We start from the raw sequence: 57,671 nt of genomic DNA, 5'->3' as shown, positions 1-57,671 counted from the left end.
GCATCCGTGGGAATGACGGAGGCAGAGGCCATACAGCAGGGATTTCAGGTGAAGACCGGGGTATTTCCGCTTCAGGCCAATGCCAAATCCATGATCATGGGTGAGAGCAACGGGCTGGTGAAGTATGTTGTTGACGCCGGCAATGATGAAATTCTGGGGCTGCATATTGCGGGACCGCGGGCAACGGACATCATTGTGGAAGGGGCGCTGGCTATTCGCCTTGAAGCAACGCTGGATGAGGTCGTTACCACCATTCATGCCCATCCGACAGTTGCGGAATCGTTGCACGAAGCTGCGCACGCCGTTCATAACCGTGCCATTCATCTTCACGTTTAACGTATAGCCTTCAATTCACCAGAGAGATGTCAAATACGATGAACAGACTATGCCGATCCCTTATATCCCTGCGGATTGTCATACTAAGTTCATCGTATTTGTCTTTTTTGGACGTTATGGCGATTTATAATAGAGAGAGATAATGTAAGCGTATACACGACGAGGGGTGAGCAAATGAGGCTTGCTTTGGATACTAAGCAACGAATGGGTTTGTCGCCGGGGCTGCGGCAATCCCTTGAGGTACTACAAATGGACTTGCAAGAGCTGGGCCAATATGTGGACCGGTTGTCAGAGGGAAATCCGCTGATTGAGGTTCAATATTCATTAGGCGGCAGCAGGGTCAGAAGCGGAAAGAGTACCCAGCATTTGCTGCAATATGTGGCCGGTCCCCGGCAGAATCTGCAGGATCATCTGTTGTCGCAATTAAATCTGCTCTCGCTGCCTGAGACGGAACGGTCTCTTGCGGCCTATCTGATCGGCTGCCTGGATGATAAGGGATATTTTGTTGAACGGGTAGAGGAGACGGCCGCCGGACTGGGAGTCGGCTGTCAGGATATCGAAACCGGACTGAGATTCGTTCAGTCCTTGGAGCCTTACGGAGTCGGCGCCAGGAATTTGCAGGAATGTCTGGTGCTGCAACTGGAACACACCGGCAGAATAACACCCTTATTACGGAAGCTGATTGAACGCCATCTTGAGCAGTTGGGCAGTAATCAGTTAGTCCGTGTGGCCAAAGAATTGAAGACTTCACTAAAGAGTATTAAGGAATCATGCAATGTGATTAAATCCTTGAATCCCCGCCCCGGCAATACCTTTGATCATGGGGAATCAACGGTGTACATTGTGCCGGATGTATCCGTTGTGTTGAAGAACGGCTTGTACGAAGCCGCCCCGCATCCTTTGTCGTGCCCGCAGATTACCTTTGCCGAAAGCTATCAACGTTTGTTCAGCCTGAGCGGAGACGAAGAAACACGCAACTATCTGCGGGAGAAGAACGAACAGGCCAACTGGATCATGAAATGCATCGAAGAACGAAAGGTGACTTTATGCAGCGTGGTTGGCGCCATTTTGAAGCTGCAGCGGCCTTTTTTCGAAAGAGGGCAGGATTATCTGATGCCCTTAACCCTTGGCAGAATAGCTGAAGAACTGGATCTTCATGAGTCTACGGTGAGCCGGGCGATCCGGGGCAAATATGTGCAGTGTACATGGGGAACCTTTGAGTTAAAGTATTTTTTTCCTTCCGGAATTACGGGAGAAGATACCGATTGGACACCGGATGCCTTGAAGAGAATCATCCGTGACATTATAGAGGGCGAAGATAAGCGGGCAGCCTATAGCGACCGCAAAATCACCGAGCTTCTGCTTGAGCAAGGTGCGGTCCTCTCCCGCCGGACGGTCGCCAAGTATAGGGAATCCATGCGGATTGCCTCCGCCCCGGGCAGACGTGATTATCCGATTTAAATGCTGCACGCAACGGAAAGGAGCAGTAGACATGCGAATCAGCTACGCACAATCGCTTGGGAACTGGGAACATTTCATATCCAGCGGGGAGATTGCCGCCGGGACCAAGCCGGAAATAGCCGCTTCATGGAGAAGATGCCGCCAATCCGGAGTCGATCCGATGCGCGGCAAGGGAATGCAGGTGTCAGAAGAGGAACTGGCTTCCCGCTTACTGGAGAAGAAGCAGCTTCTTTCCATTGCAGGGCCGGTCATGAACAGTATCTTTCAGATCATTAAGGATACTGTATACGCAATTGTCTTGACCGATCAGGATGGGGTGCTTCTGCACACGATGCTCAATAAGGAGCTTGAACCAGAATGTGTCAAGGTGAATTTCGTGGAAGGGGCTAAGTGGGATGAGCTCAGTGTGGGCACCAATGCGGTCGGCACTGCACTGGCTATCAATGATGAAGTTCAGGTGCTCGGCGGCGAGCATTATTGCACAACGCACCATGCTTGGACCTGCTCGGCCGCACCAATTCATGATAGCCGGGGCAACGTGATTGGCTGTCTGGATATGTCGGGCAAGGCCGAAGATGTGCATGCCCATACGTTCGGCGTTGTGGTGTCGGCGGTCAGCAGTATCGAGAAGCAGCTGCATATGCTGGAGACGAGCCAGATGATGCATGCCGTATTTCAGTCGATGCAGGACGGGCTGCTTGTCATTGACACCGAATACCACGTACGGCATTTTAATGAAAGACTGGCCTCAATCTTTATGCTCAGCCTGCAACAGATGGAAGCTTTATGCATCAAAGAACTGCTGGAAGAGGTCGATTTGGACAGTGTATTTGCCGGTGAGAGGCATTTAAGCTACGCGGACTGTACACTTACCGTCGGCAGCAACAAGATCGATTGCATGGTGAACATTTATCCCTTCACCTTCGATGACAAGATTCTTGGCGCTTCGCTCACGATCAGGGAAGCCGGGCAGGTGCGCAAAGAGGTCAATCAATTGGCCGGCTTTAAGGCGAACTACCGGTTCGAGGAAATCATCACGGACAATTCCTATATGCAGGGACAAATTGCTTTTGCCAAGAGAATTGCGAAGACAAATTGTACTGTGCTGATCGAAGGGGAGAGCGGAACAGGAAAGGAGCTGTTTGCCCAATCCATTCATAATGCCAGCCTGCGGGCCGGAGGCCCCTTTATTGCGATTAACTGCGCGGCGCTGCCTAAAGATCTTGTGGAGAGCGAACTGTTCGGCTACGAGAAGGGCTCCTTCACGGGAGCGCTGCGGGAAGGCAATCCGGGGAAGTTCGAGCTGGCGCACGGGGGAACTATTTTTCTGGATGAAATCGGGGAACTGCCGCTGGAAATTCAGGCGAAGCTGCTCCGTGTTCTGGATAACCATAAGGTCCGCAGAATCGGCGGCAAGCATGAGCGGACGCTGGATGTAAGAGTCATAGCGGCCACCAACCGCGATTTGGTGGAGGAAGTAAGCCTGAAATCTTATCGCAGCGACCTTTATTACCGTTTGAATGTGATCAATATCAAGCTGTCACCGCTAAGGGAACGCACGGAGGATATTGCACCGCTGGCGAGACTCTTCCTGACGAAGTGCAACCGTGATCATCCCGGCCCGGCCAAGCAGTTCAGCCCCTCCTTTCTGGAAGCCTTGCAGAGCTATGAGTGGCAGGGAAATGCACGTGAGCTTCAGAATGCCGTGCAGCGGGCTTATTATGTGTGTAGCTTCGCTTGCATTACCCATCTGGATTTGCCCCCCGTAAGGATTACACCTGTGCAGCACAGCAACAGCGGTAGTGTGGCAGTGTCACAGCAGCCTGTAAGGGAGGCGTCCGGCAAAAAAATGGAGCAGATAGAGATCGAGAGTATTTGTAGTGCGCTTCAAACCTGCAGCGGCAATGTTGTGACCGCAGCCAAAATGCTGGGCATAGGGAAATCGACCATGTACCGGAAGATTACGGAGTATGGGATAAGCAAATAGGATAAATTTAAAGGATATTTTTGATACGTTCTCCTATGATGAGAATCAATTAGTCTAAGCATTTTTGTTCAGCCGACTTCATTGGATGAACTGGTTCTTCCAAGCCCGGATTTATAGTAAATCAGTATGTATTTATACAGCAGGTTGAAGCAAAGGGAGCGCCAAAGAAGGCGCTGCTCCCTTTGCTTTTTTTCGTGAAAGGTATCTAGAAAAGGCTTGATAGTCGTATAGGAAACACCTAACGTTCTAGTAAGCTTTTTTATTTTACATTGCCTTCTGAAGCTTCGATGTGTTAAAAAACAAAGTGAAGAAAAACAGCACCAGAGTGGAGGGCGAAATGAACATAAGGAAATTTCCATGGAAGAAAAATGTGTTTCGAAGACTGATGGAAAGCATCCTGAGATTGCAGCAGCGGCTCAATGCGATACGGAACAGCAGCACTTACATCATTGATGTGTACGTTTACATTCAGTCGGTTCAGAAAAAGATCTCGGCTTTTGACCGTGTCCTCCTTTAATCAGGAGGAAATGGACGGGCTGAAGCTTGCGATGGATTCAACGGGATCGCAGCTCCGGGATATGAACGGCAGGCTCTTCATAAGTGCAGCCTATCCCACAACTTCACCGGGGGGCAGCAGAAAACCTCAATTCATCCTGTCTGTTGAATTTTCCAAAACAAGCTGAATGAGAACTCAAGAAAATTGTGAACTCATCCGACGAGCTGCTCATGCTGATCAATCCGGAATATACGATCTCCACAAGCGCCGGGGTCAGACCCGATCCCATGATTGCGGATATTTTGTCCAAACATTCAGAACAAAATCTGGTCAGAACGATGAACTTCGCGAATGCCCGCTATTTGGCGGTATATGCCTATTCCCCGTTTTTTGACGCAGTGCTTAGCAAATATGTTCCGGTAAACGCGGTCTTTGCGCCGCTGGACAAGTTCAAGAACTGGTTCCTGCTGCTCGCGGCGTTATCCGTGATGATTATTGTAATGTATTCTCTCTACGCTTATAAGTACATCCACAAGCCGCTGCTTTATCTGGTTAAAGCGACCTGTAGCGGTGCCTACCTGCGAGAAGCCTGCCGAGTAGAACAGCTGCTGCCAATTGGCGGCAGGCAGCGGCTCGACGTTCACATGGATGGTCTGCCGCAGCTCTGCAAGCTCATCGGCCGTATTTTCCTTCGTATAGCTGATATCATGGGTCAGCAGAATGCCTCCGGGCTTCAGTACCCGGTAATATTCGGGCGCGCTGGATTGAGGTGGTGCACATGTTGCAGGCTACCTCCAGCACCTTGCTCTCACTGCCCAGCTCCGCCTGACCCAGCAGCCAGTTGGTGGCAACCACACCGCCTGGGCGCAGACGCTTTTTTTCCAGCTTGGCAAGGAAATTATGGCCTACCACCTTCTTCATCCTCCAATCCTCACCTTCTGCTCCGGCTTGACTACAATCAGCAGCATCTGGAAGGCTTCAACGGCTTGCAGGGCATTGGGAATATTGGCCGGCATGAGGATGCTCTCATTGTGCTGCAGCAGGAACTGCTCACTGCCAATCGTGATTTGGGCTTGTCCGGACAGGATTTGAACGAGTGCATCACCGGGTGAAGAGTGCCCTCCAATCGAGGATCCTTTATCGAGAGACAACAGCGTCATTGCCAGATTAGGCCGCTGCACCAGCGTCAGGCTGCAGACCTGCTGCTCCTCAATGCCGATGATTTCTCTTAAATCCAGAACTTGCGACTGCGGAAGCTCAGGGTTTTGCACTGCGGGATCGGCTAGCTCGTCCCGGAGGGGCTTGCTTTCAATGAACTGGCACAGGGTGTCTGATTTCTACATCAGACACCCTGCGGTGTTCACGTAGGATTACGCCGCGATTATCTAGTATTTACTATGTCTTCTTTCGTAAGTTCTTGGTATAAGGTAAGTTTCTCTTCGGCGAGAGAAATCATGTAATCAATTTCTTGTCGCCTGGATTCCAGTCCCATCAGATGCTTCTCAAGGATTTCAATCCGCTTTTTTAAGGTAGGATTATAATTAGAAGGATTCTCCCCTTGTTGAATTTTATCCATTACACAGCCCTCACGAGTAAATTCCGTAATCTCCTCAAGCGATAAGCCCAATTTTTTTAGTTTATTTAGACATTGAATGTAGGAAACCTCGCTTTCTTTGTAGACACGTGCCCCTCCATTACTACGCTTGGGTTCATGTAGTACCCCGATTTTTTCATAATAACGAATCGTATAAGGAGTTAATCCCGTTTTTTCTGACACTTGACTTATTGTAAGCATCTGATTTCTGCCCCTCCTTTTTAATGCTGATATTGAAAAATATTATACAGCTTTCAGTCAACTCAAAGCCAATGTTTACAATTGACCCTAACTTCACCCTGAAAATTCTCTTGACTTCCAGTTGACTCTAACTTGTAAGTTAACTTTACTAATTGTTAAAGGGGTGTAACAATGAACAACGAATATTTCACGATTCAACAAGCATCGGAAGGTATCTGGGGTGCTATTTCGGTTCCAGGCAGCGGTTCTCTGGGGAATTCAGCAATTATTGATCTTGGGGATTTAACCGTTGTAGTGGATACAACCAACCTGCCGCATTCTGGTGCTTTGTTACGCCATACTGCTGAAGAATTAACCAACAAACCGGTTAAATATGTAGTGAATACACATTTTCATGGAGATCATGTCAACGGCAATCAGGAATTTATGAAAAGCGAATTTATATCTACCGTTTGGACAAGAGATTTGCTTTCTGATATGGGTGAAGTGAATATTGATCTCATGCAGCAAAACATTCAAAAGATAATAACTAGCCTAAATCATGTACGTTCAACGCAAAGAGATGCCCACATGCTAACTGAAATCGACTATGATCTTTCCGTACAGCGAGCCCTTTATGATGCCATCCCTTCCCTTTGCAGGGTGATACCCACGATAACTTTTGACGATAAACTCGTTATTCAAGGAACAAAGCGAACAATCGAAGTTTTATCTTACGGAGGCGGTCATTCTTTAAGTGATGCTGTTGTGTACGTTCCAGAAGAGCAAACTTTGATTGCTGGTGATTTAATATCGACTAAGACCATTCCGGTTATACCATACGGTAATCCATACGCTTGGATACGCATCCTTAAACGAATTCAAAAAGACCTCAAGGTCGATACTGTCATTCCGGGACACGGAGATGTATCTAATTCAGATCGAATCACGGATGTCATACGCTTTTTGGAGAAAACGATCACTTATGTTTCTGGAGCTGTAAAAAGCGGGAAATCAGAGTCTTACTGGCTGGAACAAGGGGTATTAAAAGGCTATGAGGATTGGCATCTGCCCCAGTATTTCAGATGGAACTTTCGCTGGCTCTTTAATAGTATGCTTGTTCAAAATAACAGATGAGACAACAAGCAACACTGTTTGCAAAATAAATATGGAAACGAGGATAAGTATGAAGTATACCTTATAATTTACACGAAGAAGGCACCCACCGGGCGGTAAAGCAGAAATAGTTAAGAACTATTTTATAATTTGAAGCTTAATAAATTGGATGAGATATATGGACGAAAAACGGATATACAAACCACTCGATGACCTCGCATCTGGGGGAAGTTGTAAAAAAAAGTATGTTTTTATCGGAGAGTAGGGCAAGTCATGAAACTTAGAGGGACAATGACAGAACAAGCATTTAGAGAAGAATTAAGCACCTCAAGAACTATTCTTTTCAATGATATATCCATGCGAAGATTTCTAAATATTATTAGAGAGGCCTTCCCTGCAATGAAAACAGCATACCTCTTATATTGGACACCAGAGCAGGGGGAAGACATTATTACTTTTCTTGTGGACATACACTCAGTTATTAAGATTGAATTGGATCGCTACGATTTAAAAACAGCACCTATAGTTGATGTTTGTTCAAGGGACGTAGTAAGATAAATCAGCTTAAAATTGCCGTAGCTTTGGATTTAGCTAAGAACGATCTGGAATTTTGAAAAGAAGATTGTGATGTGATGTAAACGAAGAATATTTTATTAAAGGGGATCCGAATAAACGTCATGAGTATATTAGAAATTAATAGTATAATGATATATTTCTGAATAAATAGGGGAACAGACCGATACTAAGAATTCACAAAAGGGGGGATTAGGATGTTCAAAATTGGGGCGTTCGCGAAACTGAGCGGCGTGACGGTGAAGACATTGCGCCACTATGATGAACTCGGCTTGTTAAAGCCCGCGCATGTGGACGAAGAATCGGGATATCGTTTTTATACTGCGGAGCAACTGCTAACGATCCGCCGTATCGCAGGTTTCAAAGAGCAGGGCTTAACCCTTGAGAAGATGCGACCGATGCTCACCGGAACCACCTCTCTAACGAAAGCGGAGCGCACGTTGCTTGAGAAACGAAAGGAGCTGGAGCGCCAGATACAAGAGGCTCAGCAGCAAATTACGGTGATTGATGAGCGACTCGTGCGGATGAAACGGAATGAGGCGGTTGGGGAGGAAGGGAAGTTCTTGCTTCGAAGCGTGGATCCGGTTCTCGTCGCTTACGTCCGCGAGACTTTGCCAAAAAACCAACTGTGTCTGTTGCTCGACGAACTGAAGCAGTATGTCTGCTCACATGGGGAAGAGCCGGACCGTGAGATGACAATCGTCTGGCATCGGAGGAGCGATTGCGATGAAGAGCCTTCGGACATCGAGGTCGCTATTCCTGTCTCAAAACCGATTCCTAATAGCGGCAGGGTGAAGATTCACCAATTGCCCGGCATAAAGGAAGCTGCCTCTTTTACTCATCGATGTGACCCGTATAAGGATAATTGCAAGGCGAGCGAGACGCTACGGGCTTGGATTGCTGGCACGGGCTACCGGCCACTCGAGGCGATACCGGTTCGGGAGATTTATCTGACGTCGGATAAAGATATTTATGGTCAGCTACGTTTGGCAGAGGCGATCGTGCCGGTTGAACGAGTCTGAAAAAAGATTGGAGTACATTCCTTGACTCTCCCCTTATGAGGAGGGTTTATCATGGTATCAACCCATTATAAGGAGTGGATCTACATGAATTTGAAGCGTTTGGAAGGCCGAATCGCAGTCGTTACAGGAGCCAGCCGAGGGATAGGGAGAGCGATCGCGCTGCGTCTCGCCGCTGAAGGTGCGCTAGTCGCAGTACATTATCGCACACGGAGGGATTCGGCGGCAGAGACGGTTTCTGCGATCGAAGCAGCGGGAGGTACAGCTTTTGCCATCGGTGCCAAGTTGGATTCTCTGGAGGGAGTCGATCGACTTCTTCAGGTCTTGGATGAGGAACTTATCCGCAGAACGGGCATCAACCATTTTGATATCTTGGTTAACAATGCCGGCATCGGCACATCCCCATCATTTGAAGAGACGAGCGAAGAGGACTTTGATCGGCTGTTCGCGGTCAACGTCAAGGCGCCGTTCTTCCTCGTCCAGCAATCGATCGGACGTCTTCGAGACGGAGGTCGCATTATCAATATCTCATCTGGAGTGACACGAATTGCCTATCCGCATATCATGACCTACAGCCTAACCAAAGGCGCACTAAATACATTCACCCTACACCTGGCTCAGCTTCTGGGTCCGCGGGGTATTACAGTGAACGCTGTCATGCCCGGCATAATCGATACCGACGTAAACGCGTCGTGGCTACACACGCCCAATGGCCGTAAGTCTGCGGTAGAGATGTCGGCACTTGGACGCGTCGGCGAGCCTTCGGATATCGCAGACATCGTCGCCTTCACGGCGTCACCTGACGGCCGATGGATAACGGGACAAATGATCGATGCGACCGGCGGATCGCATTTGTAGACTATGTCAGAACAGAAGCTAAGGTGGACGAAAATACCTTCTATTTAACGTTGTTGGAGTTCGTTGTTGATTTATGAGGTCAGCCTTCGCGCATAGTTCTCTAAGATGAGACGCACAATATTAGGGTGATTTGCCATATCTGCATTGAGCTTATATGCTTGTGGCGTTGCAAGGCAGAATCATTCGAGAATAAGATGAGGAGGCGCTAAGTTCTAATGTCCAATAAAAAAAGTTACTATGCATTTGAGGATCCGCTTGGCACCAAAGTTGAATTTCAAGCCACTAGCTTACAACAAGCCATGGTGATTAAAAAGAAGAAGGCTCATGAACTGGGGATTCCTAAAGAGGCTTTTGAACTCACAAGCATACGTAAGAAACCAAGCCAGAGCGCATAAAGCTTGTAATGGAACCTTAGTGAGAAAGAGGAGCCAGCGGATAAATGACCGCTGGCTAGAAAGCTTATTCACCCGTTAGGGTGATTTTGTTCAAATATAATGGACAGGACAGAATGACTTCTAATCAGGCTTTACTGCGATAGGAAGAAGTTAACACACCGGTGCTATCCACAAGGCCTAGCTCATAAGCTTTTTGCAACGTGGAGAAACGAAACCTACTCTCAGCAGAAACACCATTGTGCTGTTCATATATACGATTGTTTGAAATTTCATCATTAGAAATCTGGCGCGCATTGTACGAATTTAATTGTTCGTCCTTCTGAATTGCTCCCATAAAATCATCAAAACTCATCGAATTGCTGGTATCACTTGTTTTAATGCCCCGTTCTTCATTTTGCACCCGATTTCCGATGACCAAATGGGCATAAGCTGACCATTCTGCTGTGGCTCTTCCATTACTTGCGGCTATATAAGACAATACCCTCTCTCCTTTCAAATAATGCAATAATACAAATATCGGAAAATATCATTTTATTGAACTACAATTGCTTTGAAACCGGCATAAGAAGTATAGGGTGTAATATAATTTTGAGCACTTGCAGTTAGTGTGCCAGTGCTAACATTATTGAGGTTAAAGGAGAGATAGCGATTCTCTCACCGTCAAGTTATCGCCCATGCCGGGCGCACACCCAAGAAACCCAAGGTCCTGTAAAGACCTTGGGTTTTTTGACAAGCTGTTGATCAAGTTTTCTCGCTTATGAAATGTTAATATGAATAGTGAGATATAAGCTTTTTGGACGTCAAAAAGGAGGAAACGTAAAATGAGCCAAAAGCATGGAATAGACATGTTCGAGGAATTGCGTTCTGAACTAATCGGATATTGTTATCGGATGACGGGGTCCATTTTTGAAGCGGAAGATGCGGTGCAGGATACGCTGCTCCGCGCCTGGCAGAACTGGGACCAGATTAGGCAGGATTCCTCCCGTAAAGCTTGGATGTATCGGATTGCCACTAATGTTTGTTTGGACAGGTTAAGGAATGCAAAGCGTCGGGCACTTCCGATGGATCTCTCAGAACCAGCGGCTATTATTATGGAACCAAGGGACAGCTTGCCCCGGAGCTCTTGGATCTGGCCGGCCCCCGATAACGTTGGTGACCCGGCCAATATCGTGGTTAGCAGAGAAACCATTCGATTATCTTTTATTGCGATGCTGCAAATATTGCCGCCACGGCAACGTGCCGTACTGATCTTGCTTGATGTCTTCCGATGGACGGCTAATGAGGCAGCGAATGCGATGGGGATGACCACGGCAGCCGTCAACAGTGCTTTGCAGCGGGCTCGCTCGACACTCGCTCGCTCGAATCTTCGGTCCGAAGAATTACAAGGGGGAGATGTCCCGGCAGATCAACAAGTGCTTGCAAATTATATGGAAGCTTTCGAACAGTACGACATCAATGCATTGTTAGCATTATTCCACGAGAACGGCAGCTTGTCGATGCCGCCATTTAAGATGTGGGTTCGTGGCAGCTCTAATCTGTCGTCATTCTACAATATTACACGCAGCCATTGTTTGGGTTCCAGATTGCTGCCAATTCGTGCTAACGGGGATAGTCCCGCTTTTGCTCAGTATGTACCCGCCGGACCGGATGGGCTGCTGGCTCCGTGGAGCATTCATATTCCAGAGATGGAACAGGGTAAGATCGCTCATATCCATTATTTTATTGACTCCGATTTATTTGTTCGATTTGGATTGCCGACAGGTTTGGACGCGAAGCAGGATTTTTCAATAGACCGATGAGTTTATGGTGCCCGGATCGTCTATACTAATGAACCACATTGAATCCAATCAAAATTTAAGGAGGAACAATCTTATGACGGTAAAACTTACCCCTTATATTACTTTGGAGGGCCGGGTAAAGGAAGCAATTCAATTTTATGAACAAGCCATCGGTGCAGAAATTCTCTCCATGGTGACTTACGGTGAAATGCCGGACATGCCTGGTACGTTCATTGACGATCTGAGTAATCTTGTAGCGCACGCCAAGTTAAAGGTCGGAGTAACGGAGCTCATGTTATCGGATGCTCCAGGGGGTTCGCCTAGTGAAAACGGAAAACGGGTCACCATCTGCATTACAACGAATGAAGTAGAAGAATCAAAACGGATGTATGAAGCCTTGCGGCAAGAGGGTCAGGTCAATATGCCGTTTAAAGAGGAACCATTCAGTCCAGGGTTTGGGGATGTAACGGATAAATTCGGCGTGACTTTTCAAATTTATACTGAAATTGAAGACTAAATTACGGATAAAGAGTTGCACCAGATGATGGTGCAACTCTCTTTTTTTGTAAATCTTGGATCTGCGTCGAAACCATCCGTGTTGTGCATAGTCGGTCTATGTTAAATCTTATTGTTGGGCATCCGCCCAAGCGTCCTTTCCGCGAATGCATATGATGATTATGCCTAATCATTGAAAGGAGCGATCATATATGGGATTTTTTCCAACGCCGGGAACCGGCGGAGGATTTCCTGGGGTCCCGGGAGGACCGGGGTTTCCAGGTGGAAGTCCCGGAGGATTTCCGGGGACTCCGGGACTTCCGGGGGGTGCACCGGGAGGCGTTCAAGCGCCGACGGCTCCTCCACCGCAATTCGTACCGCAAATGCCGGCTACCGCTTTTGCCATCGACCCCGGGGGAATCAGACGATGCCTGTTCCGCAACACATACATTTGGCTGAACAACGGCGAGCAATTCTGGTTCTTCCCGGTATTCGTCGGGCGTAATTCTATTGCAGGGTTCAGATGGACTGGTTTCTTCTGGGCGTACTTCGGCATTGATTTGAATCGGATTAGCTCGTTCACCTGCTTCTAAGGCAGATAACAAAGAGAACAGCCGCAGGCTGTTCTCTTTGTTATGGTACTTTAGTTGTCATCGTATTTTCCCGACCCATGGTATGCTGTTATATATTCTAATAGAAACTGACAAAAAAGCAGCCCAACTTTATAATTGTTTTATATATCCTATAGCAGCACTAACCGGGAGGACGGCATGCAATTTCAACCAATGTATTATGATGGGGAATTACTTCTACCGAAGATCGAATTAGATATGACAACGTACCAATCGATTGGCATTATAACCGACTTGAAGCGAAAGCAGCTTTTAATGGATCAATTAGTTGATCATTCCCGATATTATTTATTTCGGGCTGGGCAGAACGAGTATATGCGTTTAACGGTGGAAGAGCTAATCACTTTTCTAATCAGAGTAACGGAGAGGAATGAGCGTGCCGCTTCGTTGATCGATTATTTTGCTTTAAAAGAGGAAAGGAAGGTAAAAATCAAGGACCTAAGCTCATCAAGAAGGATGTATGTGACCTTGCTGCGTGTTTTTTTTGCGCATCAGCCTTCACTTGTACTGGAAGAACCCTATTTTTACTTAGAAGAGCAAGATCGCCGTCAATTTAGACGGATTCTAGATGACCTTTTGAAAGAGAAGCAAGTATTAATTTTAACTTCGAATTTAGAGGATGCACTTATTTCCTGTGATGCCATTTACCGGTTGAACGAGTCCGGATTTCATCCACTTGATATTCGGGATTCCGAAGAGGATAAGCAGGAAGTACAGAAACAAGACGAGGCCAATATAACCTTGCAGAAGATCTCTACCAAAAGAAATGACAAGGTAATTTTATTTAATCCGCCTGAAATCGATTTTATAGAAAGTGTAGAGGGTTCGATCCTTGTTCATGTGGGCGGGGAAAATTATGACTGTACTTTGACGCTAAACGAGCTGGAGCAGAGATTGTTGAATTTCGGGTTTTTTAGGTGTCATCGATCCTACATCGTTAATCTGCAAAAAGTAAGAGAGATTATTACATGGACGAAGAATAGCTACAGCTTGCGGTTAAATACAGGCCAAGATGCGGTGGTTCCGTTATCCCGTTCAAAATTGCATGAATTAAAAGCACTTCTTAACATTTAATTTCCGGGGAAATGTCGAACCAATCAAGCATTGGGTGGTACCATTCAGACGATAATAGCTACATTTCGGCGGGTTTTGATGGCTGGAAGCATGCAATCTGTATATGTTTAAGCCATCAACGCTAAGGAAGTGGTGTGAATGGATGTTATCCAAGTAGAACGTATCCGCAAGAGATTTGGAAATAAGGATGCGTTAGCAGATGTGTCTTTTTCAATTCCTAAGGGAGAAATTTTCGGGTTCCTCGGTCCGAGTGGTTCAGGAAAAACAACATTAATCAAGATTTTAACGGCGCAGTTAAATCCGACAAGTGGACAGGCAAGTGTATTTAACCAGCCGGCGGAGATGATGCAGCAGTCTTCACAGAAGATGCGCTTTGGCATTTTGACGGATAACAGTGGTCTATATGAACGATTATCGGTTGAGGAAAATCTGGAGCTGTATCGTAAGTTGTATGATCTTCCCCGATCTGCGGTCGATAAGGTGCTGCAGTTTGTGAACTTAAGCGGAGAGCGCAAAAAGAAAGCCAATCTCTTATCGAAGGGAATGCGTCAGCGTGTTTTGCTGGCCTGCGCGATTATCCATGAGCCCGAATTGTTATTCTTAGATGAGCCTACTTCGGCTTTGGACCCGGTTAACACCGCACATATTTATAAAGGCTTGCGCTACTTAAATGAGAAGGGGACAACGATTTTTCTGACTACGCATGATATGGCTGAAGCAGAATTGATATGCAATCGTGTAGCGATTCTGTATCAGGGACAAATTCAAGCCATCGGCTCACCGAAGGAACTTAAACGGCAACACCGGGAAAACGTAATTTGTGTTGAATTAATTAATGGGGAAACTTACGAGCTCCCGATCGGTGAGGGAACGGCTGATCAAATCGCAGATTGGATGAGACAGGGGCTAATTGACCGGTTAGAAACGAAAGAGCCCAGTCTGGGTGATATTTTTATTAAAATGACAGGAAGTGAGCTACTATGAGTATCTCATTGAAACGTGTGCGGGCGATATTTGTAAAGGACTACAAGGAGTTTTCACGTAACTATGCGCTGTCCATTATGCTGATTTTCCCAATTATTCTTGCACTTCTTTTTCGGAAGGCTGGCGCGTCTTTGCCTGGAGCCAGCGGTTTTCTTTTTAATACTTCGTTTGTATTACTAACATGCTTCGCACAAGCTTGCTTGATTGCGGAAGAAAAGGAGCGTAACACTTTACGGTCATTAATGATGACTCCGGCCACGAGCCTGGATGTTCTAACCGGTAAAAGCTCTTTAGTCTTTGTGATGTCTGTTGTTGTTCTCGCTATTTCTACATTATTATTTGGCTATGAGCCAGCTAATATATGGGCGTTTGTGGCAGTGATCATTCTTTCGATTATCCTGTACACAGCAGCCGGGACCATCTGCGGTTTATTCTCCAAGACGCTGCTTGAAGCCTCATTATCCATACTCCCTGTGGCGTTCATATTTATGGGTGCACCGTGGGGAGCAGTACTAGAGAAGGATTACCCGGTCTTCCAAGTGCTGGATTACATGCCAAGCAGTCAACTGGTGCATTTTCTAGGGATAAGCAATACAGGCTTTACGACGGGAGATATATTAAAACCCCTCCTCATTATTTTGGTATGGACCGTTGTATTAACGATTGTGTCTGTTGTTTTGTATCAACGACGGTTGAAGGATGAGTAGAACTTGATGAAAACTTGCCGTTACAGGGGCGAGGGCTATTTAATGCTCAGCTAAGTGGTGGAGATTCAATACACATGACCATTATGACCATTTAGATTATCAATCTCAGGTTCATTTAGATGTAAACGGGAACAATATGATGTTAATTCTACTCCTAAAATCGGCGAAACTACTCCATTAATTGGAGAGTTTTCCGTTCCTTTTTCATCAGGCTTATTGGGTTTGTTTCATCTTCTTGGGTTAAACAGTAAAATGGCAGACATCGGTTCAGGTACAGAAATCTTTGCTCGCGGTCGAGCCGAATCAGGCAAGTTTTGTACTAATAGAGAACGTTAGTTCAATGAAACAGAGACACTCTAGGACATATTTTCTCGTCCTTGGATGTCTCTGTTTCTATTTCAAAGGCCAGTCTAAATCAAAACGCGTTGAATAAAGACATCCAGTCTAATACTCTATTTTTTTGTTGACTCACGTAACCCGATCTGCGACCATCCTGACATAAGCTGGCAGGTCTCCGTGCTTGAAGCTCGGGCGAGCTACTGTCGAAGGTGAATGGGCTGGCCGCGTAACCGGGCTGGGTTCACAGTGTGTAGAGATTGCTATGATGGTTACCCCAGATGGCCACAGCCGACTTGAACTTTCGCGATTTCTCACCCCACCTACTATATCAGATCACCAAACTACTCCTGTAAATGCCCTCGGTTATCTACACGTCATGTTCACCGGTGTGAAAAGGGAAGCAAAAGAAGAGGCGTGTGTCGACATGGAGGTCGGTTCTGTTTCCTTTATTTATGAATATCAACCAACTAAAAACAATTATATTTATGGTGATATCTACATTTGAATGTGAATTAAAATCGGGGTCATATCTCAAATTTCCACAAAAGCCAGATCTAAACAATCAGATGTTAAATGGACAGCGGTATTAATTATCGCAATTATATTGAAGAGCAAGACATACAACAAAATATGTACGCTAGCGGGCAGTATGTGAGATAGCCTATCTTTGGTATACTTGGTTTATATTGTAGAAGAAAAAGAAATGGGAATATACTATATCGAAGGAGGCGGGGTATGAAGCAACTTTATATAAAGCAGAAAGTATTCAGTCTAAGTGGAAAATTTACGGTAAAGAATCAGCAGGAGGAGGATGTTTATTATGTAGAGGGCAGTTTTATGCAAATTCCAAAGACTTTCTCCATTATGAATACAACAAGAGATGAAGTCGCACTTATTACGAAAAAGGTGTTCAGTTTTTTACCGAAGTTTTTTGTTGAGGTAAATGGTCGAGAGGTGTTAACGATTAAGAAAGAGTTTTCTTTCTTAAAAGCACGCTATACGATTGATTCGGCTGACATAGAGGTACATGGTAATTGGTGGGACATGGATTTTCAGGTCTTACAGCATGGTGTAGTCATAGGTGAAGTTAACAAGGAGTGGTTCACTTGGGGCGATAGCTACAAGATTCAAATATTGAATGAGGAGATGGAGGCAACCATGATTGCGTTCGTTGTCGCAATTGATTGTGTGAAGGCTGACCAAGCTGCTGCTTCTCATCAGTGATTACAATAAAAAGTAGAGGAGGCAACAAATATTTCATGGGCAACGACTTATACAGAAAACTAGGTGCAGCCTTTCTAATTTCCGCTGGAGTAATCTATGCTATTGAACGTGTGGGCTCTTTGATAGCTCGCATCCAAGAAATTGCAGTGTTATACGAAGCGAAAATGTTCGATGCCCTACCTAAAACTCATATTACAGGCTTCTTCGATAATATCTTTGTGCCAATCCTTACGTTCCTCGGTATGATACTTTTCGTATATGGGTTCCCGAAAAAAATAAAATGAGGTAACTCACTCAACGCGATGGGAACACATTATGTATAGTGCAGCGAAGCACTAACAGGAAACGTTAATGAAAAAGTGGTTGCTTCATTCACCGCTTGGGCAAAAAACTCAATCTTTATGATACTTAATAAAGTGACAGAGGAGGTGCTTAAATGGCGGAAAGAAGATGTGGTATTGTCAAATGGTTCAAAGAAGATAAAGGTTACGGACGGATAATGCTAGACGGGCAGGACGATAACCATGTGTTTGTTCACTTTAGCGAAATACGACCAGACCCTATTAGGCTACCGAACGGCTTTCGGTTTCTTAAAGAGGGTCAAAAAGTTGCGTTCGACCTATTCGAGTTCCCGAGTATGGTTGATTCTCAGCGTTGGACAGCTAAGAATGTGCAAATCTTAGAGGACTAAAGAATCGAGACGTATTTCCTAAATATATGGACTTTCGGGACCCATAATTAAGCTAACAGCCAGGATAATGCTGGTAAATTCCGAATTTACTTATGCTAACAATGATTAATGGGGGGCAGTCCATGGAAAGAAGCGAATTGTATGTTTACCACATTGTCACGAGAATAAAAATGGACATTGGGCAGATAATTAGCTTTGACAAAAACAAAAAAAACACTTTATATCACTTCTTTTTTGAGAAGGAACAGATGAATTCCAAAGGTGAAGACTTTATTCAAATATTACACCGTCATTATACAAATGACGGCTTTAAGTTGGATAAAGAGAATGCAGATGTAGTTATTAGATATGCGGAACAAACAATCAGAGCTACTAGAGAAGTAATAGTTGAAATGGTCAGATTGCAAGAATATCTTGAATATCCTTCACGGTTGTCTTGCTTATACGCTGCTAAGAGCTATGAAGACGCTCTGAAATGGAAAGAACTTTTCGATTCTTATCATCGAAAAGTTTTGCAGATCGTTAAACTTCGGGTTACTGGGAATATCTTTGAAGGTGACGGTAATCTTTTACCAAAGGAAGATGGAATTCCTTTCTCCCGAAAAATCGAACAAGCCAGAGAATATTGGAAAGGCAATATAAATAACGAACTTCCTGAGCTGCTGATTAATGGGGAAATCGAAGTAGTAGAAATTATTGATGAATTCTCCACTTAATTTCAACAAAAGCGCTGAAAAAGCAAGCTAGAATTAATTGCTCTAAGATCCCCCGCTTATTCAACTATAGGGCAGGATTGTATAGCAAGTTGTTTCTGGAGAAAAACACAATAAACTGGTAGTGTAAGAGGAAATAAAGTAGGGTGGTTATCATATGAAGAAGATTGGTTGTTTGCATGCCCACTATTCAAATATTGAGTATATTCAAAAAGCTATTGCTTCAAATGATTTAGAATTAGTACACTTTGTAGACCCTGGATTAATGAGCAGAATTGCGTCAGATGAAAATTTCGATTTAACAAAAGCCCAAAACAAAGTGAATGAGCAGATTGAATGGATAGCAAATACGAATATCGATGCAATTTTAATTACATGTACTAATTACATTGCTATTCTCAACGAAGAACAACTTAAGACATCAGTCCCAATAATAAAAATTGATGAGCCATTTATCCACCACGTTTGCAATATAACAGAGCCACAGATTCTACTATTTACTAATCCAGCAACAGTCGAAGGAACAATGAAACGGCTTAATGAATTTGCAACCACACACGCAAAACCAATTAATATTGATGTTCAAGTCATTGAGAATACCTTCGAGCTAATAATGCAAGGAAAGAAGGAGCAATATGTGAATGAAGTATCAAACTATATAAAGGGTTTGCTTGTCTCTGACCCCAACAAGACCATTTCTGTTGCTCAATTATCCATGGTTGAAACTGCTGAAAAAGTTGAGCGTGAAATGGATGTGCAAATTGGAAATCCATTAAAAACATTGGTAACATATCTTGGATAGAGGTTAAAGTTTAATTCCGCTAACGGGCAGGATACGTTGTAATTAACAGCACTATTATAAGTGGCAGTCAGCCTGAGGTGAACTAATGAATTTTAGATGTGAGTGTGGACAAAGAATACACGACACGACTGATTATTTATCCTATAAGGGATATTTAATTTCTGACCAAGATCAGTTTGATCTCCTAGACGAGATTGACGATGCTATTGAAAAATCGGGGCCGTCGTCTACAGATAAAGAAGAAGCTGCAATGAGAATTCGATCATTAATATCCACACTTTTTAAGACGGTTTATCAGTGTTCAAATTGTGGGAATTTCTTCATTGATAATGATCATCCTGGGCTAGAAATGTTCAGGGGAGCTAATCAAGTTAATAAGAACTTATTAGAGTCAGCTTTAGGGGACAAGTGGAGAGGTTTTATATATGCGGATTGGAAAGATAAAATTCCCGATTGGCAAACTTCCAATGGAACCCTACTTAACGAAACGAATGTAAGCTCTCTAACTGGACAATTGGATGAAAACGGAAAATATAGTGATTGGGAAACCTTGGAGCTGGATTATTATCAGTTATTTAATGACCTAAAGAATAAGAATGTTATAAGGTTCAGCCAATTGAAAAAGAACAATACAGTAATACATTCATGGAGCTTACAAAAATAGCTAGAGACAAAGCAATTAATTATTGATGATTTCGGAGGATTTTACTTGAAGGATGTCCCGTGAATAGGACGATTCTTTGTTTTTAAGGGAATCTAGGCAACGATTTTGATTTGAATTACATTGAACTCTAACGGAGAACGATAACCTAATAATGACATGGAGACAGCTGGTCACGACGATCGGCTGCCTCTTTTAACCGAACGGGGAGTTTAATGCAATGAATTACGCTAGCGGGCAGTAAAGTTGAATAACCTAGCTTTGATATACTTGGTTTATATTGTGGAGGAGATGGAGGCAATCATGATTGCGTTCGTTGTCGCAATTGATTGTGTGAAGGCTGACTAAGCGGCTGCTTCTCATCAGTGACTATTTTGTCTAGGTCTTACAATATGAAAGGGGGAATGGCGTTGATTGAACATAGCAATCTTGAAGAATATCAAGATCCGGTAAATTACGATCTTGAATTTGACGGTGAAATTGACAAATATCAGTTCTATCTTGAGCTTGCTAGATCGAGTCCTGGGGAAGTGTTAGAGCTTGCTTGTGGTACAGGCTTAACAACGATACCCCTGTCGAAAGCCGGCATAACGATGACCGGTGTAGATATCTCTTCAGAGATGCTCGCATATGCGCGGTTGAAGGCGGAAGGGTTGACTGTTACTTTTATGGAAGGTGACGCCCGTACCTTCGAATCGGACAAGCGATTTTCAATGATTTATTTGACTGGTAATGCATTTCAGGCATTCATAAGTGATCAAGATCAAATTGATTTGCTCACGACCGTTCACAAACATTTACAACCCCAGGGAATCTTTGCATTCGAGACCCGTAATCCGGAGGGAACGGATTTATCCGATCAAGAGGAGACAGAATGGGGATCATTCATAGATAAGGATGGGAATAACGTCAAGGTATCAGGCACACAATGTTACGATGCTAGACAGCATATCATGCATTGGGTCACGATGCGTGATTGGGGGGACAAGCGGACGACTTCCCGAATTGCTTGTCGGTTCACGGATCAGGATACGCTGCATTCTTTATTAACCCGTCACAACTTTCGCGTCGAACATCAATATGCTGATTGGGATAAGACGCCGTTCTCTCCGTCATCTTCATCTATCATTAGCGTTTGTAGGAAATGTTAGGAGAGACGTAATGCATTGCAATAGAAAAAATCCCCTCAGGTCGAGGGGATTTTTGGTGATCCTAAGTTTAGCATACTTTTCGCATTAATAATTCAATGACAAAAAAATCGTTGAGATGAGTGTATGGATATAAACGTAAGGTAGGCAAGAATTGAAGATGCTAATGACTTGTCTGAATTAATTTTATTGGAACTGATTCCAACATTGAAAAGATGCAAAATCAGGTTTTAGTTCACAATTTTCAAATTCCGTTCCTCAAAAATTTCTTTGGCAACAAAAACGGCATTAAGAACTCTTGGAAAACCAGTATAGGGAATGCAATGCATAATCGCTTCAATTACTTCATTGGGTGTAAGTCCTACATTGAGAGCTGCGTTGATATGCACGTTTAGCTGTGGCTCACATCCGCCTTGTGTTGTAAGCGATGCGACCGTTATTAGCTGCCGCTGTTTGAGATCAAGAACTTCCCTTGAGTATATCTCTCCAAATGCAAATTCAACAACGTACTTTCCCAGGTCGGGAGCAATGTCCCTCATTGACTCAATGACACGTTTTCCTCCTTCACCATCTATTTGCATTAGTTTTTCCCAACCACGTGTATAACGTTCATTTGACATATATTATTCCTCCTCTGTGTAACTTGAATTAAATGTTACACTTTAGAGTGCACTCTAAAGCAATGGTTTTTTTTGATGTGCTATAATAATATTTATGGAACCTAACTTTTTTACAATTCAACAAATCTCTGAAATGACAGGGCTTACTGTTCACACATTGCGCTATTACGAGAAAATCGGATTGCTTTACGGGATCCATCGAGATACAAGTGGGTATCGCCAGTATTCAGAGACTGATATCTCGTGGATCCATTTTTTACTCCGATTGCGGGTAACTGGAATGAAAGTCAGTGATATGAAGCAATTTTCTGATCTGCGAAGTCAAGGAGAGGCTACAATAAGTGCAAGACGAGAGCTGTTGGAAACCCATCAAAAAAACGTTCTTGCTCAAATTAATGAACTGAAGAACAACCTGAAGATGATTGATGAAAAGATAGAATCTTATAAATGGATGGAGGGGCAAGACAGTAAAGAACAATGTCTATTCGTTCCTGATAATTGATAGACCGCCCCTAGCTCATAGCTTTCGCTTCCCCTTCAAGTAGCGGTTTATTTATTAAACCTGTCTAACTGAAGGGGAGCATATCAAAATCGATAGCCTGTTCCGTGATTATAATAGCGAGGATACGAACTTCACCTCCGGAAAGCGGCTATCCGGTCCTTTCATTAAGATTCCGCCTTGATTTTTCAGATGCATATCGAAGAAATCCAGCATATAGGCATTGATGACGGAGTTCGCTCTTTCGGGCGCAATCTTTCCTGTAATGCCCAGCCTTTTGAAAATCGGAGAAATGAACTGTAAGTCGGTAAAATTCAAATGCTCCGTATTTTCGATATAGAGGACTTGCCCCCCTTCGTCGACCGTTTCGCGCATCCGTTCAAGCTCCAACTTTTTGTCTTCCGTTACTTGATCCTCCCACTCTCTGGTTGAACCCATACGGTTAAGCTCTGCATCCGTGTAGACCCGGTTATCCATCACCATTTTTAACTTTTCGAAATAGCTTTCCGAGGTGATGAATAAAAACGGCTTTCGCAGACCCTCTCTGTCACGCAGACGATAAAGCCCTCCATCAAGGTCTATTCCAACCGCGATTCGCGGATCGTAAGAAGCGTCATAAGCCGTCGCTCCGCCGATGGAATGACCGAACACCCCGACATGACCGAGATCAATCCTCCCTTTTAGATGACTTGGAAGATGCCCCGATTGGATGAGCTCGAATTGGTCTAGCGCAAACGTTACATCATCGGTTAAAACTTTTCCCAATTTGTCGCGAATTTTTCTTCCTGTCCGGTAATCATAGTCTGGCGAGAATAAGTCGTTGGTTGTGCTGGTCGTGATTCGCCCGTCCGGAAACTCGGTTGCAAATGTATTGTAGGTGTGGTCGATCACTGCCACGATATATCCGTGACTCGCGAGATGTTCGGCTTGTGACGTGTGGAGGAACCTGGAAGAGCCGTTGCCTGGATTCGCAAGGATCAGCGGGTATGAAGTTTGTGCCGAAGAGATTTCGGTCCCCGAATAAGCATGACTGGATACGTACTTCAGGTGTTGAAACGTAAACCCGGGAAGGCCATAGTCCGCCGCCATATAACGTAAAATCTGGGTATCGGGAATAAAGGGAGTGTACTTGCCGGTGCCAGCTTGAGCCGGATACCATACCTGAACCATCAATTCTCTCTTACCCTCTCTGGCTTCGTCGAAAGTCTCTTCCCTATTTGTATCCACGAAATGAAAAGTTTGCGTTCCTACTTTAAATTCGCCTGTCGGTTCAGGTAGTTTAGATACAGGAAAAGCATACATGAGACCCGCTGTTACCACCAGCATTATCGCTATAGCGGTATAAGCTGAACCCAACATGAATCGTGGGATTTTTTTTTGGCCGTTTTTTTTAAAATAGCTATACCCTGAAATGGCTAAAAAAATAATCGTTATGCAATATAGGGGAAATAGCTGAACTCTGTATCCTTCCACCGTCCAATGAATGACCAGTAAAAGTGTGGCGATCCCGCTTGCAACGAATACTGGAATTCTACGCCGTCCTTTTTTTAATAGGACTGTTAATGCAAACAAGCCGATGTTCGACAATAAAAGCAACAGTTCAAACAGCCTCATCTCGATTCTCCTTTTCAAAAAAATCTATTTTCGTTTGTTCCAATCTTATCCTGCCAGGCTGGCCTGAGCTATCGATTTGCCTTACATCTACCTTACAAGTTTGAAATTCGATCTTGCGGTATTCCCATGCCAAAACAGATTTTATAAACTCGGGTTATGGAAAAGTTAGGGTTAAACTAACAAGACACGATAGTTCAAACACGACATGTAGACAGCCAGTCAGTGCGATCGGCTGTCTTTGTTGAATTGCCTACAGAAACCCCTTTTCTCTCAATAATTTTTCTGTGCATTCCCACAACCTGCGCTGCATGGCATCATCTCCTCCGGGAGAGACTGGCTCAATGGATTGTCCTGTTCCGACATTAAAGTATCCACCCGTCTTATTTAGATATTCCGGATCAGCAATTAATCGGGTAATAATATCGGTTCCTCTTCGCGGATCTCCAAGGTGCAGGGCTTTCAATAATCGTTCGAGGACGGGGGCGAACCAAAGTTCTCGTCCGAGTCCGGTAACATTAAATCCAGGATTCAGTGCATTTACGCTAATACCCGTTCCTGACCACCGCCGCGCAAGTTCAGCCGAGAACATAATATTTAATAATTTGGTTTTTCCATAGACAGGGGATGAGCCGCGTGCGGTAAAGGGAGTTGTATCTGTTAAATCCTCTGGCAGCTTCAATATACCGTGACGGCGTGAAGCTTCAGAGGCAACATTGACAACTCTGGCATGGCTCGAGTTTTGCAGGGAAGGTTTTAGAATCTGTGTTAAAATCCATGGAGCGAAATAATTGACGGTAATCATCTCAGGAAGACCCTCGGGGGTGATGCGAGGCTTAAAAGCATGTATCCCCACATTGTTCAACAGCACATCAATTTTAGGATATTCGGCAGCTATTTCACTCCCAACCCGTAAAATATCCTTAATTGACGAAAAGTCTCCATAAAAGAAATCAACATTCGCTGAAGGTGCCTGCTCCTTTATTTGTTCTCTCGTGATTTCGGCGCGTTCTTTACTCCGGGCAGTCAAAATAAGATCAAATCCGCGTTTTCCTAATTCGAGCGCGACAAGCTGCCCAAGTCCACTGGTAGCACCAGTAATGACAACATTTTCTTTATTAACCATCGTCTTTTCTCCCTCCTATGATACACTTAAAAAGTGGATAATCACTATAACCCGCCTATGAATTTAGTTGACATATATCCACTATATTGATTTAGTTGATATATGTCAATTACTTAAAGGTTTTATTTAAACCTAAAGAAAGGTGATTAAGAATGCAAGAGATAAACGTACCTAGGGATAGACTTGAGATTGAATTGGGCGAACAGCTTAATGCTCTCATTAGTTCTGCACATGCCTTAAATGTAAAAGCCGCTGCTAAATTCGATTCCTCCATACAGCCTGCTGCCTTCCATCTTGTTCGCTGGTTGTATTCCTATGGCGCCACTAATGCCGCCGCTTTAGCTGAATCAACAGCAATGGATCGAAGTTCGGTCAGTCGCCTCGTCAAACAACTTCAAGCTTTGGGATATGTAAAACGAGAAACGTCGGCTAATGATGGACGGGGAATTGTATTATCTCTTACCGATTACGGGCAACAAAAAGTTTTAGATGCGCTGAAGGAAAAAGAGTCTGTGTACTATGAACGGCTTTCGGACTGGAAAGATGTTGAGCTTCATGATTTCATCCAAAGGCTAAGGCACTTTAATGGATTTCGTAGTTAAAGTGGAACCCTTAACGCATTGCCAGAACAATTTGTAAAATCGAGTAGCACAAGGAGTTTCTTGTTCCGCTAACAGGAAACGTTAGCTCAATAAAACAGCGGCAGTCCAGGACTTTACTTCGTCCACGGCTGCCGCTGTTTTGTATTTGGGCTAGTCTAATGCTTTATTTACTTTATTCTTGCTGATAAATGCGGTAATTTCCGCTTAAGGCCAGCAGACTGAAGAAATACAGGCAGTTGTCGTAATACCGGCGGACCCCGCTGCGCAGAGGTGTATTCCAGAAGAGCCTTGCGAACGGTTCCGCATCTGGTCCATCGGCAGCGAGTGAGGCCATGGCCAGCGTAGCCAGGAGTCCGACCGGATGCAGTGCCATTTCCTCGAACGGATGGCCGTCAATGGTGTATCGGCGGTAATCCGCAGGTTCAATGTCCCGAAAGAATTGCTGAATGCGGTTCGACTGCTCGATCTGCCAGGGATCGCTGCGGAACCATTCATAGTCCAGCGCGATATTGGCCGCTACGCGGTAGGCATCGCTGAAGAAATGACGGAAATCGCCATGGGGCTGAAGAGCTGCGGGTGTGCCGTCGAAATTTGCGTATTCCGGGGAGAGGCCGGTTACCGGATGGCAGGCTTGATGCAGGTAGACTCTGCTTGCTTCCGCAGCCTCCTTCCAGAATGTGCGGTCCTGCTCGTCTGCCTCCCGGGCAAACAATTCGTAGAAATGAGGCAGATGGTAGGAAGGATCACTGAAAGGAGACTCGGGAACGAACTTGATCAGCTTGTTCGCCGGGTCCCACATCGGGTCTCCCTCTCCATGCTCTCCTTGATGTACGCAAGCGCGGAGAATTATCTTCGCCTGTTCAGAATAGTTGTACGGCTCCGGCCCGTCACCCCAGCGGCTGGAAGCGAAGAACAACGCCATCGCGAAGAATTCTTCACCGTCCGGTGCGGGTCCTTGGGACAGGAGGCTGCCGTCCGGCTTGCAGTGCCAGGCAAAATAATCCTTGTAGCGTCCTTCCGTATGCTGCATGAACACCTTGGAGAAAAGCCACAGCCGGTCGAATTCATCTTTCTTGTCCATTTGCACAGCCATCATCATCCCGTAGGACATGCCTTCGGAGCGTACATCGGAATTGCCGGTATCCAGCATATAGGCTTTATCGTTGTCCGCCGGATAATAGATCCGCACATCGGGAGCCCCGTAGAACAAATCGTTCCATACCTGTTCAAGCCTTGCTTGAATCTCTTCTTCCGTATAGCCAGTCTCTCTGAACAGATTTCTATATTCATGCGTGTAATAAGAACCCTCATTGTTAATATTCATAGCACCCTCCAGTGGAACTGATTTTGCCCAAAGTATAGCATGGCGGAAGGTGAACAAATTAAAGCGTTTTCCCTGAAAAATATAGTTCAAACCTATTTGGATAAAAAAATAAATTCTGATTAAATTACATTATATGGTAAAAACTCTTGACATGCATATGATAGAATTTATTTAAGAGTGTTTTTTTTGTTCGAATTAGGAGGCCTTATGCATAAATATATAAGTGTTCACGGAGCCAGGGAAAATAATCTGAAGAATGTCAGTCTTAACATCCCACGCAACCAATTCGTAGTTTTTACCGGGTAAGCGGATCGGGCAAATCGAGTCTGGCTTTTGATACTCTGTATGCCGAAGGACAAATGCGTTATGTGGAATCGCTCTCGTCCTACGCCCGGCAATTTCTGGGGCTTAGGGGCAAGCCGGATGTCGATTCAATTGACGGACTTTCACCCGCGGTAGCCATCGAGCAAAAGACGACTTCAAACAATCCGCGTTCAACAGTGGGGACAGTTACGGAAATTTATGATTATCTGCGCTTGCTTTGGTCCAAGATCGGAATTCCCCATTGCCCCTCCTGCGGGAGAAGGGTTGAACGCCAATCTGTGGATCAGATTGTGGAACAGATCAGCAGTCTACCTACCGGAACCAAATACGAAATACTGGCTCCCGTCGTCCGTGACCAAAAAGGAGAGCATCAGCATGTATTTGAACAGGCCAAACAAAATGGATATGTCCGGGTCCGGGTGAATGGGGAGGTTCATGACTTATCCGGTGAAATACGCTTGGACAAAAATAAAAAACATCAAATCGCAATTGTGATTGATCGTCTGATAGTGAAGGACATAGATGTTCAAAGGTTGTCAGACTCTCTGGAAACGGCATTGTCGCTCTCGTGCGATCTGGTCATTATTCGTCAAACCGCCAGCGGTGAAGAGACCTTATTCTCACAAACCTATGCCTGCCCTTACTGTTCGATCTCACTGCCGGAGTTATCCCCGCGTATGTTCTCGTTCAACAATCATGAGGGTGCTTGTCCGGCCTGCTCAGGTTTGGGTTCGCATTTGAAGGTCGATCCGGGTAAGGTTATTCCTGATAAAAGCCGCTCGATCAACTCAGGCGGGATTGTGGCCAACGGCTGGAACAATGTCAAAAGTAATTCTTTTTGCAAAATGTACTATGAAGCGCTAAGTGCAAGGTATGGCTTCAATTTCGACACTCCGCTAGGAGAGCTTACGGAAGAAGCACTGGATGGGCTGCTGTATGGAACCCGTGGAGAGAAGCTTGAAGTGTACCATCCCAGTGAAGTGCTAAGAAAGTATGTGAAAGAATCCTTTGAAGGCATTATGAACAATCTGGAGCGGCGTTACCGCGAGACACAGTCTGAGGCGATGCAGAAAGAAATTGAAGAGTACATGTCCGTATTGCCCTGTCCGGATTGTCACGGTGACCGCCTGTCTCCAGTTATTCTTGCAGTCACTATTAATGGATTGAATATATCGGAATTCTGCAGGTTATCCATTGACGCGGAACTGCAATTGATTAGAAATCTGAGCTTGTCGAAGGAACATTCCAAGATTGCCGGTTCTATTCTTCAGGAGATTGATTCCAGATATCAGTTCCTGAACAACGTAGGGTTGAACTATTTAACGCTTTCCAGAGCTGCCGGAACTTTATCAGGCGGTGAAAGCCAGCGCATTCGTCTGGCGACGCAGCTCGGTTCCGGGCTGATGGGTGTACTGTATATTTTGGACGAGCCTTCGATTGGGCTGCATCAACGGGATAATGACCGCCTGCTGCTGGCTTTGAAAAAAATGCGTGATCTCGGCAACACCTTAATCGTCGTGGAACACGATGAGGATACCATACGGCAGGCGGACTGGATCGTGGACATTGGACCTTATGCCGGTACGAATGGCGGTGAAGTGGTTGTGCAGGGGGGACTTGAAGACATCCTGGCGGAGTCCCGCTCCATTACGGGCCAGTATCTTTCCCGGCAAAAGCTGATCCCCGTACCTGAAACGCGCCGTGCCGGAACTGGGCAACAGCTAACTATTACAGGGGCAGCCGCCAACAATTTGCAGGGGATTCATGTTTCGATTCCACTCGGTACATTCACTTGTGTCACAGGGGTTTCAGGCTCAGGTAAGTCTAGTCTGGTCAACGAAATCCTGTACAAAAAGCTGGCAGCATCACTCAACAGGGCTCATACCGTTCCCGGAGCCCACCTGAGCATAGAAGGAATGGAGCATCTGGACAAGATCATCAATATCGACCAACAACCGATCGGACGCACCCCGCGATCCAATCCGGCCACCTATACAGGATTGTTTGATAATATCCGCACGCTGTTCTCGCTCACCAATGAAGCGAAGATTCGAGCTTATGGCCCGGGACGGTTTTCCTTCAATATAAAAGGGGGCCGCTGTGAGGCTTGTGCGGGCGAAGGACTGATTAGGGTGGAAATGCACTTTCTCCCGGATGTCTATGTGCCCTGCAGCATTTGCAAAGGGCGAAGATACAGCCGTGAAACGCTTGAGGTCCACTATAAAGGCAAGAGTATTGCAGATGTACTGGAAATGACGGCTCAGGAAGCAGTTCAGTTTTTTGAGAATATTCCAAAAATCCGCAAAAAGATCGAAGCGCTCTGCAGCGTGGGACTCGGTTATATTAAGCTCGGGCAATCGTCCACCACATTATCCGGAGGGGAAGCGCAGCGGGTAAAGCTGGCAGCAGAGCTGCTGAAGCCGGCTACCGGGTCTACTATTTATGTCATGGATGAGCCGACGACCGGGCTGCATTTTTCAGATGTGCATCAATTGATTGATGTGCTGCATTCGTTAACCGATGCGGGCAATACCGTAGTCGTTATTGAACATAATCTGGATTTGATCAAAAATGCAGATTACATTATTGATCTGGGACCTGAAGGTGGAGCGGAGGGCGGAACGATTGTATGCACAGGCACACCGGAGCAGGTAGCTTCTGTTGAAACGAGCTATACAGGCCAATATTTGAAAAAAGAGCTGGATAAAAGTTGTGTGTAGAGTGGATGAAAGGAGCATTGCCGCAATGAACTGGGTAAATGAACAAATCTATCATACCGGGTATGGCCCTGGAATTGTCGTCAGCCATATCGACGGACGGATAAGCGTGTTATTCTCGGAAGCCATTGGTGAAAAAAGCTTTCTGTATCCGGAAGCCTTTGAGCGCTATTTGAAAACAGCCAATCCTTCTTTTCAGGAACAAGCTGCGGCAGATTTACAGCTGAAAAGGGAGCAGGTGGCGGCAGAAAAGATCCGCCAAGAGCAGCTTCGTATAGAAGAAATCCATAAGCTGGCTGAGGAAAAGCTTGCAGCAAAGAGTAAAGCCCGCAAGAAAGCAGCGCCGCGGAAGAAGAAAATTTAAGGAAGAAAAGGTAGACTGAATTTCCCGAGCTCATCCTATATTGAATATACAAAGAAATCGATCCTTTTTGAGATGGTTGGTGGAACTTCCATTTTACCAAAAAGGGCGATTTCTTTTTTTGCGTTTTTTAAAGATTGCATAAAGTACCTTTGCTTCATGAGTGGACGAAGATAAATGAGCATCAATGGAAAAGGCCTCCCACAGCTGGGCGAACAGATCGAAGACTGCGGACTGCAGCCGCATTCGCTGGGACATCGTAATATCTCCGGCAATTGACTTTGAAATCTCCACCAGCTTAGAGAGAACCGGACCTAATTTATGGGCAATGGTGCTGTCGGATTCAAAGAGAACATAATTCAGGCGGCTCAGCAGGGAAATCAGGATCTTATCATCGATATCAAAATGGATGCAGTTTGTCTATATCAGTATATCTGAGTTCTGCTTGATTTGGGTAAATAAATGCTCGATTTGACAATGTTCCCGGCTGCCGGACCCATGATAGGATGAACTAGAACAAGCAGAACAAGGGAGCTTAAGCAGAGCTTCGGAAAGGAGTCTTTATGACAAAAGCCTATGTATTCTATAATGTTCAGCACTCGCGAGTCCGGGAGATGGAGAATGTTATGAGGTGTTGCCCTTTTTCGAGCATGTGGAAGATCGCTCCGATTAAAGATGACATTGTGCCAGCCGTATTTACTGAATTGACCCTCGATAATACGAAAGGCACCTTTACAAGAAAAGGATTCGTCGTCCGGGAAGCAGTACACTAAGACAAATTACTTCAGGCCAGAACAAGGAGGAATCTGCATATGAAAGCATCCAACGATAATAAACATACTCTTGCTGACAGTGGATACAATGCCTGGTTAAGTTATCCGGTGCTGCCGCAAGGGAGCGCATATAATCAATACGTGAAATGGTGCAGGGCCGTGAAGGTTGCCGAAATGAACAATACGGTTCAGGCTGCGCTTCAGGAATGGCAAAGAGGTATTGAATCAATGCTGGGCATAAAGGTATCATCCGAACCGGATGGGCTGTGTATTGCCATCGGCACCTTCCAGGGAGGAAATGAATTGATTTCCAGTGTGTTTGCTGAAGATACCCTTGCAAAGGTGGGCCCCGAAGGCTTTGCGATCCGGTCCAGTGAAGAACATGACTGCATTGCAGTAGGCGCTTCATCACCGGCTGGTGTTCTCTATGGTGTATTTCACCTGCTGCGCCTGATCGGCAGCCTGCAGAGCATTGAAGGGTTGGACGAGGTAGTCAATCCAATAAACGGGCTGCGGATGATTAACCATTGGGATAATTTTGACGGCAGTGTGGAGCGGGGATATTCGGGAAGATCGTTTTTGTATGAAAACAACCGTTCTACGGACGACCTGGAGCGTATCCGCGATTATGCGCGGTTGATGTCCTCGGCAGGTATCAACGCCATTGCGATCAATAATGTGAATGTCCATGCACTTGAAACGCTGTTTATTTCGAAGTACCTGTCCGATGTTTCAAGAATTGCGGATGTGTTCAGGCTGTATGGGATCAAGCTATTCCTGAGCGTTAATTTTGCCGGTCCGATGCATGAAGGAGAAGTAGGGACAGCCGATCCCTTGGACCCTGAAGTACGCAAGTGGTGGCAGAGTAAAACAGCCGAAATCTATACAGCCATTCCCGATTTTGGCGGATTTGTGGTCAAGGCAGATTCGGAGAACCGCCCGGGTCCGTTCACCTATGGCCGGGACCATGCCGACGGGGCCAACATGCTGGCCGAAGCGCTTGAACCGTTTGGCGGAATCGTGATCTGGCGCTGCTTTGTCTATAACTGCAAGCAGGATTGGCGGGACCGCAAGACCGACCGGGCCAGAGCAGCCTATGACCATTTCAAACCGCTCGACGGCAAATTTAACGATAACGTAATCCTGCAGATCAAGAACGGCCCGATGGATTTCCAGGTCAGAGAGCCTGTATCGCCACTGTTCGGGGCTCTGGAGCGGACCAATCAGGTGATTGAATTCCAGATTGCCCAGGAATATACCGGCCAGCAGCGCCATGTTTGTTATCTGGTCCCCCAATGGAAAGAGATCATGGAATTCAACACCTATGCCAAAGGAGAGGCTTCCCCTGTAAAGCATATCGTGGATGGATCACTATGGGGCAACCGTTACAGTGGAATTGCAGCAGTTTCCAATGTGGGCAATGACAAGAATTGGACCGGCCATCTGCTGGCACAGGCGAATCTGTACGGATACGGACGTCTGGCCTGGAATCCGGAGCTGACGGCAGAGCAAATCGCCAGTGAATGGATCTTGCTGACCTTTGGCACAGACCCGGTAGTATCAGGCGTCATTAGCCGGATTTTGCTGGAATCGTGGGAGATTTATGAATCCTACACGGCACCGCTGGGCGTAGGCTGGATGATCAATCCGGAGCATCATTATGGACCGAATGTCGACGGCTATGAGTATTCGCAGTGGGGCACCTATCATTATGCTGACCATCGGGGAATCGGCGTAGACCGGACAGTTAAGACGGGCACTGGTTACAGTGCCCAATATCTAGGCAGCAATGCTGAGCGCTATGATTCTCTGGAGGAATGTCCCGATGAATTGCTGCTGTTCTTCCACCATGTTCCGTATACCCATATACTTCATTCCGGGAAAACCGTGATCCAGCATATTTATGATGCCCACTTCGAAGGTGCGGAGCGTGCAGCAGAGCTGTTGTCGATGTGGACCAGTCTGAAGGACAAGGTTGCAGAAGGTCTTTACCTGCAGGTGGAGGACCGCCTGAAGGAGCAGGCCGGTCATGCCAAGGAATGGTGCGACCAGATCAATACGTACTTTTACCGGAAGAGCGGCATCGAAGATAACAGCAAACGGGTCATTTACTGAGGGGGAACGGACATGAGCAAGCATTCACAAGTCACAAGACAAGATAAGCTGCCCTTGACCATGAAAGCAGCATAAATTAACCCTTCTCGGTAGGCATCCACGCGGCCAAACGAAGCCGGCTGCAGGCAGGTGAGACGGTGCCGATCATGGGGATGGGGCTTGTCGGGCTGATGGCAGTTGCGGCAGCCAAATCGCATGGGGCCTCCCGGATCATTGTGACCGATCTGGAGGAGGTCAGACTGGAGGCGGCGCTGCGCCTTGGAGCGACGCATGCAATCAATATCAGGAAAGAGGACGCGGTAGAGACCATCAAGCAATTAACGGATGGAGTCGGCGTAGATGTGGCCTGGGAGACTGCCGGTAATCCGAAGGCGCTGCAGTTGGCACTATATTCCATACGGCGCGGGGGAAGGCTGGCTATCGTAGGTCTGCCTGCACAGGATGAGATACCGCTTAATGTGCCCTTTATTGCGGATAACGAAATAGACATTTACGGCATCTTCCGATTTGCCAATACGTACCCCAAAGGAATCGAATTTTTGGCTTCGGGAGACGTGGACGCAGGTGTGTTAATTACAGACTGTTACCCGCTGGCAGAAACCCGCGAAGCGCTCGAACGGGCCATTCATAACAAAAGCGGCAGCCTGAAGGTTATTGTACATCCCAATGAATAGACCTGAGTCTTGATGGAGCTTATGCTCACAAAACATTAGGAGGACATAATGATACCTACTTTCGGATGCATTATAGATAAATTAACGGCAGGAATTGCTACGCCGGACGAAACTGTAGACAAGCTGGAGCCAGGGTGCCTGGAGACGAAGGTGCAGGGAATCGTTACAGCCTTCTCCGCTTCACAGTATGTCATAGAACAGGCTATTGCCTTGGGTGCCAATTTGATCATTACGCACGAAGGCGTCTTTTTCAGCCATCAGAATCACCGGGATTGGCTCATGCATGACCCTGTATATAAGCAAAAAGCTGATCTGATCGCAGGCTCGGGACTGGGAATTTACCGGTTTCATGATTACCTGCACCGCTATACACCGGATGGGATCATGGAAGGCCTTCTCCTGGCGCTTGATTGGCAGAAATATGTTTCGTCACTTCAGCCCTCTGCATCCATTCTGACTATTCCTGCTATGAAGGTTGCGGAGGTTGCAGAATATCTGAAACGGCAGCTTCAAATTCCTTACTTGCGTGTAGCAGGCAGCCTCTCTACTTCATGCCGCAAAGTGGGAATACTGGTCGGTTACAGAGGCAACGGTGCCACGGTGATCCCTTTATTTGAACAAGAGTCCCTCGATTTAATCATAGCCGGAGAAGGTCCGGAGTGGGAGACTCCAGAGTATATAAGAGATGCAGCCCATCAAGGGCGGGGTAAAGCCTTAATTATGCTGGGCCATGCAGAGAGTGAAGCGCCCGGCATGAGTTATCTGGCAGAGCGGCTGTCATCGCAGTTTCCACAGCTTCCGGTCCACTTTGTTAAAGACCAGCCGGTGTTTCAAATCGTATAGAGATCGAATCCACAAACGGGGGGAATCTTATCCATATGAGTATCAAAAGAAAACTGAATGCTGGCTGGCATTTCAGTAAACAGCCGCTTCATTCGGAGCTGGCGAAGGTAGCCGCCGATGCGGACTGGATGCCGGTTTCGCTGCCTCATGATTGGCTGATCTACAACACTCAAGGGCTCTATGAAAACGGAGAGGGCTGGTACCGCAAAATCCTCACCCTGGACGAAGTGCCAGCCCACAGCCGCCTGTCCCTGCGTTTTGAGGGAGTGTATATGAATTCTACGCTTTATGTGAACGGACATGTGGCGGGCGAATGGAAATACGGATACTCGACCTTTGAATTCGATATTACCCCTTATCTGATTGAGGGAGACAATACGATTAATATGCGTGTCATTCATGAATCACCCAATTCCCGCTGGTACTCAGGTGCCGGGATCTACCGCTCTGTGTGGCTGAAGACTTATCCGAAGACTCATATAGCACCCGATGGCATTTATATTGCCGCCCGGCATGCGGGCGGCGAAGCCTGGACAGTCGATGTGGACTGTGAGCTGCAGGTGGAAGAAGGAGCAGAAACATCGGGCCTGAAGCTCAGCCACACCATTTTGGACGACGCCGGAACGGCAATCGCACATGGGGAATCTGCGCTTCCGGCGCAGGGCAGCCGTCTTATCGTTCATGCCCACAGCCGTCTGACCGTAGACCGGCCGGTGCTCTGGGATATCGGCAATCCCTGTCTGTATACACTCCAGACGGAGCTGCTGGATCAGGATGAAGTTGCTGAAGAAGAACGGCAAAACTTCGGATTCCGCCGGGTGGAATTGGACAGTGAGAGAGGTTTCTTCCTGAACGGAAACCACGTCAAAATTTACGGTGTGTGCCAGCACCATGACCTTGGCTGTCTGGGCGCTGCCGTCAACAAGGCTGCACTGCGGCGGCAGTTCGTCCTGCTGCAGGAAATGGGTGTGAACGCCATACGCACCGCGCATAATATGCCTGCGGTTGAATTGATGGAACTGGCGGACGAAATGGGCATGCTTATCGTCTCGGAAGCCTTCGACATGTGGGAGCGCAGCAAAACTCCCTATGATTACGCCCGTTTCTTCCCGGAGTGGTGGAAGAAGGATGTGGCCAGCTGGGTGCGGCGGGACCGCAACCATCCCAGCCTCATCATGTGGAGCATCGGCAATGAGATCTACGACACCCATGCTGATGCCCGCGGCCAGGAGGTCACAAGGCAGCTGCAGGATGAGGTGCTCGCCCACGATCCCAGGGGTAATGCCTTCGTAACGATTGGCTCCAACTACATGCCTTGGGAGAACGCGCAGAAATGCGCCGATATTGTCAAGGTGGCGGGATACAACTACGGGGAGAAATATTATGACCGCCAGCATCAGGAGCATCCCGACTGGATCATCTATGGCAGTGAGACCTGTTCAACCGTACAGAGCCGGGGTATCTATCATCTTGGAGATGGGGATGTGTACATTCGCTGCGGCACTGCCAACGGTGCTGATGGGATTCGGCTCTATTCGCATATGGAATTCAAGCTCACCGGGCTAGGCCAAGCTTATCTGGACCCCTATGAATTTATTTCCGCCGGCTATCACAGCGGGGCCAGCCTTAACCTGACCAACGGCAATGATCGCGGCGTTGCAACGGCGCGGGAAGGGGAGAGCCGGATCTGTTTCGAACGGATTGATTTCGGCGACTATGGGGCGGATGAAATCATTCTTCCTATTTTCTCCCTGGACGGCGAAGAGTTCCCGGTTGAAATTTGGGAAGGCATTCCCGGAGAGCCGGGGGCCGGGCTGCTGTCTATCGTAACCTACCAGAAGCCGTCACAATGGAATGTATATCAGGAGGAAACCTACAAGCTGCCCAAACGTTTGACGGGCATCACTTCCCTCTCCTTTGTCCTGCGGCGGAAGATACATCTGAAGGGGTTCCGGTTTGTCCACAAGCACAAAGCCTATGAACGGCTCGCCGCTCTTGATAACAGCCGGATTTACGGAGATACCTTCAACGTCACGGAGACAGCTATCGAAGGCATCGGGAACAATGTTTCTCTCGTGTTTGACGGGATGGACTTTGGAGAGCAGGTTTGTACACGGATTGCAATCTGCGGGCGATCTGCACTTGAGAACAATACGCTTCATCTGCTGTTCAGCGGTCCCGGGGTTGAATCCAAGCAGCTTGTGGAGTTTGCCGGTTCAGACGGCTACACAGAGCGGGAATTTATCCTTGAGCCTGTAAGCGGCAGCCGGACTGTAACCTTCTTGTTCCTGCCAGGCAGCCGGTTTGACTTCCAGTGGTTTCAGTTCCGGCCGTCTGCTGATTAGGAGGGTAATGCTAGCTCTAAAACGCAAGATACCCGCAAAGGCGGTGGTCTTGCGTTTTTTTATTTGCGCATGTGGAAAGGGGGGACTGCTGACCCAACAATTGTTGACAGTGTAGCTTAATAATCGACAATCAGGACGAATATATCGGAAAATTCTGTAGCTATAGCTACAGCTTAATAGGCAAAGAGATTCATTGACCTGGAAATGTATGGAGACTATAATCATAACAGGAAAATTCATTGGAGATATGAAACTCTGTGTAACAGCGTAGCGGATACTTCTTGAAGACTCTAATTGTAAGCGTATACACATGATGGATCTTTCCAAAAGTACCAGCGGAGGAGGAGATCAATGGACCAATGTTGTCAAATTAAAAGCTATTCTTTTTTTTCTCTTTGATGCAAACGTTTGCGCGCCCTATCCCATTAAAATTAATCAGGAGGTTGTTTATTTGGCACGAAAAACAGCTCGGAAATTAGTTTCATGGTTGGTTATTTTTTCGCTTTGCTTCAGCTTATTCGGCTTATCAGGAGGGGCTTCGGCCAGCGATACCGATTATACGGTCACCTATACAAGCTCTACAGCGACAGCTGTGACATTGCACTGGACTACCAATAACTGGACGAATACTGTGGACACGGCTATGGCCAGGAATGGGACCACATTTACGGCGAACATCAATGTGCCGGAGGGTGCCACACTAATTTATTGTTATCATATTACGGCCCCGACAGATTACTGGGATAGCAATGGCGGGAAAAACTGGACGGTCACCATTCCGGTTACCGGGAAATACGAAGCAGAGAACGCAGGCTTATCAGGAGGTGCAAAAGTAAATACAAACCACGCCGGATATTCCGGGACCGGGTTTGTGGATGGATACACCGCCCCCGGAGCAGTTGCAACTTTCAGCGTCCAGACTTCCAGTCAGGCCGCCTATAATACCACTCTCCGCTATGCGAATGCAACGGGCAGCGCCAAAAACCTCTCCATTTATGTCAATGGAATAAAAGTAAAACAGACAACGTTACCAAGCTTGGCCAATTGGGATACATGGGGCGACCAGACAGAAACGCTCTCCTTGCAGGCCGGAAATAATACCGTTGCTTACAAATACGACTCCACTGACACTGGAAACATTAATATCGACTATGTGACTGTCTCGCCTGGAGCTACTCCTTCGGCTACCGTAACACCGACAGCAACAGCAACACCGACAGCAACACCGACAGCTACCGTAACACCGACAGCTACCGTAACACCGACAGCAACTGCGACACCGACAGCAACAGCAACAGCAACACCTACAGCAACTGCGACACCGACAGCAACAGCAACACCTACAGCAACTGCGACACCGACAGCAACTGCGACACCGACAGCAACACCGACGGCAACCGTAACACCGACACCCACAGCTACCGCAGCCGGGGTAACGGTTCACATTAAGAAACCTTCAAGCTGGAATTCAGCGATGCGAATCCATTATTGGAATCTGAGCCCGGCAACCGTTCCAACAAGCGGGGCATGGCCGGGAATTCTGATGAAGCCGGATGGGAACGACTGGTACAGCTATACGATTGCTGATGCTGCGGGCGCGAGTCTGATTTTTAATGACGGCAGCGGCAAACAGACGGGCGATTTGTCCCGCAGTGTGAAGGAGTCCTGGTATTACACGGATAACGTGTGGTATGAAACCAACCCGGAAATCCCCAAAATTCCAGTGGTTTCAGTCTCTCCTGCGCCGAAAACATATGATTCTGCCCAGACAGTGAAACTTTCCAGTACAAATAGCGGCGATAAAATTTACTATACAACAGACGGTTCAACACCTACGACAGCATCGGCCTTGTATACCTCGCCAATTCAGGTGGCTTCCTCTTTGACCATCAAGGCCTTTGCTGTGAACTCATTGGGTCAAGCAGGAAATGTAGTCTCTTTCGCTTATGTGATTGACTTAAATGCCGACTTTCAAGCCCCGGCAATCACAGCGAATTTGCCTGTTGGGCATTCTGAGTCCCAGGTCACTGTATCCTTCATGATAAAAGATAACAAGGCAGCAACGTCGAGGGCATACTACACAGACGATGGTACGGAACCATCCGCAAGTTCTAAAGCCTATATTTCAGGAAATGCACTGACCGGCTTGACTGGCCCTTCCATACTTATCTCCAAAACCACTACTTTGAAGTTTCTTGTGATAGACGGCGCCGGTAATCAAACCACGCAAAGCTTCGTCTACAACATTGGAAAGTCGGGAGATTTCCGGGAAGACAGCATTTATTTCGTGATCACTTCGCGGTTCTATGATGGCGATCCGAGCAACAACGTGCACGCATGGGATGATGCCAAGGCGAATAATCCGGATTCGGACCCGGCTTGGAGAGGCGATTTCAAGGGGCTGATTCAAAAGCTCGATTACATCAAAGCTCTCGGATTCAGTGCCATCTGGATTACACCTGTTGTGGAGAATGCGAGCGGTTATGATTATCATGGTTATCACCCGATCAATTTTGCCAAAGTAGATCCAAGGTATGAATCGGCAGGCGCTTCCTATCAGGAGCTGATCCATGCGGCCCATGCCAAAGGGTTGAAGGTTATTCAGGATATTGTCGTCAATCATACCGGTAACTTCGGTGAAGAGAATCTGTTCCCCATGTTCAAGAAAGATGAGACCAAGCCGGACACTGTTAACAACATGCTCAAAATAACGGATAAGCTGCCGGCAAACTATGATTCCATGACACCCGATCAGCAATATCAGGCAAGACTTGCCTTGATGAAGACAGAGGGGCAGAACAATAACATTTACCATACGGAGAAAAGTCTTTCCTGGGAATCCTATACCGTACAGACAGGGCAGATTGCCGGAGACTGCGTCGACCTCAACACGGAAAATCCTGTAGTTGACCAGTATTTGATAGACTCCTATAACCAATATATTGATATGGGTGTAGATGCTTTCCGTCTCGATACAGTGAAGCATGTGAGCCGCTATATTTTTAATAAATACTTTATTCCTGCCTGGAAGACAAGAGGCGGCTCGGACTTCTTTATCTTTGGTGAAGTGGCCACCCGCTACAGAGATGTATGGAACAGCGGGATTCCGGCAATTTCGACACCATTTTATACCTGGAAATCTTCGAAATCGTATCCGGGCGATAACACAAATGACTACGCTTCCAATAAAGCGTCGGTTGAACAGGAGTGGGCAGACAACTCGACTACAGCAGGACAGCCTACCTCGAACAATGCTTTCCTGATCGGCAATACCTATCATGCGCCTGACTATTCGATGAAATCGGGTATGGATGTAATTGATTTTCCTATGCATTGGGCCTTCAAGTCAGCACAGGAAGCATTCAGCATGAAAAGCGGCGACCAATTCTATAACGATGCAACCTGGAATGTAACCTACATCGACTCTCATGACTATGCTCCTGACCAGGCTCCGGAAAATCAGCGCTTTGCCGGTACACAGGACACTTGGGCTGAGAATCTCGCTCTGATGTTCACTTTCCGGGGAATCCCCGCCATTTTCTATGGCTCTGAAATCGAATTTAAAAAGGGGTCTGTTATCGATGTAGGTCCAAACGCACCGCTCAGCACAACAGGCCGCGCTTACTACGGCGACCACATTGAAGGCAGTGTTACGGTACAAGATTACGGCAGATATACCAATGCTACCGGCACACTTGCGGACTCGCTCAACTATCCTCTGGCCAAACATATCAGACAGCTCAATCTAATCAGAAGAGCGGTTCCTGCTTTGCAGAAAGGTCAGTATTCTACAGAGAATGTAACGGGCAACCTGGCGTTTAAGCGAAGATATACCGACAACGCCAAAGGCATTGACAGCTTTGCATTGGTTACGATTTCGGGAAATGCCACTTTTACCGGAATTCCGAACGGAACTTACGTGGATGCGGTGACCGGAGATTCCAAAACCGTTACTAACGGCACAATTACACTGACATGCTCCGGTAAAGGAAATGCGAGAGTGTATGTGTTAAACGGCAGCGGTGGAATTGGAGTCACGGGTACCTACCTGAAGTAACCAGCAAACCATTCATCCCCCAAGAGTATGAAGCCTCGGCTCGATCCATGATCCCTCTGGAATAGACAACATAACCCGCCAGGTACTTACCAAAGTGCCCGGCGGTTTTTTTACATTCCAAATATCGCATCACGAACTCCAAAAACCTTCGGTTAATTGTTATTTTTAGCCGCTCTGTAACGTGAGATTCCCCAATCTATAATAAGCGCTATAAATAGCCATGAGAAAAAATGGATTCCACACAGAACAAACTTCCAAAGGAGCTCGCTTTTCATAGATTGATGCAAATCCGTCAACTGAGGTTCAAACCATAAAAGTAACGGACTGGTAAAAGCCAGTAGCAAGTTTTTATCATCATTTCCAGATAAATTAATGAAGCAACAGATCAAAGAAAGCAGCGGCAACCAGAAACTGAATTTTTTAAAGAATATAATCCATCCCCCCTCCTATACCCTAAATACTACCATAAAATGCTTTGAGCTGAGTTTTTAAGAAACAGTTAAGAATCAGATAAAGATTGTTAAGAATTGATTGCGTAAACTAAAAAGGGTATAGGATACCGATGCAGACAAAGGAGGGAGTTACCAGATGACATCATAGTTGAAACCTACGGACAAACTATTTAGACCCTTTTGCTTATGGAGTGCTAACCAATTCTATGATTAGGAGATTTATGATGAAAAAAATCCTCGGGCTGGCCCTTGCCACCTTGCTTATACTGCCCTCAACAGCACTGGCGAAAACGGATCCCGTTCAGCGCCAAGGTGTAAAATTGGACCAGGCAGATGTAAAGGAATTCACCAATCAATTTTTTAAACAAAAAGAAGTTCAAGAACTGCTTGTTGGATCTGCAGTTGTTGTGGTTAAAGATGGCAAGGTATTGCTTAACCAAGGCTACGGTTACGCTGATGTTGCCGCCAAGAAACCTTTCGATGCAGATAAGACCGTATTTCGTCTGGCTTCCGTCTCCAAGCTGCTTACCTCTGTGGGGATCATGCAGTTAGCTGAGGCGGGTAAGGTTGATTTGAATAAGGATATCCAGGGCTATTTGCCTTATCTGCAAATTCCGAATCCAACTGGGTCCCCGCTTACCCTTAAGCATTTGATGACCAATACTTCGGGTTTTGATTTAGGGGGCTCCCCTGAGCCTGGTAAAGCCTACAGCTTGGAGGACTATGTAAAAGCAACAGTGCCCACTGTTACCCATACACCTGGTGAAGCCTACAGATATAACAATTATGGATTTTCTCTGCTGGGCTACATTATCGAACAGGTAAGCGGCTCATCCTTTGAAAGTTATATGAAAAAGGGCTTGTTCGAACCCTTAGGTATGGATAATAGTAATGTGCTGTTCAACAGTGAGGTAAAGAAGGCCATTGCTACCCCCTATGATGTTACACTGAAGCCTCAAGCACAGCTCCCCAATATCCCTGACAGCGGTCCGGAAGGACTCATGTTCTCAACAGGCAGTGACATGGCGAAATTCCTTCAGGCGATGGTTAACTATGGACAACAGGGTTCTAAGCGCATCTTAACGAAAGACTCAGTCTTGGAGATGGAGAAGAACAGTGTGACTATTCATCCTGATATTCCGGGGAGCGGTTATGGCCTGGAGACTATTTATCCGTCGTCTTACAATGGATACACTGTCGTTGAGAAGGGTGGCGATTTACCCGGATTTCATAGCAATTTATGGTTGCTGCCTGAAGAGAATACGGGAATATTCGTTGTGTTTAACAGTGATAAAGGCAACCTTCGAGCCCCATTTTTTGAGCAGTTTATGAACCGCTATTTCCCTGATAAAGGGATAAGTCCTGTGATCAAAACGCCGAAGCCTACGCAAGAGCAACTGCATCCATTCGAAGGGGTGTATCAGGATTTGCGTATGCCTGGCTGGACCTACGATATTAAGGCTGGTGACGGAACTCTGCTGGTGTCTGATCCTCGGGGAGAGCATGTCTTACGCCAGTCGAAGGATCTGCTGTTCTATGATGAGGAGGGAGTGCCTGCTGGCTTCCAAGCGGATAAAGACGGGAACATGGAATACTTCTCCTACAACAAGGTGGGAAGTTGGTCTCAGAAGCTTCCTGAGCCTGCGAAATATTCTGATGTTCCAGAGGATCATCCTTACGCAAAATACATTTATAAGCTCGTTCAATTGGGTGTGATTCAGCAGGACCAGGATACATTTAAGCCTGAAGAACCCATGACAAGGGGCAAATTTATTGCCCAGTTATTCAAGTTTACAGATTTCCCGCTTTCTTCAACACCTAGCCAGTTTAGCGATACTAAGGGTCATCCGTATGAGGCCTTCATTCAGACTGCAGCTGAAGGCGGAGTTGTATCGGGATTTTCGGATGGAAGCTTCCGCCCGGATGAGCCTGTGACCCGGGAGCAGTCAGCAGCTATGATATTGAGGCTGGTGAAGTTAAGTATAATTGTTGAACCTGTAAAGGCTGAGTTAAGTGAAGATGTCAGCCCATGGGCATCTGAAGGGGTACAATTCGTAGTGGGCCTTCATCTCTATGGCCCTGATGTTACAGTAACAAATGGAACAGTACATTATCGGCCGAAGGATATGCTGTTAAATCAAGAATCGGCTGTGTTGTTGGGATTGCTTATTCAGAATCTGTTGTAATATACAAGCAGGCCGAAATACAAGTTAGACCCGCAGAGGGATGGATACCCCCTCCCTCTGCGGGTCTTTAATTTTAGGAGGATCACAACTGGAGCACCCCCTCCTACATCCTAAATACTACCACAAAATGATTTGGGCTGAGTTTTTAAGAAACAGTTAAGAATCAAATAAAGATTGTTAAGAATTGATTGCGTAAACTAGAAAGGGTATAGGATACCGATGCAGACAAAGGAGGGAGTTACCAGATGACATCATAGTTGAAACCTACGGACAAACTATACAGACCCTTTTATTTATGGCATGCTAACCAATTCTATGATTAGGAGATTTATGATGAAAAAAATCCTCGGGCTGGCCCTTGCCACCTTGCTTATACTGCCTTCAACAGCACTGGCGAAAGCTGAACCCGTTCAGCGCTCAGATGTAAAGCTGGAACAGGCAGATGTAAAGGAATTCACCAATCAGTTTTTTAAACAGAAAGAAATTCAAGAACAGCTTGTAGGAGCTGCAGTTGTTGTGGTTAAAGATGGCAAGGTATTGCTTAACCAAGGTTACGGTTACGCTGATGTTGCCGCCAAGAAACCTTTCGATGCAGATAAGACCGTATTTCGTCTGGCTTCCGTCTCCAAGCTGCTTACCTCTGTGGGGATCATGCAGTTGGCTGAGGCAGGCAAGGTTGATTTGAATAAGGATATTCAGGGCTATTTGCCTCATTTGCAAATTCCTAATAAAACAGGGTCCCCGCTTACTCTTAAGCATTTGATGACTCATACTTCGGGTTTTGATTTAGGGGGCTCCCCTGAGCCTGGTAAAGCCTACAGCTTGGAGGATTATGTAAAAGCAACAGTGCCTACTGTTACCCGTAAACCTGGTGAAGCCTACAGATATAACAATTATGGATTTTCTCTGCTGGGCTACATTATCGAACAGACGAGTGGCTCAACCTTTGAAGAATATATGAAAAAGGGCTTGTTCGAACCCTTAGGTATGGATAACAGTAATGTGCTGTTCAACAGTGAGGTAAAGAAGGCCATAGCTACCCCTTATGACATTACACTGAAACCTCAAGCACAGATCCCCAATATCCCTGACAGCGGTCCGGAAGGAGGCATGTTCTCAACAGGCAGTGACATGGCGAAATTCCTTCAGGCAATGCTTAACTATGGACAACAGGGTTCTAAACACATCTTATTGAAAGATTCAGTCTTGGAGATGGAGAAGAAGAGTGTGACTATTCATCCTGATATTCCGGGGAGCGGTTATGGCCTGGAGACTATTTATCCGTCGTCTTACAATGGATACACTGTCGTCGAGAAGGGGGGCGATTTACCCGGATTTCATAGCAATTTATGGTTGCTGCCTGAAGAGAATACGGGAATATTCATTGCTTTTAACACTGATAAAGGCAACCTTCGGGCCCCCTTCTTTGAGCAGTTTATGAACCGCTATTTCCCTGATAAAGGGATAAGTCCTGTGATTAAAACGCCGAAGCCTACGAAAGAGCAACTGCATCCATTCGAAGGGTTATATCGGGATTTGAGTATGCCTGGCTGGACCTACGATATTAAGGCTGGTGACGGAACTCTGCTGGTGTCAGATCCTTTGGGAGAGCATGTCTTACGCCAGTCTAAGGATCTGCTGTTCTATGATGAGGAGGGATTACCTGCCGGCTTCCATGCGGATAAAGACGGGAACATGGAATATTTCTCCTACAACAAAGCGGGGAGTTGGTCTGAGAAGCTTCCTGAGCCTGCGAAATATTCTGATGTTCCAGAGAACCATCCTTACGCAAAATATATTTATTCGCTCGTTCAATTGGGTGTGATTCAGCAGGACCAGGATACATTTAAGCCGGAAGAACCCATGACAAGGGGCAAATTTATTGCCCAGTTGTTCAAGTTTACAGATTTCCCGCTTTCTACAAGGCCTAGTCAATTTAGCGATACTAAGGGCCATCGGTATGAGGCAGTTATTCAGACTGCAGTTGAAAGCGGAGCCGTATCGGGATTTTCGGATGGAAGCTTCCGCCCGGATGAGCCTGTGACCCGGGAGCAGGCAGGTACTATAGTATGGAGGCTGGTGAAGCAAAATTTAATGGTTGAACCTGTAAAGGCTGAGCTAAGCGAGGATGTCAGCCCATGGGCATCTGAAGGTGTGCAATTCGTAGTGGGCCTTCATCTCTATGGTCCTGATGTTACAGTAACAAATGGAACAGTACATTATCGGCCGAAGGATTCACTGTTAAATCAAGAATCTGCTGTGCTGATGGGATTGCTTTTTAAAAATTTGTTCTAATGTAAAAGCGATGCTTAAATACAAAAAAGACCTGCAGAAGGGATGGATGACCTCCCTCTGCGGGTCTTTAATTTTAGGAGGAGCTTGACCTTGCAGTATACTTCAACCTTTATACTGGAATCAGTGATGAAGAAAAGTATTAAGTTGAGCTACAGCAAAAAGGAGCTATGTACTATGAATAGCAACATCCTTCCTGACAAAGATAAGCTATGGTATTGGCAAGAAGAGCTGAATAGAGGGGGCCCGCGATTTACTGGAAATAAGGCACATAGAAAGCTGATTGATTTTTTCGAACAGGAATTAACGGACATGGGACTGAAAGTCAACCGGGACAAGCATTTATTCACAAAATGGGAAGCGAAGCAATGGAATCTGTTTGTGCAGGTGGAACAAGGCGGCATAGAGGAATATCCCGTTGCGTCCTACTATCCCTATTCAGGAACAACCACAGAGGATGGCGTTGTGGGTGAACTGATCTATTGTGGTTCAGGACCCGGAAATTTCAAACAGGCGGCTGGAAAAATCGCGATTGTGGAAGTAACCGTTTCTAAACTTCCCTCTTCGGTAGCACTTAGAAAAAGAACCTCGTTTCCTAAAAGCGCAAAGCTTCCTTTCGGACTAAGAAATTCTGTTGTTAGTTCGTTAATGAAAGGTCCGGATTTAGTAGAGGCACAACAAGCTGGAGTGTTAGGCTTGGTATGTGTCTGGAAAAAGATATCCGCAGAAAACGTTAGGGGGCAATACCTTCCATTCACAACTGCACTTAAAGCTTGTCCGGCTCTATGGGTAGACGGGAACACGGGAGATCAATTGAAGCAGCTAGCCCTCCGGCATGCTAAAGCACGTTTAGTACTGCATGCTGAAATCAAGGAAAATGCAGATAGCGATACGCTTTATGCCATTCTTCCGGGAACGAATAGAAGCGAAAATATCCTGATCAATACCCATACAGACGGACCGAATGCCTGTGAGGAAAACGGAGGGGTTGGCCTGCTGGCGATGGCAGAGTATTTCTCAAAGCTTCCATTGGAACAGCGTCAAAGGGATTTAGTGTTTGTGTTCGTTACAGGCCACTTTCAAATTCCGCAATTCGGTATACAGGGTCAAGCCACTACACGCTGGCTGCATGATCATCCTGAACTTTGGGACGGAGAAGGAGGCCATCAGAAGGCGGTGGCAGGTCTTACACTGGAGCACTTGGGATGCAGGGAATGGAAAGATAATCAGGAGAATAGCCGATACAGCGACACCGGAAATCTTGAAACTGAACTTGTGTATACAGCAAATGAGATGATGAATACAATTTATTTGGATTCGCTTAAGGGAAGAACGAAAGTGAGAAGTATAACGTTGAAACCGATAAACAATATACATTTCGGCGAAGGGCAACCGTTATTTGACGCCGGGATACCGAATATCTCACTTGTTCCAGCGCCTGACTATTTATGTGCAACAGGACCCAACGGATATTTAGACAAGCTGGACATTGATTTTATGGATGAGCAGATAGGGTCATTTATTAAAATGACAACCGTAATTGACCGTACCCCAGTAGAAGTATTAGGTCAACCAGAACCTTATGCCAAAGGTCTTCTGGGTTTCTTGGTAAAAGACGCAAACGAAAAGCAATAAAACAGCGGCATTTTGGGCGTGTTTTTCGTGTCCAGGACTGCCGCTGTTTCAATCTGCGGGATACTTATATATCAGCATATCTGAATGTTCTTAATGCCAATAAAAAGGTGGCAACCCCCATCAATGCCAACAGGCCCACACTTATAAAGTAACCGGACCACTCCATGGCCAGAGAATTGCGCAATCCGTTGATAAACCATTGAAAAGGGTTAATCCGGTTAAGCGTCTGAACCCACCCTGGGGCACCATCTAAGGAATAGAATGCGCTGCTGCAAAGCAATAGCGGAATGGTAATCATATTCGTCAGGATACTCACATTGTTCTCCGTCCGGCTCAGGCTGGCAGCAAAAAAGCTAAGAAAAACATAGCTAATCGTGGCGATGATTATTACCGGAATCAATGCAACAATCGAACGTACTGCAATATTAAGCTCAAAAACAAAAATACCTGATATCAATACGAGGATTGCACACACAAGAGAAGTCAGTGTCCATGCCCCTGAAATACTGCATATATATTTCCAGAGAGACATAGGGGTTACACGCAGCAGGTTGTATACACCTCTTCGGCGCTGTGTCAGGACCGCGAAGGATGTGGTCATAAATGAATAGAACAAAATGCTGACGGCCATCATGCCGGTTAGTATGCGTTCAGGGTAATCCGGAGATTTTATAAACATTCCTAAGCCAATGGTTCCGCCTATCGGTAACACAATCGACCAAAATAATAAAAATGGATCACGGGTTGCAGATTTAAGCGTAAGTCTGAATATTGTATTCATTGTATTTGCCTCCTAATCTAAGCATGATCGGTCAACTGAAGATATAGATCTTCCAGTTTTTCAGCATGATATTGCTGCAACAAGTCTTCCGGTTGTCCCTCAGCAACAATTTGTCCGTTATCCATCAAAATCAAGCGGTCAGCGATACGGGATACTTCCTCCATATCATGAGAGGAGAACAGCACAGTCACTTTGTTCCCGGCAAGCCGCTCAATCATTCTTCTAATCTCTTGACGTGCCCGGGGATCAAGCCCTGCCGCTGGTTCATCAAGAACAATTAAATCGGGATTGTGTATCGCAGTGACTGCAATGGCAAGCCGCTTTTGCTGTCCGCCGGACAAACGGGCGGCTGGTGTTTTTCCTGCATCTGCTAAGTTGCATTCCTCCAGCTTGTTTCGTATTTGTGCCTTGCTTAGCTTCACATGATAAAGTGCCGCAAAAAGTGCAAGATTCTCTTCAGCTGTGTATCCTTCAAAAAATGGAGTCGATTGGAGCTGCACACCTATATGCGCACGGTAATCGTCCCTCCAGCGTGTGATTTCGCCGGAATCCGGCTGCAAAATCCCCAACAGCATCGCCAAGGTGGTTGATTTTCCGGCTCCGTTTGTGCCAATCAGAGCAAGAACTTCTCCTTGCCTGATTTCCAGGTCAATTCCCTTTACTACCTCACGGTTATGGAATTGCTTATGGATACCTTTGGCTTCAATGAGGTTCATCCTTTCCACTCTCCTTTACTTCACATTGTTTATTCATCGTTGAGTATAGGGGCATTTTTTTCTCCCTCAGTTATGAGGGAGAGTGTTTATTCCTGTGTATCCAAAAGCGCCAGCGCCTTTTCAACAAAATCCTGCTGCTGCCGGATAATAGCGAACATATTATCCATGATCAACATGACCATTGGAGGGATGTTATGCTGCATGGCTGCATCTTTGGCTTCAAAACCTTGCTTCACAGCGTCGTATTCATCCTGTAGAGTGCTGCGCTGCTGTTCTAATGCTCTTCGGCATTCCTCCGGCGGCAGTTTTTCATAAAAGGATAAACCGGAATACATCTTCGAAGGGTATAGCACAGAAGAAGCTTTTAGCGCATCGCTGATCAGCTCCTGCAGATACTGTTTTCCGGATTCAGTAATGGTGTAAATCGCCTTTTGGCGATGCCCGGTCTGTTCAATGCTTGTGACCGCAACATAACCCTCCAGCTCCATTTTTTTCAGTGCATGATAAATAGAACCGATCAGCACCCCACCCCAGCGTTCCGCATCTGTCATCTGCAGCCCCTGCTGCACATCATAACCAGACATAGGCTGAACATTCAGCATTCCAAGTACAAGTAATCGTGTCAACCGCTTTCCACCTCCATTACTCAACGTTGAATATTGTATAATGACTATTGGACTCTGTCAAGCTGATATGTAATCCGGTTATACAAGCATGGCGGGTATTATGTGAAAATGGCCGTCGCCTGGGCAGTTTCAATGTGCTATATCAAACTGCCCGAGGCAACGATAGCATACTTTGAAAAGAATTCATTGGATGATTTCATCGAAACGGATGATCTCCTCAAAATGCGTCAGCGCTTTCTAACCCTTTCATCCCTGATTACGAGTCGTAGATTCTATCGTCATCATCATTCTCTTCTTCGAGAGTCCGTATCTCAATCAGTTTCATGGCGGTGAAAGCCCTGATTCCATGCCGATCTCCCCGAACCATTGTAAATATCTCACCTGTGCGGGCCGCAGCAACCGATCCGTTCAGAACGACTTCTCCATGACCGGACACTATCATCCAGCTCTTGCTGGAATGAAGACAGGGCATTTCAGGCAGGGCATGATCCGGCAGCAGGGACAATTTAATTGTAAGCACAAGCCCCGAACCGCTGGTTGCCTCGTCCAGCACGGTAAAGCTCCCCCATTCAGTTTCCCCATACCTCGGTGCAGCGGAAACGTCTTGGAGGATTTCTTTAATGGCATTTGCTTCTGCTTTGCCGGCAATCAGAATGCCCTCGGGACTTCCTACGGCAACTATGCCGGGTACGCCGATCACATGCAGCGGAATGTTCAATTCATTGACAATGTGGGTATGACCCGACTCTCCCCAAATTCCCCCTGCACCAATCACGGGATGATTCAGCTGGGCAGTCAGTGTTTCCCAGCTTCCCAGATCACGCCACTCGCCTTCATGCGGCAGCACGACGGCTTTGCTGCTGCGCTCAGCTACTTCCTTGTCAAAGCTGCGGACTGGAAATCCGGGGTACAAGTCTGTAAATGCGGCGAGGTCAATAGGCAGCCCCATTTGTTCCAGATGCGACAGCATAAAGCGCAGAGAAAAAGCAAAAACTCCACAGTTCCATAACGCATGTTCCCGTACCAGCTCCCGGGCTCTGGAGATGACCGGCTTTTCTTCAAAAGAAAGGACGGGCGAATAGGCTGAAATCGTCCCCTTTCCCGGGACAATGTAGCCGTACTGGTCCGAGGGATGGGTGGGCCTTGTCCCAAGCAGAACAAGGTCTGCCTGTGAGGCAGCCAATGTATCCGTGAACTGATGAAATAAACGGAAGAACGCGTCATCCGCAAACATATCTGCCGGAGCCACGCAGAGGGTATCTTCGGGTTTAGCTTTTCCGGTGGAGTGCAAGTAGAGTGCCCCAAGCGCGGCGGCAGTGAAAGTACCGCGCTTATAAGGCTCCCCAATTACCGGGTATCCGTTTCCGGTATACCGCCGGGTCAGAGCCTTTTGATCCTTATGCGTCACGAACAACGCCGATTCACCCAGTCCACATTGATTGAGCTGGCGGCATACCCGTCCAAGCATGGACTCTGTGCCTCCGCCCGGTGCAGGAAGCAGCTCTAGAAACATTTTGGAACGGATCCGTCCGGACAGCGGCCACAGCCGCTGTCCGGAACCGCCGCATAAAAGAATGGTATGCACGGCTGTCTGCCTCCTTAATGCTTGGGGGGAGTGGAATATCCTTTACGCTGATGGAAGGAAAGCGAACGGTACGTACGGGCATACTTCCGAATCTGCGCTTTTCCCAGAGAAGCGGCTGAGGTCTTCAGCGACTTATTGTTGGCATTTTTCAATATCACAGCGGCGCTGTTTCCGCTGTAGACATAATTGGCATAGGTTTCAAATTCGGAAAAGCCGAACTGTTTCTTCTTGTCGATACTTCGGATAATGGCGGCATGCCATGACATCCCGTGCCGGGCTTCGATTTTTCTTTTTAGTCCGGCCAGTTTTGCTTTCTCAAACAGCATGTAATGGGTGACAAAGGATTTGGGTGAAGGGGCGGCAGTTCCCAGCAGCTTCCGGTAGGTGCGGAAATATTCCGGCTGGCTCCAGTTGCGGCAATAAAAGATACTCTTTCCTCCGGTACGGAACCGGTGGGAACGAATCAGCACCGTATCGGCATCAATGACCAGAAAATGACTTTCCCGGCAGATATGATCACCGTTCATTTTAAGCAGCTGCTGATACAGCCAGCCGGAACGGTTCCAGCGGGAGGAGGAATAACGGATGTCTTTTTTAGTAAACGGCAGAACGGTGGTTTCATTGACAAAGATACAGTTTTTGCGTGAGCACAGATTTCTGATCTTGCTGCTGTCCGGTGAGACAATATAGATATTGCTGATGGGGTGGCTGACATAACGGCGAAGACTGTCGATCACATGAGGGAGGGTCGCCAGGTCCTTTTCAATCGCCGGAATAAGGACATCTATCGCGGGACCGCTAACACTTAAGCCTGCTGAGGTTGCTGACATAGGTTCATCTCCGTGCACAAATTGACATGAGCGTCTGCACTAATGTATGCCGAGAATTCACTTCATGACCGGGCATAGATCACCGTAAAGATAATCTAACCTATACGGGATAGATGCTTAATTCAGCGGGGGCCTCTTCTGCATAGGATGCAGTGACTATGTAAATCAGGGAGGGGATTCATCCCTTCTCAGACAGGAGAGTGCATGAGTGAAGGCAAAACATGCTAACTTACCGCAGAGCAAATGGCTCAAGACCAAATTGCTGCTGCGCAACGCTTCGATCAGGCCCTTTATTCCGGACACCCGGAAGTTCAGCAAACGTAATCTGGAGCAGATGATCCACAGCTATGGAATGATCTATGTCAAGCCGGAACGGGGAACCTATGGCAACGGGGTCATTCGCGCGGAGCGGGGGGAACGGCAGGGCTTTACTTACCAGTATGAAGAAACCGTCCGTCATTTCGACAGCTTTGCGGCCTTTCACAAAAGTCTGGCGAAGAAGACTGGCGGCAGGAGTTATTTGATTCAAAAAGGGATTCACCTGCTGAAGCATAACCGGCGGCGCTTTGATATCCGGGTGATGGTACAGTTAAGCCCCAAGGGCGTATGGGAAGCTACCGGGATTATCGGACGGCTCGGGCATCCGGGCAAAATAGTGACGAATTACCACAGCGGCGGCAAACCCATGGCGATTGAGAAATTGCTCTCGACCCATCTTTCGGAGCGCAGGCTTGCGCAGCTGACAGAGGAATTAAATAGACTGGGTACCCGCATGGCGGCTCATATGCAGAAAACCTACCCCCGGATTCGGCAAATTGGCGTAGATGTCGGTTTGGACCGGTCGCTGACGCCATGGATTATTGAAGTGAACATGAATCCCGATCCCTATATCTTTAATCAGCTTAAGGATAAATCCATGTATAAAAAAGTAATGAGATACCGGCGTTTTTATATGGGGAAATAAAGCTTTCGCATGAGGAGTATCGCTGTCGTTAGCAGAGGCTCAGTGACAACTGAGCCTCTTTGGTGTCATTTCAAGCGGTATTCTAACGGAGAGACGCCGAAGTGAGCCCGGAACACGCGGTGAAAATAAGAGTAGCTGGCGAAACCGCAAGTTTCGGCAATATGCTCCAGCGTCAATTCACTGTATTTGATCTGCTCTACAGCAGCTTTGAGCCGGATCTCAATCGCATATTGAATCATGGTTTTGCCGTAATGCTCCTTAAACAGCCTTACTGCCCGCGACAGGCTAAGACCGGCATAGCTGGCAGCTTCCTCAAGCTTAAAGGTGACCGTGGCATGCTCTTCAATAAACCGCTTGAGCTTCAGGGTTGCCGTACCCTTCCGGTCCGCCTGTACATTTTCGGTAATCGCTCTGTCAATATACAGGCAGAGGCTGCGCAGCAGCACATCCTTCAGCTCGGCATCCTCTTCAAGCGAACCGCGCCGTTTCTCCAGCAGAAGGTTGCGCCATAAGCCAATCAGCTTGTCATCCAGGCCAATCCGGTTAGCCACCGGACGGTTCCTCCGTTTCCACCAGGCGTCAATCCAGGGGCCTTCGCAGAACAGATAATAATCTCCGCTGGACAGGCGTCCCTTATGTTCCGGTTCCTTCACCGTCAGCTGGTAATCGTCGCCTGGCCGGAGCAGCAGCAGATCACCGCCGCTCAGAGTGTACTCTTGGCCGTGTGAGGTCACTTCACAGGAGCCTTCGGTTTGCAGCCGGAACAGGTAATTCTGTAATCCGCCCTTCAGATTGTGGTTAAACGGCTTATAGTGATATGAGTGATCGCAGATGAGCAGAGACGTGTCCATGAATATGACCCTCCCAACGAATTCAGAGCAAATAGTTCATGTTCTGTCGATATTGTATATGTTCATTTTAGTCTGTATTCCACTAGAATGATACCAGAGAGAACAATAAAATTTTAAGTAGACAGAGGTGTTTGTTATCATGAACAAGATCAATATCGGGTTACAGCTGTACACGCTCCGTGATCTAACCGCTTTGGATTTCGAAGGAACACTCCGGAAGGTGGCGGAGCTTGGTTATCAAGGCGTTGAATTTGCCGGGTATGGAGATATTCCCGCTGAACAAATGAAGTCGCTGCTTGATGAGCTGGGTCTCCAAGGATTCAGCAGTCATGTTTCGCTGGAAGCCATGCGTAAGGATCTGCAAAAAGAGATTGATTACCTCAAAGCTATCGGTGCAGCGTATATGATCTGTCCTTTTCTAATGCCCGAGGATCGTCCTCAAAGCAGTGAGGAGTGGAGCAAATTGTTCTCCGAGCTGCAGGAAATAGGAACTGAAGTCAGTAAGCAGGGATTGATTTTTGGTTATCACAACCATGATTTTGAATTTATAGGACAGGCCGGAGAACATAACGCATTTGATGGCATGTTTATGCAAACCACACCGGCTGCGGTTCAAGTGGAAATGGATGTGTGCTGGGTTCAATTCGCTGGACAGCATCCGATCGAGTATATCCACAAATATGCCGGACGTCTGCCGCTTCTCCATCTGAAGGATTTCAGCACAGACGAGCAGGGTCAGATGATAACGCTTGAATTGGGACAGGGTTCCGTTAATCTGCCTGCGGTTATTGAGGCCTCAGCGAAAGCGGGGGTGCAATGGCTGATCGTGGAGCAGGATGTCTGTCAGAACCCGCCGCTTGAAAGTATATCGAACAGCTATAACTGGCTTAAACAAAACTATTTAAACCAATAATAATCTATTGCTTAAAGGAGCTACTTAATATGAAAAAAATCAAAGTTGCTGTATTCGGCTGCGGCGCCATCGCCGGGCGCAGACATATCCCAGAGTATGCAGCGAGTGAACACGTAGAACTGGTTGCTTTTGCAGATCCTATCATGGAGCGCGCCGAGAAAATGGCCGAAACCTATGGCGGCAAAGGTTATGCCAGCTATGAGGAATTACTGGCTAATGAAGAAGTGGATGCGGTCAGCGTATGTACGCCGAACTATCTGCATGCTTCAATGGCTATTGCGGCGGCCAATGCCGGCAAACATGTTCTGGTGGAAAAACCCATGGCATGTTCCGCTGAAGAAGGTGAGCAGATGATCGAAGCTGCCCGTAAAAACGGAGTGTACCTGATGGTTGGACATAATCAGCGGCTGATGCCGCCTCATGTGAAGGCTAAAGAAATTCTCGACTCCGGCAAACTGGGCAGAGTGCTTACATTCCGCACGTCCTTTGGGCACCCGGGACCGGAGGGCTGGAGTGTAGACGGTGCAAACAGCTGGTTTTTCCGCAAAGAAGAAGCAATCATGGGTGCGATGGGCGACCTGGGCGTACACAAATCCGATTTTATCCGTTATTTGCTGAACGACGAAGTATCCGAAATAGCCAGTTTTATCGGCACTCTGCATAAAGAAGGCACGGAAGTCGATGATAACGCAGCCTGCATCCTGCGGATGAAGAGCGGCGCCATTGGAACACTGGTTGCCAGCTGGACACAATACAGAGGCGGAGACAACAGTACCGTATTATGGTGCGAGCATGGTGTGATGAAGATTGGGACTGTAGCGGGCGACGAAGTGATCGTGGAGCTTACGAATGGTACGGTCGAGACCTACAAAGTGGGTGCTATGGCGACCAATGAAAAACAGGTGCCGAGTGGTGTCATTGATGATTTCGTGAAGTCCATCGTAACGGATACACCTCCGGCGATCTCTGGGGAAGAAGGACTGAAATCTCTGAAAGTCATTTTGGCTGCATTCGAATCCCAGAACACGGGGCAAATGGTCAAGCTGTAATTATTTTCACACATAAGCAAATAGTTCAGGTTACAAATGATGGAAACCGCAGCCGGCTTGGCTGCGGTTTTTGTCTGGCCGCTAGGCTATTTAATCAGCAACTTGCCTGTAAAGAGTATTTTGTGAAAGGCCTCAAGCGGTCAGCTTATTCTCTGCCATTTTTTGAGCATTAACACCGGTCTATGCTATAATTCCTTATACTAATGCGAGTAAACAGGAGGAAGGGAATGCAAGAGCGAAGCAAGAGAAGGAAAGCGCAGCGCAGCAAATCACGTAACCGGAAAACGCTGCTTAGCGTGACCGTTGTGCTGGGTACGTGTCTGATCGCTGGAGCTGTTTATGCAGGAACTTTGTATTATAAGGCTGAACGGGCACTTGACCGGATTTCGGCATCGGGAACGACTCCGAGTGAAACGGCAAGTCCAACATCGCCTATGCCTGGAGCTTCGGCCGAGGCTGATGCTGCGGATGCCGTGGATGAGAATAAACCGCTCACGTTCTTGCTCGCCGGTGTGGACAACCGGAGCGGCAGCGGAGGGACGCTGAATACGGATGTGCTGATGCCGGTGGTCTATGAGCCTGTGAGCAAAAAGCTGTCCATCCTGTCCATCCCCCGTGACATGAAGATCACGAGCAGTGAGATCGGCGCGCATAAGGCTAATTATTATTACGCTTATTATTACTCCCATAACAAAGGTGAGGACTTAAGCAAGACCAAGGAGTTCTACAGCAGTATTCTGCAGATCGACATTGACCATATGATTCTGGTTAATTTTGAGGCGTTCAGCAGCATAGTGGATGAGCTTGGCGGACTGGATATCAATGTGCCGATGAATATGCGTTATGTAGATAATGCGGACGGAACAAACATTAATCTGACTAAAGGGATGCAGCATTTAAGCGGCAAGGAAGTGCTGGATTTCGTCCGTTACCGCAAATCGAACCGGGGAACGGCAGAATCCTCAGATATATCCCGCAACGAGCGGCAGCAGGAGGTCCTGAACCTGATTCTGGGTAAGCTGGATTCCGTGAACGGGATTGCTCAGCTGGGGGATATCATCGACATCCTGGGGGAGAATATCCGCACCGATATCGACAAAGTTCAGCTCCGTGACTGGATTCTGAATTATAAATCCATGAAGCCTTCATCCAGTGAGCTCATTACACTGGATTCGGTCTGGAAGAGCCCTTATGTCTATGCCAAAGAAGAGGATCTGCTGGTGAAGCTGCAGAAATTTCGCGAACCGCTGGGTCTGCCTGCGCTCGACAAGCAGCAGCTGCTTCATGATTTTGGAATTACGGATTAGGCAAGTCAACTTTACATAGAATTGTTCTATGTTTTTATTTCATACAGGAAACGAATGAAGGGTTGTCTCAATCGCAAAGGTTTTGCGAGAGAGGCAGCCCTTCTCTGTTACGCGGACTACTTTTTCAGATCCTCCGGAAATTCCCCTGAACATCCAGCGGATGGATATCATCCCGGCAAGTCAGACAATCAACTCAAATTTGTCCCCCAATATGAGCTGCTTGGAGCGAT

At 46.7% G+C, this 57,671-nt stretch carries 52 protein-coding genes and 5 pseudogenes (2 of these 57 cut by a window edge); 40 read left to right on the top strand and 17 right to left on the bottom strand.

Annotated elements, in window-relative coordinates; all coding sequences use genetic code 11:
* From lpdA to NST99_RS24515, 5 genes are all read left to right on the top strand, one after another.
* A protein-coding gene (lpdA, locus tag NST99_RS24535; protein WP_341095071.1) for a dihydrolipoyl dehydrogenase crosses the window boundary here: on the top strand, nucleotides 1-336 show its 3' portion. 1,053 nt of this gene lie to the left of the window's left edge; only the last 336 of its 1,389 coding nucleotides appear in the window; the start codon falls outside the window, past its left edge; its stop codon occupies nucleotides 334-336.
* Between the two features lie 174 nt (nucleotides 337-510).
* On the top strand, nucleotides 511-1,797 hold the full coding sequence (gene rpoN / locus NST99_RS24530; RefSeq protein WP_341095070.1) for an RNA polymerase factor sigma-54: 1,287 nt from the start codon (nucleotides 511-513) through the stop codon (nucleotides 1,795-1,797).
* Nucleotides 1,798-1,828: 31 nt separating this feature from the next.
* The gene (locus tag NST99_RS24525) at nucleotides 1,829-3,784 is read left to right on the top strand and encodes a sigma-54-dependent Fis family transcriptional regulator (RefSeq protein WP_341095068.1); all 1,956 of its coding nucleotides are present in this window, start codon (nucleotides 1,829-1,831) and stop codon (nucleotides 3,782-3,784) included.
* A 337-nt stretch (nucleotides 3,785-4,121) separates the two neighbouring features.
* Nucleotides 4,122-4,301 carry a hypothetical protein gene (locus tag NST99_RS24520; protein WP_341095066.1) on the top strand — a complete coding sequence of 60 codons (180 nt, stop codon included), beginning with the start codon at nucleotides 4,122-4,124 and terminating at the stop codon, nucleotides 4,299-4,301.
* Between the two features lie 10 nt (nucleotides 4,302-4,311).
* Nucleotides 4,312-4,467 carry a hypothetical protein gene (locus tag NST99_RS24515; RefSeq protein WP_341095064.1) on the top strand — a complete coding sequence of 52 codons (156 nt, stop codon included), beginning with the start codon at nucleotides 4,312-4,314 and terminating at the stop codon, nucleotides 4,465-4,467.
* A 292-nt stretch (nucleotides 4,468-4,759) separates the two neighbouring features.
* Here the strand turns inward: NST99_RS24515 and NST99_RS24510 are convergent, their stop codons facing one another.
* The 4 genes from NST99_RS24510 to NST99_RS24495 all read right to left on the bottom strand — a co-directional run bounded on the left by NST99_RS24510 (nucleotide 4,760) and on the right by NST99_RS24495 (nucleotide 6,075).
* The gene (locus tag NST99_RS24510) at nucleotides 4,760-4,924 is read right to left on the bottom strand and encodes a hypothetical protein (RefSeq protein WP_341097839.1); all 165 of its coding nucleotides are present in this window, start codon (nucleotides 4,922-4,924) and stop codon (nucleotides 4,760-4,762) included.
* Nucleotides 4,925-4,985: 61 nt separating this feature from the next.
* Nucleotides 4,986-5,201, bottom strand: a complete 216-nt coding sequence (locus NST99_RS24505) for a hypothetical protein (protein ID WP_445744985.1) — start codon at nucleotides 5,199-5,201, stop codon at nucleotides 4,986-4,988.
* Nucleotides 5,198-5,551, bottom strand: coding sequence for a cupin domain-containing protein (locus tag NST99_RS24500; RefSeq protein ID WP_341095063.1), 354 nt, complete (start codon nucleotides 5,549-5,551; stop codon nucleotides 5,198-5,200). The genes NST99_RS24505 and NST99_RS24500 overlap by 4 nt, the downstream gene beginning before the upstream one ends.
* 110 nt (nucleotides 5,552-5,661) lie before the next feature.
* Nucleotides 5,662-6,075 (bottom strand): MerR family transcriptional regulator, encoded by a 414-nt coding sequence (locus tag NST99_RS24495; protein WP_039310460.1) that lies wholly within the window; start codon nucleotides 6,073-6,075, stop codon nucleotides 5,662-5,664.
* A 171-nt stretch (nucleotides 6,076-6,246) separates the two neighbouring features.
* Between NST99_RS24495 and NST99_RS24490 the strand changes: the two genes are divergently transcribed.
* The 5 genes from NST99_RS24490 to NST99_RS24470 all read left to right on the top strand — a co-directional run bounded on the left by NST99_RS24490 (nucleotide 6,247) and on the right by NST99_RS24470 (nucleotide 10,015).
* Nucleotides 6,247-7,191 (top strand): MBL fold metallo-hydrolase, encoded by a 945-nt coding sequence (locus tag NST99_RS24490; RefSeq protein WP_341095060.1) that lies wholly within the window; start codon nucleotides 6,247-6,249, stop codon nucleotides 7,189-7,191.
* A gap of 252 nt (nucleotides 7,192-7,443) precedes the next feature.
* Entirely contained in the window at nucleotides 7,444-7,728 is a 285-nt protein-coding gene (locus tag NST99_RS24485) for a hypothetical protein (protein WP_341095059.1), read from the top strand.
* 212 nt (nucleotides 7,729-7,940) lie between these two features.
* Nucleotides 7,941-8,765 carry a MerR family transcriptional regulator gene (locus NST99_RS24480; RefSeq protein WP_341095058.1) on the top strand — a complete coding sequence of 275 codons (825 nt, stop codon included), beginning with the start codon at nucleotides 7,941-7,943 and terminating at the stop codon, nucleotides 8,763-8,765.
* A gap of 84 nt (nucleotides 8,766-8,849) precedes the next feature.
* The gene (locus tag NST99_RS24475) at nucleotides 8,850-9,620 is read left to right on the top strand and encodes an SDR family oxidoreductase (protein WP_341097742.1); all 771 of its coding nucleotides are present in this window, start codon (nucleotides 8,850-8,852) and stop codon (nucleotides 9,618-9,620) included.
* Between the two features lie 215 nt (nucleotides 9,621-9,835).
* The gene (locus NST99_RS24470; protein ID WP_341095057.1) at nucleotides 9,836-10,015 is read left to right on the top strand and encodes a hypothetical protein; all 180 of its coding nucleotides are present in this window, start codon (nucleotides 9,836-9,838) and stop codon (nucleotides 10,013-10,015) included.
* 124 nt (nucleotides 10,016-10,139) lie between these two features.
* Here the strand turns inward: NST99_RS24470 and NST99_RS24465 are convergent, their stop codons facing one another.
* Nucleotides 10,140-10,493: a hypothetical protein gene (locus NST99_RS24465; RefSeq protein ID WP_341095056.1), complete on the bottom strand. Its 354-nt coding sequence runs from the start codon at nucleotides 10,491-10,493 to the stop codon at nucleotides 10,140-10,142.
* Between the two features lie 337 nt (nucleotides 10,494-10,830).
* On the opposite strand from NST99_RS24465, the pseudogene NST99_RS24460 reads away from it, so the two are divergent.
* The 14 genes and pseudogenes from NST99_RS24460 to NST99_RS24395 form a co-directional block, all read left to right on the top strand.
* Nucleotides 10,831-11,814, top strand: a pseudogene (locus NST99_RS24460) (sigma-70 family RNA polymerase sigma factor); the annotation flags it as partial.
* Between the two features lie 73 nt (nucleotides 11,815-11,887).
* Nucleotides 11,888-12,310, top strand: coding sequence for a VOC family protein (locus NST99_RS24455; RefSeq protein ID WP_341095055.1), 423 nt, complete (start codon nucleotides 11,888-11,890; stop codon nucleotides 12,308-12,310).
* A 190-nt stretch (nucleotides 12,311-12,500) separates the two neighbouring features.
* Nucleotides 12,501-12,881, top strand: coding sequence for a collagen-like protein (locus NST99_RS24450; RefSeq protein ID WP_341095052.1), 381 nt, complete (start codon nucleotides 12,501-12,503; stop codon nucleotides 12,879-12,881).
* Nucleotides 12,882-13,058: 177 nt separating this feature from the next.
* Entirely contained in the window at nucleotides 13,059-13,994 is a 936-nt protein-coding gene (locus tag NST99_RS24445; protein WP_341095050.1) for a LytTR family transcriptional regulator DNA-binding domain-containing protein, read from the top strand.
* Between the two features lie 138 nt (nucleotides 13,995-14,132).
* Entirely contained in the window at nucleotides 14,133-14,978 is an 846-nt protein-coding gene (locus NST99_RS24440) for an ABC transporter ATP-binding protein (RefSeq protein WP_341095048.1), read from the top strand.
* Nucleotides 14,975-15,685 carry an ABC transporter permease gene (locus tag NST99_RS24435; RefSeq protein ID WP_341095046.1) on the top strand — a complete coding sequence of 237 codons (711 nt, stop codon included), beginning with the start codon at nucleotides 14,975-14,977 and terminating at the stop codon, nucleotides 15,683-15,685. Before NST99_RS24440 ends, NST99_RS24435 begins: the two co-directional genes overlap by 4 nt.
* 520 nt (nucleotides 15,686-16,205) lie before the next feature.
* A pseudogene (locus NST99_RS24430) lies at nucleotides 16,206-16,409 on the top strand (VOC family protein); the annotation flags it as partial.
* A 350-nt stretch (nucleotides 16,410-16,759) separates the two neighbouring features.
* Complete coding sequence (locus tag NST99_RS24425; protein ID WP_341095045.1) at nucleotides 16,760-17,248, top strand: LURP-one-related/scramblase family protein; 489 nt, start codon at nucleotides 16,760-16,762, stop codon at nucleotides 17,246-17,248.
* Nucleotides 17,249-17,283: 35 nt separating this feature from the next.
* A complete protein-coding gene (locus NST99_RS24420; RefSeq protein ID WP_341095044.1) occupies nucleotides 17,284-17,532 on the top strand; it encodes a hypothetical protein in 249 nt (82 codons plus the stop codon).
* A 152-nt stretch (nucleotides 17,533-17,684) separates the two neighbouring features.
* Nucleotides 17,685-17,939 (top strand): cold-shock protein, encoded by a 255-nt coding sequence (locus NST99_RS24415; protein ID WP_038595257.1) that lies wholly within the window; start codon nucleotides 17,685-17,687, stop codon nucleotides 17,937-17,939.
* 122 nt (nucleotides 17,940-18,061) lie between these two features.
* The gene (locus tag NST99_RS24410; protein ID WP_341095043.1) at nucleotides 18,062-18,655 is read left to right on the top strand and encodes a DUF2441 domain-containing protein; all 594 of its coding nucleotides are present in this window, start codon (nucleotides 18,062-18,064) and stop codon (nucleotides 18,653-18,655) included.
* A 154-nt stretch (nucleotides 18,656-18,809) separates the two neighbouring features.
* On the top strand, nucleotides 18,810-19,454 hold the full coding sequence (locus NST99_RS24405; RefSeq protein WP_341095042.1) for an aspartate/glutamate racemase family protein: 645 nt from the start codon (nucleotides 18,810-18,812) through the stop codon (nucleotides 19,452-19,454).
* An 85-nt stretch (nucleotides 19,455-19,539) separates the two neighbouring features.
* On the top strand, nucleotides 19,540-20,118 hold the full coding sequence (locus tag NST99_RS24400) for a hypothetical protein (RefSeq protein WP_341095041.1): 579 nt from the start codon (nucleotides 19,540-19,542) through the stop codon (nucleotides 20,116-20,118).
* 401 nt (nucleotides 20,119-20,519) lie between these two features.
* Nucleotides 20,520-21,266, top strand: a complete 747-nt coding sequence (locus NST99_RS24395) for a class I SAM-dependent DNA methyltransferase (protein ID WP_341095039.1) — start codon at nucleotides 20,520-20,522, stop codon at nucleotides 21,264-21,266.
* A gap of 227 nt (nucleotides 21,267-21,493) precedes the next feature.
* Here the strand turns inward: NST99_RS24395 and NST99_RS24390 are convergent, their stop codons facing one another.
* The gene (locus tag NST99_RS24390; RefSeq protein WP_038595249.1) at nucleotides 21,494-21,883 is read right to left on the bottom strand and encodes a carboxymuconolactone decarboxylase family protein; all 390 of its coding nucleotides are present in this window, start codon (nucleotides 21,881-21,883) and stop codon (nucleotides 21,494-21,496) included.
* A 94-nt stretch (nucleotides 21,884-21,977) separates the two neighbouring features.
* Here NST99_RS24390 and NST99_RS24385 point away from each other — a divergent pair, with 94 nt between their 5' ends.
* A complete protein-coding gene (locus NST99_RS24385; protein ID WP_341095035.1) occupies nucleotides 21,978-22,385 on the top strand; it encodes a MerR family transcriptional regulator in 408 nt (135 codons plus the stop codon).
* A 108-nt stretch (nucleotides 22,386-22,493) separates the two neighbouring features.
* Here the strand turns inward: NST99_RS24385 and NST99_RS24380 are convergent, their stop codons facing one another.
* Nucleotides 22,494-23,996, bottom strand: coding sequence for an alpha/beta hydrolase family protein (locus tag NST99_RS24380; protein ID WP_341095033.1), 1,503 nt, complete (start codon nucleotides 23,994-23,996; stop codon nucleotides 22,494-22,496).
* A gap of 250 nt (nucleotides 23,997-24,246) precedes the next feature.
* Nucleotides 24,247-25,119, bottom strand: a complete 873-nt coding sequence (locus tag NST99_RS24375) for an SDR family NAD(P)-dependent oxidoreductase (protein ID WP_341095031.1) — start codon at nucleotides 25,117-25,119, stop codon at nucleotides 24,247-24,249.
* 152 nt (nucleotides 25,120-25,271) lie between these two features.
* Here NST99_RS24375 and NST99_RS24370 point away from each other — a divergent pair, with 152 nt between their 5' ends.
* Nucleotides 25,272-25,721 (top strand): MarR family winged helix-turn-helix transcriptional regulator, encoded by a 450-nt coding sequence (locus tag NST99_RS24370; protein ID WP_341095028.1) that lies wholly within the window; start codon nucleotides 25,272-25,274, stop codon nucleotides 25,719-25,721.
* A gap of 172 nt (nucleotides 25,722-25,893) precedes the next feature.
* On the opposite strand, the gene NST99_RS24365 is transcribed toward NST99_RS24370, so the two are convergent.
* On the bottom strand, nucleotides 25,894-27,045 hold the full coding sequence (locus NST99_RS24365; RefSeq protein WP_341095026.1) for a glycosyl hydrolase family 8: 1,152 nt from the start codon (nucleotides 27,043-27,045) through the stop codon (nucleotides 25,894-25,896).
* A 207-nt stretch (nucleotides 27,046-27,252) separates the two neighbouring features.
* Between NST99_RS24365 and uvrA the strand changes: the two are divergent.
* Nucleotides 27,253-30,089 (top strand): annotated as a pseudogene (gene uvrA / locus NST99_RS24360) (excinuclease ABC subunit UvrA).
* Between the two features lie 25 nt (nucleotides 30,090-30,114).
* Entirely contained in the window at nucleotides 30,115-30,450 is a 336-nt protein-coding gene (locus NST99_RS24355) for a hypothetical protein (protein ID WP_038595233.1), read from the top strand.
* 93 nt (nucleotides 30,451-30,543) lie between these two features.
* On the opposite strand, the gene NST99_RS24350 is transcribed toward NST99_RS24355, so the two are convergent.
* Nucleotides 30,544-30,741 carry a hypothetical protein gene (locus NST99_RS24350; protein ID WP_341095023.1) on the bottom strand — a complete coding sequence of 66 codons (198 nt, stop codon included), beginning with the start codon at nucleotides 30,739-30,741 and terminating at the stop codon, nucleotides 30,544-30,546.
* A gap of 518 nt (nucleotides 30,742-31,259) precedes the next feature.
* Here NST99_RS24350 and NST99_RS24345 point away from each other — a divergent pair.
* The 8 genes and pseudogenes from NST99_RS24345 to NST99_RS24310 all read left to right on the top strand — a co-directional run bounded on the left by NST99_RS24345 (nucleotide 31,260) and on the right by NST99_RS24310 (nucleotide 47,819).
* Nucleotides 31,260-33,335, top strand: coding sequence for an alpha-glucuronidase family glycosyl hydrolase (locus NST99_RS24345; RefSeq protein ID WP_341095021.1), 2,076 nt, complete (start codon nucleotides 31,260-31,262; stop codon nucleotides 33,333-33,335).
* 80 nt (nucleotides 33,336-33,415) lie between these two features.
* Nucleotides 33,416-34,009: pseudogene (locus tag NST99_RS24340) on the top strand (zinc-binding dehydrogenase); the annotation flags it as partial.
* A gap of 48 nt (nucleotides 34,010-34,057) precedes the next feature.
* Entirely contained in the window at nucleotides 34,058-34,852 is a 795-nt protein-coding gene (locus tag NST99_RS24335; protein ID WP_341095019.1) for a Nif3-like dinuclear metal center hexameric protein, read from the top strand.
* Between the two features lie 35 nt (nucleotides 34,853-34,887).
* A pseudogene (locus NST99_RS33775) lies at nucleotides 34,888-36,321 on the top strand (glycoside hydrolase family 2 TIM barrel-domain containing protein); the annotation flags it as partial.
* A 1,327-nt stretch (nucleotides 36,322-37,648) separates the two neighbouring features.
* Entirely contained in the window at nucleotides 37,649-41,254 is a 3,606-nt protein-coding gene (locus tag NST99_RS24325) for an alpha-amylase family glycosyl hydrolase (RefSeq protein WP_341095016.1), read from the top strand.
* A gap of 676 nt (nucleotides 41,255-41,930) precedes the next feature.
* Nucleotides 41,931-43,892, top strand: coding sequence for a serine hydrolase (locus NST99_RS24320; protein ID WP_341095015.1), 1,962 nt, complete (start codon nucleotides 41,931-41,933; stop codon nucleotides 43,890-43,892).
* Between the two features lie 333 nt (nucleotides 43,893-44,225).
* A complete protein-coding gene (locus NST99_RS24315; RefSeq protein WP_341095012.1) occupies nucleotides 44,226-46,187 on the top strand; it encodes a serine hydrolase in 1,962 nt (653 codons plus the stop codon).
* 174 nt (nucleotides 46,188-46,361) lie between these two features.
* Nucleotides 46,362-47,819 (top strand): hypothetical protein, encoded by a 1,458-nt coding sequence (locus NST99_RS24310; protein WP_341095011.1) that lies wholly within the window; start codon nucleotides 46,362-46,364, stop codon nucleotides 47,817-47,819.
* A gap of 64 nt (nucleotides 47,820-47,883) precedes the next feature.
* Here NST99_RS24310 and NST99_RS24305 read toward each other — a convergent pair whose 3' ends face one another.
* The 5 genes from NST99_RS24305 to NST99_RS24280 form a co-directional block, all read right to left on the bottom strand.
* Nucleotides 47,884-48,600, bottom strand: a complete 717-nt coding sequence (locus tag NST99_RS24305) for an ABC transporter permease (RefSeq protein ID WP_341095009.1) — start codon at nucleotides 48,598-48,600, stop codon at nucleotides 47,884-47,886.
* Between the two features lie 17 nt (nucleotides 48,601-48,617).
* Nucleotides 48,618-49,316 carry an ABC transporter ATP-binding protein gene (locus NST99_RS24300; protein ID WP_341095006.1) on the bottom strand — a complete coding sequence of 233 codons (699 nt, stop codon included), beginning with the start codon at nucleotides 49,314-49,316 and terminating at the stop codon, nucleotides 48,618-48,620.
* Nucleotides 49,317-49,402: 86 nt separating this feature from the next.
* Nucleotides 49,403-49,942 carry a PadR family transcriptional regulator gene (locus NST99_RS24295; protein WP_340897144.1) on the bottom strand — a complete coding sequence of 180 codons (540 nt, stop codon included), beginning with the start codon at nucleotides 49,940-49,942 and terminating at the stop codon, nucleotides 49,403-49,405.
* Between the two features lie 256 nt (nucleotides 49,943-50,198).
* Nucleotides 50,199-51,527: a sugar phosphate nucleotidyltransferase gene (locus NST99_RS24285; RefSeq protein WP_341095004.1), complete on the bottom strand. Its 1,329-nt coding sequence runs from the start codon at nucleotides 51,525-51,527 to the stop codon at nucleotides 50,199-50,201.
* Between the two features lie 14 nt (nucleotides 51,528-51,541).
* The gene (locus NST99_RS24280) at nucleotides 51,542-52,357 is read right to left on the bottom strand and encodes a DUF6492 family protein (protein WP_341095002.1); all 816 of its coding nucleotides are present in this window, start codon (nucleotides 52,355-52,357) and stop codon (nucleotides 51,542-51,544) included.
* Nucleotides 52,358-52,565: 208 nt separating this feature from the next.
* Between NST99_RS24280 and NST99_RS24275 the strand changes: the two genes are divergently transcribed.
* Nucleotides 52,566-53,321: a YheC/YheD family protein gene (locus tag NST99_RS24275; RefSeq protein WP_341095000.1), complete on the top strand. Its 756-nt coding sequence runs from the start codon at nucleotides 52,566-52,568 to the stop codon at nucleotides 53,319-53,321.
* Nucleotides 53,322-53,386: 65 nt separating this feature from the next.
* Here the strand turns inward: NST99_RS24275 and NST99_RS24270 are convergent, their stop codons facing one another.
* Nucleotides 53,387-54,172, bottom strand: coding sequence for a helix-turn-helix transcriptional regulator (locus NST99_RS24270; protein WP_341094999.1), 786 nt, complete (start codon nucleotides 54,170-54,172; stop codon nucleotides 53,387-53,389).
* 139 nt (nucleotides 54,173-54,311) lie between these two features.
* Here NST99_RS24270 and NST99_RS24265 point away from each other — a divergent pair, with 139 nt between their 5' ends.
* From NST99_RS24265 to NST99_RS24255, 3 genes are all read left to right on the top strand, one after another.
* On the top strand, nucleotides 54,312-55,085 hold the full coding sequence (locus NST99_RS24265; RefSeq protein ID WP_341094997.1) for a sugar phosphate isomerase/epimerase family protein: 774 nt from the start codon (nucleotides 54,312-54,314) through the stop codon (nucleotides 55,083-55,085).
* A gap of 29 nt (nucleotides 55,086-55,114) precedes the next feature.
* A complete protein-coding gene (locus NST99_RS24260) occupies nucleotides 55,115-56,134 on the top strand; it encodes a Gfo/Idh/MocA family protein (protein WP_341094995.1) in 1,020 nt (339 codons plus the stop codon).
* A gap of 227 nt (nucleotides 56,135-56,361) precedes the next feature.
* The gene (locus NST99_RS24255) at nucleotides 56,362-57,441 is read left to right on the top strand and encodes an LCP family protein (RefSeq protein ID WP_341094994.1); all 1,080 of its coding nucleotides are present in this window, start codon (nucleotides 56,362-56,364) and stop codon (nucleotides 57,439-57,441) included.
* 180 nt (nucleotides 57,442-57,621) lie between these two features.
* Here NST99_RS24255 and NST99_RS24250 read toward each other — a convergent pair whose 3' ends face one another.
* Nucleotides 57,622-57,671, bottom strand: partial view of a GntR family transcriptional regulator gene (locus NST99_RS24250; RefSeq protein WP_341094993.1) — the 3' portion only. The gene runs 661 nt beyond the window's last position; only the last 50 of its 711 coding nucleotides appear in the window; its start codon lies off the right edge, out of view; the stop codon is at nucleotides 57,622-57,624.

This window comes from Paenibacillus sp. FSL L8-0470, assembly GCF_038008625.1.
In the GTDB taxonomy this organism is placed as follows: domain Bacteria; phylum Bacillota; class Bacilli; order Paenibacillales; family Paenibacillaceae; genus Paenibacillus_AQ.
The sequence above is the reverse complement of the archived record's forward strand: the minus strand, read 5'-3'. Positions and strand labels throughout refer to the sequence as shown.

Excerpts from the sequence above, each read along its gene's own strand:
- NST99_RS24480 (WP_341095058.1), top strand. The coding sequence starts at position 7,941 with ATGTTCAAAATTGGGGCGTTCGCGAAACTGAGCGGCGTGACGGTGAAG.
- NST99_RS24420 (WP_341095044.1), top strand. The coding sequence starts at position 17,284 with ATGGGCAACGACTTATACAGAAAACTAGGTGCAGCCTTTCTAATTTCC.
- NST99_RS24495 (WP_039310460.1), bottom strand. The coding sequence starts at position 6,075 with ATGCTTACAATAAGTCAAGTGTCAGAAAAAACGGGATTAACTCCTTAT.
- NST99_RS24485 (WP_341095059.1), top strand. The coding sequence starts at position 7,444 with ATGAAACTTAGAGGGACAATGACAGAACAAGCATTTAGAGAAGAATTA.
- NST99_RS24255 (WP_341094994.1), top strand. The coding sequence starts at position 56,362 with ATGCAAGAGCGAAGCAAGAGAAGGAAAGCGCAGCGCAGCAAATCACGT.
- NST99_RS24505 (WP_445744985.1), bottom strand. The coding sequence starts at position 5,201 with ATGAAGAAGGTGGTAGGCCATAATTTCCTTGCCAAGCTGGAAAAAAAG.
- NST99_RS24475 (WP_341097742.1), top strand. The coding sequence starts at position 8,850 with ATGAATTTGAAGCGTTTGGAAGGCCGAATCGCAGTCGTTACAGGAGCC.
- NST99_RS24310 (WP_341095011.1), top strand. The coding sequence starts at position 46,362 with ATGAATAGCAACATCCTTCCTGACAAAGATAAGCTATGGTATTGGCAA.
- NST99_RS24410 (WP_341095043.1), top strand. The coding sequence starts at position 18,062 with ATGGAAAGAAGCGAATTGTATGTTTACCACATTGTCACGAGAATAAAA.
- NST99_RS24450 (WP_341095052.1), top strand. The coding sequence starts at position 12,501 with ATGGGATTTTTTCCAACGCCGGGAACCGGCGGAGGATTTCCTGGGGTC.
- NST99_RS24490 (WP_341095060.1), top strand. The coding sequence starts at position 6,247 with ATGAACAACGAATATTTCACGATTCAACAAGCATCGGAAGGTATCTGG.
- NST99_RS24320 (WP_341095015.1), top strand. The coding sequence starts at position 41,931 with ATGAAAAAAATCCTCGGGCTGGCCCTTGCCACCTTGCTTATACTGCCC.
- NST99_RS24355 (WP_038595233.1), top strand. The coding sequence starts at position 30,115 with ATGAACTGGGTAAATGAACAAATCTATCATACCGGGTATGGCCCTGGA.
- NST99_RS24345 (WP_341095021.1), top strand. The coding sequence starts at position 31,260 with ATGAAAGCATCCAACGATAATAAACATACTCTTGCTGACAGTGGATAC.
- NST99_RS24520 (WP_341095066.1), top strand. The coding sequence starts at position 4,122 with ATGAACATAAGGAAATTTCCATGGAAGAAAAATGTGTTTCGAAGACTG.
- NST99_RS24395 (WP_341095039.1), top strand. The coding sequence starts at position 20,520 with ATGGCGTTGATTGAACATAGCAATCTTGAAGAATATCAAGATCCGGTA.
- NST99_RS24270 (WP_341094999.1), bottom strand. The coding sequence starts at position 54,172 with ATGGACACGTCTCTGCTCATCTGCGATCACTCATATCACTATAAGCCG.
- NST99_RS24400 (WP_341095041.1), top strand. The coding sequence starts at position 19,540 with ATGAATTTTAGATGTGAGTGTGGACAAAGAATACACGACACGACTGAT.
- NST99_RS24300 (WP_341095006.1), bottom strand. The coding sequence starts at position 49,316 with ATGAACCTCATTGAAGCCAAAGGTATCCATAAGCAATTCCATAACCGT.
- NST99_RS24405 (WP_341095042.1), top strand. The coding sequence starts at position 18,810 with ATGAAGAAGATTGGTTGTTTGCATGCCCACTATTCAAATATTGAGTAT.
- NST99_RS24385 (WP_341095035.1), top strand. The coding sequence starts at position 21,978 with ATGGAACCTAACTTTTTTACAATTCAACAAATCTCTGAAATGACAGGG.
- NST99_RS24280 (WP_341095002.1), bottom strand. The coding sequence starts at position 52,357 with ATGTCAGCAACCTCAGCAGGCTTAAGTGTTAGCGGTCCCGCGATAGAT.
- NST99_RS24390 (WP_038595249.1), bottom strand. The coding sequence starts at position 21,883 with ATGTCAAATGAACGTTATACACGTGGTTGGGAAAAACTAATGCAAATA.
- NST99_RS24435 (WP_341095046.1), top strand. The coding sequence starts at position 14,975 with ATGAGTATCTCATTGAAACGTGTGCGGGCGATATTTGTAAAGGACTAC.
- NST99_RS24415 (WP_038595257.1), top strand. The coding sequence starts at position 17,685 with ATGGCGGAAAGAAGATGTGGTATTGTCAAATGGTTCAAAGAAGATAAA.
- NST99_RS24365 (WP_341095026.1), bottom strand. The coding sequence starts at position 27,045 with ATGAATATTAACAATGAGGGTTCTTATTACACGCATGAATATAGAAAT.
- NST99_RS24440 (WP_341095048.1), top strand. The coding sequence starts at position 14,133 with ATGGATGTTATCCAAGTAGAACGTATCCGCAAGAGATTTGGAAATAAG.
- NST99_RS24470 (WP_341095057.1), top strand. The coding sequence starts at position 9,836 with ATGTCCAATAAAAAAAGTTACTATGCATTTGAGGATCCGCTTGGCACC.
- NST99_RS24425 (WP_341095045.1), top strand. The coding sequence starts at position 16,760 with ATGAAGCAACTTTATATAAAGCAGAAAGTATTCAGTCTAAGTGGAAAA.
- NST99_RS24370 (WP_341095028.1), top strand. The coding sequence starts at position 25,272 with ATGCAAGAGATAAACGTACCTAGGGATAGACTTGAGATTGAATTGGGC.
- NST99_RS24445 (WP_341095050.1), top strand. The coding sequence starts at position 13,059 with ATGCAATTTCAACCAATGTATTATGATGGGGAATTACTTCTACCGAAG.
- NST99_RS24305 (WP_341095009.1), bottom strand. The coding sequence starts at position 48,600 with ATGAATACAATATTCAGACTTACGCTTAAATCTGCAACCCGTGATCCA.
- NST99_RS24335 (WP_341095019.1), top strand. The coding sequence starts at position 34,058 with ATGATACCTACTTTCGGATGCATTATAGATAAATTAACGGCAGGAATT.
- NST99_RS24515 (WP_341095064.1), top strand. The coding sequence starts at position 4,312 with ATGGACGGGCTGAAGCTTGCGATGGATTCAACGGGATCGCAGCTCCGG.
- NST99_RS24380 (WP_341095033.1), bottom strand. The coding sequence starts at position 23,996 with ATGAGGCTGTTTGAACTGTTGCTTTTATTGTCGAACATCGGCTTGTTT.
- NST99_RS24455 (WP_341095055.1), top strand. The coding sequence starts at position 11,888 with ATGACGGTAAAACTTACCCCTTATATTACTTTGGAGGGCCGGGTAAAG.
- NST99_RS24260 (WP_341094995.1), top strand. The coding sequence starts at position 55,115 with ATGAAAAAAATCAAAGTTGCTGTATTCGGCTGCGGCGCCATCGCCGGG.
- rpoN (WP_341095070.1), top strand. The coding sequence starts at position 511 with ATGAGGCTTGCTTTGGATACTAAGCAACGAATGGGTTTGTCGCCGGGG.
- NST99_RS24315 (WP_341095012.1), top strand. The coding sequence starts at position 44,226 with ATGAAAAAAATCCTCGGGCTGGCCCTTGCCACCTTGCTTATACTGCCT.
- NST99_RS24525 (WP_341095068.1), top strand. The coding sequence starts at position 1,829 with ATGCGAATCAGCTACGCACAATCGCTTGGGAACTGGGAACATTTCATA.
- NST99_RS24375 (WP_341095031.1), bottom strand. The coding sequence starts at position 25,119 with ATGGTTAATAAAGAAAATGTTGTCATTACTGGTGCTACCAGTGGACTT.
- NST99_RS24265 (WP_341094997.1), top strand. The coding sequence starts at position 54,312 with ATGAACAAGATCAATATCGGGTTACAGCTGTACACGCTCCGTGATCTA.